The 55,661-nt window shown below is 68.4% G+C and carries 54 protein-coding genes and 8 pseudogenes (2 of these 62 running past the window's edge); 24 read left to right on the top strand and 38 right to left on the bottom strand.

Annotation, left to right across the window (positions count from 1 at the left end; all coding sequences use genetic code 11):
- The 5 genes from CP976_RS42580 to CP976_RS42560 all read right to left on the bottom strand — a co-directional run.
- Positions 1–26, bottom strand: partial view of an LLM class flavin-dependent oxidoreductase gene (locus CP976_RS42580; protein ID WP_150485133.1) — the beginning only. 853 nt of this gene lie to the left of the window's left edge; only the first 26 of its 879 coding nucleotides appear in the window; its start codon is at positions 24–26; its stop codon lies beyond the left edge, outside the window.
- A gap of 380 nt (positions 27–406) precedes the next feature.
- On the bottom strand, positions 407–907 hold the full coding sequence (locus tag CP976_RS42575; RefSeq protein ID WP_150485132.1) for a cupin domain-containing protein: 501 nt from the start codon (positions 905–907) through the stop codon (positions 407–409).
- A 253-nt stretch (positions 908–1,160) separates the two neighbouring features.
- The gene (locus tag CP976_RS42570; RefSeq protein ID WP_150485131.1) at positions 1,161–2,111 is read right to left on the bottom strand and encodes an alpha/beta hydrolase; all 951 of its coding nucleotides are present in this window, start codon (positions 2,109–2,111) and stop codon (positions 1,161–1,163) included.
- 29 nt (positions 2,112–2,140) lie between these two features.
- The gene (locus CP976_RS42565; RefSeq protein ID WP_150485130.1) at positions 2,141–3,085 is read right to left on the bottom strand and encodes an NADP-dependent oxidoreductase; all 945 of its coding nucleotides are present in this window, start codon (positions 3,083–3,085) and stop codon (positions 2,141–2,143) included.
- 93 nt (positions 3,086–3,178) lie between these two features.
- Positions 3,179–3,754, bottom strand: coding sequence for an NAD(P)H-dependent oxidoreductase (locus CP976_RS42560; RefSeq protein WP_150485129.1), 576 nt, complete (start codon positions 3,752–3,754; stop codon positions 3,179–3,181).
- A 383-nt stretch (positions 3,755–4,137) separates the two neighbouring features.
- On the opposite strand from CP976_RS42560, the gene CP976_RS42555 reads away from it, so the two are divergent.
- Positions 4,138–4,641 carry a MarR family winged helix-turn-helix transcriptional regulator gene (locus CP976_RS42555; protein WP_150485128.1) on the top strand — a complete coding sequence of 168 codons (504 nt, stop codon included), beginning with the start codon at positions 4,138–4,140 and terminating at the stop codon, positions 4,639–4,641.
- Positions 4,642–5,461: 820 nt separating this feature from the next.
- On the opposite strand, the gene CP976_RS42550 is transcribed toward CP976_RS42555, so the two are convergent.
- From CP976_RS42550 to CP976_RS42540, 3 genes are read right to left on the bottom strand one after another with little or no spacing between them, the layout of a single operon-like run.
- Positions 5,462–6,649 (bottom strand): cytochrome P450 family protein, encoded by a 1,188-nt coding sequence (locus CP976_RS42550; RefSeq protein WP_150485127.1) that lies wholly within the window; start codon positions 6,647–6,649, stop codon positions 5,462–5,464.
- On the bottom strand, positions 6,646–7,080 hold the full coding sequence (locus CP976_RS42545) for a DUF6545 domain-containing protein (RefSeq protein ID WP_308430102.1): 435 nt from the start codon (positions 7,078–7,080) through the stop codon (positions 6,646–6,648). Before CP976_RS42545 ends, CP976_RS42550 begins: the two co-directional genes overlap by 4 nt.
- A gap of 6 nt (positions 7,081–7,086) precedes the next feature.
- Positions 7,087–7,536, bottom strand: a complete 450-nt coding sequence (locus tag CP976_RS42540) for a hypothetical protein (RefSeq protein ID WP_150485125.1) — start codon at positions 7,534–7,536, stop codon at positions 7,087–7,089.
- A gap of 81 nt (positions 7,537–7,617) precedes the next feature.
- Here CP976_RS42540 and CP976_RS42535 point away from each other — a divergent pair.
- The 3 genes and pseudogenes from CP976_RS42535 to CP976_RS42525 all read left to right on the top strand — a co-directional run.
- Positions 7,618–7,740: pseudogene (locus tag CP976_RS42535) on the top strand (IS21-like element helper ATPase IstB); the annotation flags it as partial.
- 90 nt (positions 7,741–7,830) lie between these two features.
- On the top strand, positions 7,831–8,679 hold the full coding sequence (locus tag CP976_RS42530) for a GNAT family N-acetyltransferase (RefSeq protein ID WP_229876591.1): 849 nt from the start codon (positions 7,831–7,833) through the stop codon (positions 8,677–8,679).
- A gap of 225 nt (positions 8,680–8,904) precedes the next feature.
- Positions 8,905–10,263, top strand: a complete 1,359-nt coding sequence (locus tag CP976_RS42525; protein WP_150485123.1) for an MFS transporter — start codon at positions 8,905–8,907, stop codon at positions 10,261–10,263.
- A 366-nt stretch (positions 10,264–10,629) separates the two neighbouring features.
- On the opposite strand, the gene CP976_RS42520 is transcribed toward CP976_RS42525, so the two are convergent.
- Both CP976_RS42520 and CP976_RS42515 read right to left on the bottom strand, forming a co-directional pair.
- Entirely contained in the window at positions 10,630–11,760 is a 1,131-nt protein-coding gene (locus CP976_RS42520; RefSeq protein WP_150485122.1) for a serine hydrolase domain-containing protein, read from the bottom strand.
- Between the two features lie 69 nt (positions 11,761–11,829).
- A complete protein-coding gene (locus CP976_RS42515) occupies positions 11,830–12,501 on the bottom strand; it encodes a DUF4097 family beta strand repeat-containing protein (protein ID WP_150485752.1) in 672 nt (223 codons plus the stop codon).
- A gap of 223 nt (positions 12,502–12,724) precedes the next feature.
- Between CP976_RS42515 and CP976_RS44800 the strand changes: the two genes are divergently transcribed.
- Positions 12,725–13,459, top strand: a complete 735-nt coding sequence (locus tag CP976_RS44800) for a GbsR/MarR family transcriptional regulator (protein ID WP_150485121.1) — start codon at positions 12,725–12,727, stop codon at positions 13,457–13,459.
- Between the two features lie 425 nt (positions 13,460–13,884).
- Here CP976_RS44800 and CP976_RS42505 read toward each other — a convergent pair whose 3' ends face one another.
- The 4 genes from CP976_RS42505 to CP976_RS42485 all read right to left on the bottom strand — a co-directional run bounded on the left by CP976_RS42505 (position 13,885) and on the right by CP976_RS42485 (position 18,674).
- Positions 13,885–15,393 (bottom strand): carboxylesterase/lipase family protein, encoded by a 1,509-nt coding sequence (locus tag CP976_RS42505; RefSeq protein WP_150485120.1) that lies wholly within the window; start codon positions 15,391–15,393, stop codon positions 13,885–13,887.
- A 985-nt stretch (positions 15,394–16,378) separates the two neighbouring features.
- A complete protein-coding gene (locus tag CP976_RS42500; RefSeq protein WP_150485119.1) occupies positions 16,379–17,608 on the bottom strand; it encodes a serine hydrolase domain-containing protein in 1,230 nt (409 codons plus the stop codon).
- A 242-nt stretch (positions 17,609–17,850) separates the two neighbouring features.
- The gene (locus tag CP976_RS42490; protein WP_150485118.1) at positions 17,851–18,492 is read right to left on the bottom strand and encodes a hemerythrin domain-containing protein; all 642 of its coding nucleotides are present in this window, start codon (positions 18,490–18,492) and stop codon (positions 17,851–17,853) included.
- Positions 18,489–18,674, bottom strand: coding sequence for a hypothetical protein (locus CP976_RS42485; RefSeq protein WP_150485117.1), 186 nt, complete (start codon positions 18,672–18,674; stop codon positions 18,489–18,491). Before CP976_RS42485 ends, CP976_RS42490 begins: the two co-directional genes overlap by 4 nt.
- Positions 18,675–18,805: 131 nt before the next feature.
- Here CP976_RS42485 and CP976_RS42480 point away from each other — a divergent pair, with 131 nt between their 5' ends.
- The 3 genes and pseudogenes from CP976_RS42480 to CP976_RS42470 all read left to right on the top strand — a co-directional run bounded on the left by CP976_RS42480 (position 18,806) and on the right by CP976_RS42470 (position 20,507).
- Positions 18,806–19,720, top strand: a complete 915-nt coding sequence (locus tag CP976_RS42480; protein WP_229876589.1) for a LysR family transcriptional regulator — start codon at positions 18,806–18,808, stop codon at positions 19,718–19,720.
- 125 nt (positions 19,721–19,845) lie between these two features.
- Positions 19,846–20,077, top strand: a pseudogene (locus CP976_RS44240) (SNARE domain-containing protein); the annotation flags it as partial.
- Positions 20,078–20,183: 106 nt separating this feature from the next.
- Positions 20,184–20,507, top strand: coding sequence for a hypothetical protein (locus tag CP976_RS42470; RefSeq protein WP_095749789.1), 324 nt, complete (start codon positions 20,184–20,186; stop codon positions 20,505–20,507).
- Positions 20,508–20,581: 74 nt separating this feature from the next.
- Here CP976_RS42470 and CP976_RS42465 read toward each other — a convergent pair whose 3' ends face one another.
- The gene (locus CP976_RS42465; RefSeq protein WP_067023809.1) at positions 20,582–21,337 is read right to left on the bottom strand and encodes a class I SAM-dependent methyltransferase; all 756 of its coding nucleotides are present in this window, start codon (positions 21,335–21,337) and stop codon (positions 20,582–20,584) included.
- 482 nt (positions 21,338–21,819) lie between these two features.
- On the opposite strand from CP976_RS42465, the gene CP976_RS42460 reads away from it, so the two are divergent.
- Entirely contained in the window at positions 21,820–24,786 is a 2,967-nt protein-coding gene (locus CP976_RS42460; protein WP_150485116.1) for an NACHT domain-containing protein, read from the top strand.
- Positions 24,787–25,336: 550 nt separating this feature from the next.
- On the top strand, positions 25,337–26,107 hold the full coding sequence (locus CP976_RS42455; protein WP_150485115.1) for a hypothetical protein: 771 nt from the start codon (positions 25,337–25,339) through the stop codon (positions 26,105–26,107).
- A 380-nt stretch (positions 26,108–26,487) separates the two neighbouring features.
- On the opposite strand, the gene CP976_RS42450 is transcribed toward CP976_RS42455, so the two are convergent.
- Positions 26,488–26,868 carry a hypothetical protein gene (locus CP976_RS42450; protein WP_150485114.1) on the bottom strand — a complete coding sequence of 127 codons (381 nt, stop codon included), beginning with the start codon at positions 26,866–26,868 and terminating at the stop codon, positions 26,488–26,490.
- 148 nt (positions 26,869–27,016) lie between these two features.
- Positions 27,017–27,385: a hypothetical protein gene (locus tag CP976_RS42445; protein ID WP_150485113.1), complete on the bottom strand. Its 369-nt coding sequence runs from the start codon at positions 27,383–27,385 to the stop codon at positions 27,017–27,019.
- A 171-nt stretch (positions 27,386–27,556) separates the two neighbouring features.
- On the opposite strand from CP976_RS42445, the gene CP976_RS42440 reads away from it, so the two are divergent.
- The gene (locus CP976_RS42440) at positions 27,557–28,492 is read left to right on the top strand and encodes an ATP-dependent DNA ligase (RefSeq protein ID WP_229876587.1); all 936 of its coding nucleotides are present in this window, start codon (positions 27,557–27,559) and stop codon (positions 28,490–28,492) included.
- Positions 28,493–28,692: 200 nt separating this feature from the next.
- A pseudogene (locus tag CP976_RS44235) lies at positions 28,693–28,799 on the top strand (esterase); the annotation flags it as partial.
- 162 nt (positions 28,800–28,961) lie between these two features.
- Here the strand turns inward: CP976_RS44235 and CP976_RS42430 are convergent.
- Positions 28,962–29,468 carry a carboxymuconolactone decarboxylase family protein gene (locus tag CP976_RS42430; RefSeq protein ID WP_190147059.1) on the bottom strand — a complete coding sequence of 169 codons (507 nt, stop codon included), beginning with the start codon at positions 29,466–29,468 and terminating at the stop codon, positions 28,962–28,964.
- 644 nt (positions 29,469–30,112) lie between these two features.
- On the opposite strand from CP976_RS42430, the pseudogene CP976_RS44570 reads away from it, so the two are divergent.
- The 3 genes and pseudogenes from CP976_RS44570 to CP976_RS42410 form a co-directional block, all read left to right on the top strand.
- Positions 30,113–31,115 (top strand): annotated as a pseudogene (locus tag CP976_RS44570) (DUF6192 family protein).
- 2 nt (positions 31,116–31,117) lie between these two features.
- The gene (locus CP976_RS42415; RefSeq protein ID WP_150485110.1) at positions 31,118–31,537 is read left to right on the top strand and encodes a RacP protein; all 420 of its coding nucleotides are present in this window, start codon (positions 31,118–31,120) and stop codon (positions 31,535–31,537) included.
- 69 nt (positions 31,538–31,606) lie between these two features.
- Positions 31,607–32,410: pseudogene (locus tag CP976_RS42410) on the top strand (IS5 family transposase); the annotation flags it as partial.
- 57 nt (positions 32,411–32,467) lie between these two features.
- Here CP976_RS42410 and CP976_RS42405 read toward each other — a convergent pair.
- The gene (locus CP976_RS42405) at positions 32,468–33,382 is read right to left on the bottom strand and encodes a S41 family peptidase (RefSeq protein WP_150485109.1); all 915 of its coding nucleotides are present in this window, start codon (positions 33,380–33,382) and stop codon (positions 32,468–32,470) included.
- A gap of 398 nt (positions 33,383–33,780) precedes the next feature.
- On the bottom strand, positions 33,781–34,452 hold the full coding sequence (locus CP976_RS42400) for a TetR/AcrR family transcriptional regulator (RefSeq protein ID WP_150485108.1): 672 nt from the start codon (positions 34,450–34,452) through the stop codon (positions 33,781–33,783).
- Between the two features lie 115 nt (positions 34,453–34,567).
- Here CP976_RS42400 and CP976_RS42395 point away from each other — a divergent pair, with 115 nt between their 5' ends.
- The gene (locus tag CP976_RS42395; protein WP_167537522.1) at positions 34,568–35,578 is read left to right on the top strand and encodes a hypothetical protein; all 1,011 of its coding nucleotides are present in this window, start codon (positions 34,568–34,570) and stop codon (positions 35,576–35,578) included.
- Between the two features lie 190 nt (positions 35,579–35,768).
- On the opposite strand, the gene CP976_RS42390 is transcribed toward CP976_RS42395, so the two are convergent.
- The gene (locus CP976_RS42390) at positions 35,769–36,368 is read right to left on the bottom strand and encodes a DsbA family oxidoreductase (RefSeq protein WP_150485106.1); all 600 of its coding nucleotides are present in this window, start codon (positions 36,366–36,368) and stop codon (positions 35,769–35,771) included.
- A gap of 49 nt (positions 36,369–36,417) precedes the next feature.
- Positions 36,418–37,125 (bottom strand): SDR family NAD(P)-dependent oxidoreductase, encoded by a 708-nt coding sequence (locus tag CP976_RS42385; protein ID WP_150485105.1) that lies wholly within the window; start codon positions 37,123–37,125, stop codon positions 36,418–36,420.
- A 102-nt stretch (positions 37,126–37,227) separates the two neighbouring features.
- Here CP976_RS42385 and CP976_RS42380 point away from each other — a divergent pair, with 102 nt between their 5' ends.
- Entirely contained in the window at positions 37,228–38,241 is a 1,014-nt protein-coding gene (locus CP976_RS42380; RefSeq protein WP_150485104.1) for a helix-turn-helix transcriptional regulator, read from the top strand.
- Between the two features lie 36 nt (positions 38,242–38,277).
- On the opposite strand, the gene CP976_RS42375 is transcribed toward CP976_RS42380, so the two are convergent.
- From CP976_RS42375 to CP976_RS42355, 5 genes are all read right to left on the bottom strand, one after another.
- The gene (locus tag CP976_RS42375) at positions 38,278–38,754 is read right to left on the bottom strand and encodes a hypothetical protein (protein WP_150485103.1); all 477 of its coding nucleotides are present in this window, start codon (positions 38,752–38,754) and stop codon (positions 38,278–38,280) included.
- Between the two features lie 290 nt (positions 38,755–39,044).
- Positions 39,045–39,659, bottom strand: coding sequence for an HAD family hydrolase (locus tag CP976_RS42370; protein ID WP_150485102.1), 615 nt, complete (start codon positions 39,657–39,659; stop codon positions 39,045–39,047).
- A gap of 115 nt (positions 39,660–39,774) precedes the next feature.
- Complete coding sequence (locus CP976_RS42365; protein WP_341874651.1) at positions 39,775–40,068, bottom strand: MFS transporter; 294 nt, start codon at positions 40,066–40,068, stop codon at positions 39,775–39,777.
- 360 nt (positions 40,069–40,428) lie between these two features.
- Positions 40,429–41,139, bottom strand: coding sequence for a 2-phosphosulfolactate phosphatase (locus tag CP976_RS42360; RefSeq protein WP_167537521.1), 711 nt, complete (start codon positions 41,137–41,139; stop codon positions 40,429–40,431).
- Positions 41,140–41,244: 105 nt separating this feature from the next.
- Positions 41,245–41,625 carry a VOC family protein gene (locus CP976_RS42355; protein WP_150485100.1) on the bottom strand — a complete coding sequence of 127 codons (381 nt, stop codon included), beginning with the start codon at positions 41,623–41,625 and terminating at the stop codon, positions 41,245–41,247.
- Positions 41,626–41,802: 177 nt separating this feature from the next.
- Between CP976_RS42355 and CP976_RS42350 the strand changes: the two genes are divergently transcribed.
- Complete coding sequence (locus CP976_RS42350; RefSeq protein WP_150485099.1) at positions 41,803–42,117, top strand: DUF1330 domain-containing protein; 315 nt, start codon at positions 41,803–41,805, stop codon at positions 42,115–42,117.
- Here CP976_RS42350 and CP976_RS42345 read toward each other — a convergent pair.
- Together CP976_RS42345 and CP976_RS44220 are read right to left on the bottom strand one after the other, a co-directional pair.
- Positions 42,114–43,087 (bottom strand): annotated as a pseudogene (locus CP976_RS42345) (IS5 family transposase). The gene CP976_RS42350 and the pseudogene CP976_RS42345 sit on opposite strands and share 4 nt — an antisense overlap.
- 217 nt (positions 43,088–43,304) lie before the next feature.
- A complete protein-coding gene (locus CP976_RS44220) occupies positions 43,305–44,120 on the bottom strand; it encodes a helix-turn-helix domain-containing protein (protein ID WP_229876579.1) in 816 nt (271 codons plus the stop codon).
- Positions 44,121–44,183: 63 nt separating this feature from the next.
- On the opposite strand from CP976_RS44220, the gene CP976_RS42335 reads away from it, so the two are divergent.
- Complete coding sequence (locus CP976_RS42335) at positions 44,184–44,432, top strand: hypothetical protein (RefSeq protein WP_150485098.1); 249 nt, start codon at positions 44,184–44,186, stop codon at positions 44,430–44,432.
- A 280-nt stretch (positions 44,433–44,712) separates the two neighbouring features.
- Here CP976_RS42335 and CP976_RS42330 read toward each other — a convergent pair whose 3' ends face one another.
- From CP976_RS42330 to CP976_RS42310, 5 genes are all read right to left on the bottom strand, one after another.
- Positions 44,713–46,128 (bottom strand): hypothetical protein, encoded by a 1,416-nt coding sequence (locus CP976_RS42330; protein WP_150485097.1) that lies wholly within the window; start codon positions 46,126–46,128, stop codon positions 44,713–44,715.
- A 3-nt stretch (positions 46,129–46,131) separates the two neighbouring features.
- The gene (locus CP976_RS42325; protein WP_150485096.1) at positions 46,132–46,650 is read right to left on the bottom strand and encodes a hypothetical protein; all 519 of its coding nucleotides are present in this window, start codon (positions 46,648–46,650) and stop codon (positions 46,132–46,134) included.
- A gap of 451 nt (positions 46,651–47,101) precedes the next feature.
- On the bottom strand, positions 47,102–47,401 hold the full coding sequence (locus CP976_RS42320) for a peptidase inhibitor family I36 protein (RefSeq protein WP_150485095.1): 300 nt from the start codon (positions 47,399–47,401) through the stop codon (positions 47,102–47,104).
- Positions 47,402–47,467: 66 nt separating this feature from the next.
- Positions 47,468–48,466 carry a CU044_5270 family protein gene (locus tag CP976_RS42315; protein WP_190147057.1) on the bottom strand — a complete coding sequence of 333 codons (999 nt, stop codon included), beginning with the start codon at positions 48,464–48,466 and terminating at the stop codon, positions 47,468–47,470.
- On the bottom strand, positions 48,463–49,092 hold the full coding sequence (locus CP976_RS42310; RefSeq protein WP_150485094.1) for an RNA polymerase sigma factor: 630 nt from the start codon (positions 49,090–49,092) through the stop codon (positions 48,463–48,465). The genes CP976_RS42315 and CP976_RS42310 overlap by 4 nt, the downstream gene beginning before the upstream one ends.
- Positions 49,093–49,474: 382 nt before the next feature.
- Here CP976_RS42310 and CP976_RS42305 point away from each other — a divergent pair, with 382 nt between their 5' ends.
- On the top strand, positions 49,475–49,966 hold the full coding sequence (locus CP976_RS42305) for a hypothetical protein (protein WP_229876576.1): 492 nt from the start codon (positions 49,475–49,477) through the stop codon (positions 49,964–49,966).
- 221 nt (positions 49,967–50,187) lie between these two features.
- Here CP976_RS42305 and CP976_RS42300 read toward each other — a convergent pair.
- Positions 50,188–50,783, bottom strand: a pseudogene (locus tag CP976_RS42300) (MFS transporter); the annotation flags it as partial.
- Between the two features lie 15 nt (positions 50,784–50,798).
- Between CP976_RS42300 and CP976_RS44215 the strand changes: the two are divergent.
- Both CP976_RS44215 and CP976_RS42290 read left to right on the top strand, forming a co-directional pair.
- Positions 50,799–50,912, top strand: a pseudogene (locus CP976_RS44215) (transcriptional regulator); the annotation flags it as partial.
- Positions 50,913–51,140: 228 nt separating this feature from the next.
- Positions 51,141–51,956, top strand: coding sequence for a sulfite exporter TauE/SafE family protein (locus CP976_RS42290; protein WP_150485093.1), 816 nt, complete (start codon positions 51,141–51,143; stop codon positions 51,954–51,956).
- 56 nt (positions 51,957–52,012) lie between these two features.
- On the opposite strand, the gene CP976_RS42285 is transcribed toward CP976_RS42290, so the two are convergent.
- The 3 genes from CP976_RS42285 to CP976_RS42275 are packed head-to-tail and all read right to left on the bottom strand — an operon-like array spanning position 52,013 to position 54,473.
- A complete protein-coding gene (locus CP976_RS42285; protein WP_150485092.1) occupies positions 52,013–53,077 on the bottom strand; it encodes an ArsO family NAD(P)H-dependent flavin-containing monooxygenase in 1,065 nt (354 codons plus the stop codon).
- Positions 53,074–54,168 carry an ACR3 family arsenite efflux transporter gene (gene arsB, locus CP976_RS42280; RefSeq protein ID WP_150485091.1) on the bottom strand — a complete coding sequence of 365 codons (1,095 nt, stop codon included), beginning with the start codon at positions 54,166–54,168 and terminating at the stop codon, positions 53,074–53,076. The genes CP976_RS42285 and arsB overlap by 4 nt, the downstream gene beginning before the upstream one ends.
- Complete coding sequence (locus CP976_RS42275; protein ID WP_150485090.1) at positions 54,165–54,473, bottom strand: ArsR/SmtB family transcription factor; 309 nt, start codon at positions 54,471–54,473, stop codon at positions 54,165–54,167. The genes arsB and CP976_RS42275 overlap by 4 nt, the downstream gene beginning before the upstream one ends.
- Before the next feature lie 90 nt (positions 54,474–54,563).
- On the opposite strand from CP976_RS42275, the gene CP976_RS42270 reads away from it, so the two are divergent.
- Entirely contained in the window at positions 54,564–55,199 is a 636-nt protein-coding gene (locus tag CP976_RS42270) for an arsenate-mycothiol transferase ArsC (RefSeq protein ID WP_150485089.1), read from the top strand.
- A gap of 46 nt (positions 55,200–55,245) precedes the next feature.
- A protein-coding gene (locus CP976_RS42265) for an arsenate reductase ArsC (protein WP_150485088.1) crosses the window boundary here: on the top strand, positions 55,246–55,661 show its 5' portion. 4 nt of this gene lie beyond the right edge of the window; only the first 416 of its 420 coding nucleotides appear in the window; its start codon is at positions 55,246–55,248; the stop codon falls past the right edge of the window.

The following is a 55,661-nucleotide window of genomic DNA, read 5'->3' as shown; positions in this document are numbered from 1 at the left end:
GCGCCGAACAGGACAGGGAGGGGCATGGAAGTCTCCTGAGCGACCGGCGCTTGCTCGACGTCGGCCGCCGTCTCGGGAGCGGGAAAGGACACTGGTCCGCCGTCCCCTCGGAGGCAGCGCCTTCGGGACCGGCCGGCAGCCAGGGTCGGCGGCTGTTCGGCAGGGGCGCTCGGGTCCGTGAGCGGTTCACGGCCAAGGCGGATCATGCGGCGCTGCTCTTTGTGGCTGGCGTGGTCGGTGCCGTCGAGTGCGAAGTGGCGCAGGGCGGTGAACTCGGCCTCGATACGGTTGAGCCAGGAACCGTTGGTCGGGTGTAGGCGATGGCCACGAACGATCTGGTCCTGCTGCTCAGCTCAGCGGGGAACCTCACCCTGCCGACCGGTGCCGGGTTTGCCGGCCCTGCGAGTCACAGGAATTCGCTCCGGTAGGTCGAGGCCAACTCGGCCGCGCGGCGGCGGCGCTCCGCGAGTTCCTCCTGCGACAGCTGTGGCGGCGGCGCGTCCTTGTCGGCGACGACATCGCCGATGCGCGTGAAGTACTCGTCCTGGCCGGCGGGGGTGCACATGCACAGCATGCGGGCCGGCGCACCAGAGACGTTGCGGAAGTTGTGCGGGGCGTTGGCCGGGATGTTGACCGTGGACCCGGCCCCTACGGTGTGCTTCTCGCCGCGGAAGGTGAACTCGATCTCGCCCTCGAGGATCGTGAACATCTCCTCGAAGTCGTGCCGGTGCGGCGGCGGGCCACCGCCGTCGGGGACGCGCATGTCGATCAGGCAGTACCGGCCGTCGGTCTGCTCGCCGGTGACCAGCATGGCGTACGTGTTGCCCACCAGAGAGATGTACGTCGTGCCGGGATCGTCGGGGTCCGCCACGGTCAGGGAGCGGGACAGGTCGTCGTCGGGGATCATCGGAATCGTCTCCTTCAGAGGTCAGTCAGGTGAGGATCAGGTGCCGGGCGGGTCGAATGGAGTCCGGCAGTCTCCAGGCCGTCGATGCGCATGCTGCGCGAAGTGGGATTCCGGCCCGGCCGCGCGGTGCTTCAGTGTGTTCGTGCCGGTGCCCGAGGGACTCCATCGCGGCGGGCAACGGGGCGAGGGGCTCCCTGTGTGGAGCGCCTGCATAGCCCTCCTGCGGCACGGGGTGAGCGCGCTCGGTGCCGGCTCAGATCGACTTGAGGACGCGGATGCGGTCGGCGATGGCGCGGCGGGCGACGTCGGAGGTGAAGGCGATGGAGTCGAACTCGTGCGGGGCGCCGGGGTGCAGGTGGAATTCGACCGGCACGCCGGCGCGGCTGAGTTTGGTGGCGTAGGCGGTGTCTTCGTCGCGGAAGACGTCGAGCTGGCCGACCTCGATGTAGGCCGGCGGCAGGCCGGTGGCGTCCTCGAGCCGGGCCGGGGCCGCCGTGGCCGGGACGTCGGGCCCGCCGGCGGCCTCGCCGAGCAGGGCGGGCCAGGCGGTGAGGCTGTCGTCGTAGGACCACAGCGCGTAGGGCACGATGTGGGGATCGGGGGTGGTGGTGCGGTCGTCGAGCATCGGCATGATGAGGATCTGGCGGGCGATCTTGGGGCCGCCGCGCTCGCGGGCGAGGATCGACACGGCTGCGGCGATGCCGCCGCCGGCGCTGTCCCCCATGACACCGATCCGGTCGGGGTCGATGCCGAGTTCGGCGGCGTGTGCGTGCAGCCAGCGCAGTGCGCTGTAGGCGTCCTCGAGCGGGGTCGGGAAGGGGTGCTCGGGGGCGCGTCGGTATTCGACCGACAGCATCGGCACGCCGCTGGCGGAGACGTAGCGGGAGACCGGGCCGTCGAACAGGTCGATGTGGCCGAAGATGTGTCCGCCGCCGTGGAAGAACAGCACGGCCGGGCCCGGCGCCGCGCCGTCCTTGGAGTACCAGCGCATGGTGATCCGCGCGCCGTCGCCTGCAGTCGTGTGCTGCTCGCTGGTCTTCACGTCGCCCGGGATCGGCTGGGCCGTTCCCGCGGCGCCGATGATCGGCTCCCACAGGGCGCGCCGCGCCGCGATGTCGCCTACGGCCGGTGGTGTGGCGTCCGCCATCGCGCCGGCCATCGGGGCCAGCGCCTCGGCGATTTCGGGATCCAGACTGAGTGCCATGGTCATTTCCCTTCGGTGGAGGATCGGCGTCAGTCGGCGGACGGGACCACGATGACCTTGCCGTGCACCGCGCCTTCGGCGGCCCGGGCGTGGAGCGCGGGGAGTTCGGCCAGCGGTACCCGCTCGGCGACGTCGACGCGCAGTTCGCCGCGGTCGATCAGCGCCACCAGTTGGGCCAGTTGGTCGGCGTCGCTGCGGACGAACAGGTCGATGCCGCGCACGTCGCGCTCCTCGTCGCTTGGGGCGGGCATCCACACCGTGGTGTTCACGACGACCCCACCGGGACGGACCAGGGTGACCAGCGAGGCCAGTTCGTCCGGGGCGACCGGTGCGAGGTTGAGTGCGAGGTCGACCGGTTCGGTCACTGCTACGGTCACGCTGGTGGTGGTGTGGTCGATGACTTCGTCGGCGCCGGCTGATGTGACTGCCTCGCTGCTGCGCGGGCCGGCTGTGGCGATGACGTGGGCGCCGGCGTTCTTGGCCAGCTGCACGGCGTAGCCGCCGACCGCGCCGCCGGCTCCGTTGATCAGGACGCGTTGCCCGGCCGTGATCTTGGCGTGGTCGAAGAGCGCCTGGTACGCGGTCAGGCCCACCAGCGGCAGCGCGGCGGCGTCGGCCAGGGGGACGCTCTTGGGGGCCGGGGTCAGGACGTCGGCCGGCGCGAGAACGTACTGCGCGGCGGCGCCGTTGCCGTCCATCGGCAGGAAGCCGATGACGTCGTCGCCGACGGCGATGCCGTCGATGCCCTCGCCGACCGCGTCGATGGTGCCGGCGACGTCGATGCCGGGCGTGTGGGGCAGCTGCACCGGTATGGGGCCTTGCATGAAGCCGCCGCGGATGTTGCCGTCGACGGGGTTGAACGATGTCGCGGCGACGCGGATGCGGACCTGCCCGGCCCCGGGGACGGGCTGCTCCACGTCCTCGTAGCGCAGGACGTCGGGGGCGCCGTACTCGTGGAAACGCACTGCCTTCATTTCGGTTCTCACCTTCACTGCGATCGATGCTGCTTCGAATTCGAAGCAACTGTTGATGACGGTACCTCTACTTCGAATTCGAAGCAAGTGTTGTTACTGCCGGTGCGAGCGCATCGCCGCGGCGAGTTCGACGGCGGCTCGGCCGATGCAGGCGCGCAGCCGCGCCGCGTCGCTGAGCGCCGTGGCCTGCCAGTCGGCGGGGCCTGCGACGACGACCGTGGGCACGGGTTCGGCGTGCACGTCGGTCAGGCGCCTGCGCATCACCTGCGCGAGGTCGGGTGGCTGCCGGCGGGAGCTGCTGTCGAGCGCCAGCAGTACCGGCATGCCGGAGAGGACTTTGTCCCCGAGGACGGCGAAGAACGAGTCGAACACCTCGCTCGGGGATGCGGCGAGCACCGGGGTCGCCACCACCAGCCCGTCCGCTGTCACGACGGCCGCGATCGCCTCCCGCAGGTCGAGGCTGGCGCGGCCCTGGGCGGAGTGCTGGGCGAGGTCGGCCGTCAGCCGGTGCAGCTCCAGCACCTCCACCTCGGCGCGCGCACCCCCGGCTGCCAGTGACCGGCACACGGCCTCCGCGGCCAGGTCCGCGAGCAGGCGGGTCGGGCGCCCGTAGCCGACGCCGGCGCACAGGACGGCCAGAGACACCGGGCTCCACGCGGCGGTGCTCATCCCGGCATCGTGTTCATGGCTTCTGCGCTGCGGCCGGGCTGTCGTGCCGTCACCGGGAGGGCCGAGGACGACGTTGCGCAAGGTAGGGAATGCTCATGGCGGGTCCTCGGGATACGTGGGCGGCGGCGCCGTCCTTCGACTCGTAACCCTGCGCCGCGCCACTGCCCGATCTCCATGTTCTGCGGTGCTCAGTCGGGCCCAACACTGCCCACACCGTGCGCTCACGAGGTCACGACACCGGGCCGGGAGATCCTCGCGTCCGCCCGACCCACCGGCCCGGGATGGCACCGGAGTTCGAGGAGGAGTTCACTTCCAGCTCCGTCTGCGGTGGTCGGAACGGCACCACGCCACACTCTTCGAATTCGAAGCAGTAGACTTCGGTCATGCCTGATTCACCGCCGTCGCTCGACCCCGTGCAGCTCGGCGCCTACTTCGACCTCATCGAGGTGACCAGCCTGCTCCGGCATGCCGTCGAGCAGCAGCTGCGCGAGGCCGGCGATCTCAGCTATGTGCAGTTCCAGCTGCTGGCCCGCCTCGGAGACTCTCCGACGGGCAGTCACCGCATGACCGACCTGGCCGACGGCGTCGTCTACAGCCGCAGCGGCCTGACCTACCAGGTGGATCTGCTCCAGAAGGAGGGCCTGGTCGTCCGCGCTCCCTCGCCGGACGACGAACGGAGCATCACCGTCACCCTCACCGACGCCGGGCGTGAGCTGCTCGCGAAGGTGCTGCCGGGCCACATCGAGGTGGTCAGCCGCCTGCTGTTCAAGCCGCTTTCGCGCGACGACGTCGAAGCTCTCGCCGGCCTGCTGGCGCCGGTGCGCGACCACATGCGCTCGATGCCGTCCCGCTCGGCCGCGCCGCGCCGCCGCAAAGGCGGAGCATAAGGACTCGACCCAGACCACGCAGTAGGGACACGACACGTCCCGCTCGACGCCGGGCCAAGGGGAAGCGACGAGCCACGCCGAGGACAAGGGCTGTGGCGTAGCGCCCGGACGACGTCGAGTCGGTGCTACATACATGCGAGCAGCGCTCTCCGTCCCGTGAGCTGCCCCGCACTCGGTGCTACTCACGTGGAAAGCGCTTCATCAATCGGATCTTCGACGGCTGCCGGCCGAGCGCGGCGAAATCGGCAGGTGCGTCGACGGGGGCCGGGATAGTCGGTCCGCGCCGCACCCGCTCGGCCAGCCCTCAAAAAGGGCGGCGTCTGGCACGCATCTACCAACCCACGACCCGTGAGTGAGCAGTACTGATTATCCGGCGGCTTCGGTCGTCTCGTCCGTGGGTTTGTCGGGGTAGATCAGTTGCACGGCAAGGCCAATCGCTACGCAGCAACTCAGCAAGACACCGAAGCGTATGAACCTCGCAACCCCCTCCCAATCGGATGGAGGCCCCAGAACCAGCCAGAACGCGAGACCCATCGTCGCAAGGACAATTGCTACGCCAAGTAACCGACGCACCCCATGCTCCCTTCTCTTACGATCTTCAATCAGCCGTTTACTCTACTCATCGGAAACTTGCAGGAACGCGCAGGGCAGATGGCGGCCGGCTCAAGTCCTACGCATGGAACCTCGGTGGCACCATCGGGAGACCAGGCAGACCAGCCCGGCTCTCCTGGCCTGTCGAGCAGGCACCGTGGACGGCCCCGTCCTGCGCGGCGGCGATCGAAGACCGCAACGGTCGTCTGCATGCTCGACCTGGCTTTGTTCACCAAGCCACCGTCAGTTCCTGCAGCCCTCGCTTGTGAAACGAGGGGACCCACTTCAGCTCGGTGACGGGCACAGCCAGCTTCAGCCTGCCAAACCGATGGAAAAGGCTGGTGATGGCTACATCCCCTTGGAGTCGCGCGAGCGGGGCGCCGAGGCAGTAGTGGATGCCGTGCCCGAAGCCGAGGTGCGCCGGGGCGCGATGAGGATCGAAGCTGGCGGGCGACGCGAAGTGTGTCCCGTCGCGGTTGGCCGAGATCAGCGAGACCCAGACGCGTCCGCCGACTGGTATCCGGACGCCGCCGATAGTGATGTCCTTGAGCGCGAACCGGCGAACTCCCAGCATGAAGGGCGCGTTCCAGCGGAGTGTTTCCTCCAGAACATCGCGGACCAGGGTGTTCCTGTCGCGGACCGCATGTGCGTGCTGGGGGTGCAGCAGCAGCGCCAGGAGGCCGTTCCCGATGAGGTTGACCGTGTTGTCATATCCGGCGAAAAGGATCAGGAATGCCATGGCCAGGAGCTCGGGCTCGGTGAGGCTGTCGTGTGTATCGCGGGCTTCGATCATGGCGGAGAGGAGGTCGTCGGTCGGATGGGTGCGCTTGGCAGCGATGATCTCGACGAGGAACTGGTGCATCTCCCGCATTGCCCGTCGCGATTCCCTGGCCGCGTCTGGGGCGGGTGCGAGCAGCGTGTTGGTCCAGGCCCGGAAGTCGCGACGGGCATCGAGGGGCACGCCGAGCAGTTCGCAGATGACGGCCATGGGCAACGGGTTAGCCAAGGCCCTCATGAGGTCTACGGGCGGGTCGGTGAAGGCGTCCAGCAGCTCATCGGTCTGGGCCTGGATTCGAGGCTTCAATTCTTCGATCCGGCGGGGCGTGAAGGCCTTTGAGACCAGACGGCGCAGTCGCGTGAGGTCGGGCGGATCCATGTTCAGCAGGTGGGCATCCAGCTCCGGGGGCATCGACGATTGGTGGAGGCCAGTGCTGTGGGCATTGCCTTTGTCCAAGGACAGTCTCGGGTCCGCTAGCGCTTTACGGACGTCCTGGTAACGGGTGACCAGCCATACGCTGACGCCGTCTGGTGTGGTCGTCTGATGCACCGGGCCGATCTTCCGCAGCTGGTCATAGGCCTGGTGAGGGTCCGTTATGAGGACGTCGCTGAAGAGGCTGGGCGGGGTGGCGTGGGTCATGCGCGTACAGCTCCGAGGGTCTCCGCCTGGGCGATGGCGTCCTTGATGAAGTCGGAGCTTCGGAAGGCGGTGGCTACGCGGATCAGCCAGTCACGCTCGATGCCCATGTCGCCGGCCGCCGGGTGGTGCGGGACGGTTGTGGTGTGCTGCTGGGCGTTGCCCTCCTCCATGGCTTGAAGAGCTGCTTTTACCTGAGTTGCTTCAACGAAGGCCTCAACCTGGTCAGCAGGAACGTTGCTGCGCGCGATCAGTTTGCGCGCGTGCTGGGCCACCGCTGGGTCGACGTAGGGGCGGAGCGCTAATTGTGCGTCGCGGATTTCGATGATTTGACGACTGACCAGGAATGACAGTTCGTCGTGGCGGGCTGCGCGCCGTGGATTGTCCGGGTAGAGGTCCGGGAAGAGCACCACCTCAGGGAAAGCGTGGGTCAGGACCTCTCAGAGGAGGGAGAGCCGCCGGTAGGCGCGGTACTGGCTGATCCGCTCACGGGCGGTGTCCACCCCGACGCCCCAGGCCGGCATGGTGAAGCCGACCGCGAACAGCCAGGCGGAGATGCTTGCGCACATCGGTGCCACGTTCACGCTGATGAAGTGGAGCGGAGAGGTGCCAAGCAGGTCCCATATCAGGGATATGACCTTCGGCATGGCATAGCCCTGGCCGACGAGAGCGCCGACGGCGACGGTCCGCAGTCCTCTGCGGAGCCACGGGCGGTCGACGGCCGTGGCATATCGGCAGCACATCCGGGTGGGGCCGGTCATTCCGACAACGAACAGAACCCCGTAGATGAGCAGGAACTGGGTGATGTACGGCGTCTCTGCGTAGTACACGTCGAAGTCGACATGGTGTTCTCCGTCGCTGACGTCACCCAGGAAGAAGAACGTGATCATGGAAGCGACCGAGGTGACGGCGTAGGCCAGGAGGATGCGGTGCCACAGCTTGACGCGGACGGGTACTTCTGGCCGGGCCAGCGCCTTTGCGCCGCGATCGTCGACCGGCTCACCTTCGGCGGCAACCTCATTCAGACCGGCACCGACTCCTACCGCCTCGCCCTCACCCAAGCCAGGGCCGCCGCTCAGGACGCTGTCGGCTAACGATCTGGGGAGCGGTTTCCGGCCGAGCAACCCTGCGGACGGGTCGAAATGAAGTGGCGTCGCCGGTGCCCTGTTGTTTGGATGCCCGGCGTGACTTCTGCCGATTTTGACGATCACCCTGAGCGGGCACTGCTGGACCGGCTCGAGGAGTACTACGACGCGGTCCCGCGCCACGGCGCCCGCGTCGAGGACCACGGGCCGCTCACCCTGTTCGTGCGGGAGGGCGAGGGCTGGCCGTTCTACGCACGTCCCGCACGGGGATGGTCCGGACCGCTGGACGCCTCCGACGTGCAGAAGGTCCGTGCCCGCCAGCGGGAGCTGGGGATCCCAGAGAGTTTCGAATGGGTCGCCGAAACCACACCCCAGCTGCGGGCGGCAGTCGAGAAGTCCGGACTCGTGGTCCACGAACATCCGCTGATGGTGCTCGATACCGTTACTCCCGCAGCCCCCCTGGAGGGATTGTCAGGCAGCATAGAGGTGCGGATCGTAGGCGCGGACGATCCGATACTGCCCGGCGCCCTGGCCGTTCCTCACCTCGCCTTCGCCGAGCCGGGAACCCACGTCGGTTTCGCGGGAACACCGCAACTGGCGGAAGCGATCGACGCCCGCGTCGCCGACGGATCGGTGGACCACGCGATCGTGCGCATCCGGGCGGGTCTGACGGTGGTCGCCGCAGCTGTCGAGCACGGATCAGCGCTGTCCGCGGGCCAGCACCAACCGCTCGCAGGAGTCAGCGAGATCGTCGGCGTTGGAACGCTCCCCGCAGTTCGCCGTCGCGGTCTCGCACTCGCGGTCACCGCGGCACTGGTGGCCGACGCCCGATCGCAGCGCGCGGCAACCGTCTTCCTGTCTGCAGGTGATGACGATGTCGCGCGGGTCTACGCCCGACTCGGCTTCCGCAAGATCGGTACGGCGCTGATCGCCGAACCCTCCGAATAGGTCGACTCTGTCCACTTCGCAGCGGTGTTACTTCTCACCGACCTTTCCGGGCTCTGCGATCGACTAGTGGTGTCCAAACTCGGGTACAGACGGTGTCCGTTTTCACATACGAAGCCAAGGGTCCGCTCCGGACACAGCAGGCGCGGGTCCCTGCTATCGCCCGTCTCCGGGACCACCTCGCCGCACTCGGCGCCCCTCCTTCCGCCTCGACCGAGGAACTTTCCCATGTCTGCGCCTGCTCAAGGGCGGCCCTCGTACGCCGCCGTACTGCGCCTTCCGTACGCCCGACGCACCTTCGGTGCCACCCTGCTCGGGCGACTCTCGTACGGGATGCTCACCCTCTCCGTGATGCTGGCGGTGACCCGGGCCACCGGCTCGTATGCCGCCGCAGGCACGATCATGGCGCTGTTCGGCGCCACCAGTGTCTTCCTGTCCCCGGTACGGGCGGCCCTCGTCGACCGCCACGGCCCGCGCCTCGCGCTCCTTCCGATGGCCCTGCTCTATGCGGGTCTCCTGTGCGCCCTCGCGGTGGCCTCCTGGCGGCCCGGCGCCCCCGCCTTTCTGCTGGGCGCCATCGCCGCAGCCGCAGGCGCTGCGACGCCTCCGCTCGGCCCCTCGATGCGGGCCATCTGGCGTGAACTCACCGAGGAACAGCCGCTGCTGCAGCGCGCGTACAGCCTGGACGGCGTCGCGGAGGAGATGCTCCTCATCTCCGGTCCGCTGCTGGTCGGCGCGCTGGTGCAGATCGCGCCCCCGGCGGCCGGGGTCATAGTGAGCGCGCTGCTCGTGGGGGTCGGGACGTTCGCATTCGTCATGTCACCAGCCGTGCGGGACGTACGGCCGACTGCCGTTGCCAAGGCGGCGGCGCCCTCCGAGGCGCGGCTGCAGGGGGCGCGGGCGCTGCTGACGCCGGTCGTGGTGGCGGCCGGGGTCGGGCTGTCCCTGGGTGCCATGGATCTGCTGGTCCTCGCGTTCGCGACGGAGCGGCATCATGGTGACGACGTGGTCGCCTGGGTGCTCGCGGCCCTCTCGGCGGGCAGCGCGGTCGGTGGGCTCTTGAACGGTGCCGTCAACTGGCACATCGGGGCCCGGGTACGACTGCCGCTGCTGGCTGTCGGACTCGGTCTCGCCCTGGCCGCCGCGGGGCTCGCGCCGGGCGTGGGGGCGCTGACCGTGGCGGTGGCGTGTGCAGGATTCTTTGTGGCTCCGGCGCTCACCACGGCATACCTGCTGGCCGACGAGGTGGCACCGCCAGAGCGCCGCACCCAGGCGGGCGCCTGGGTCAACACGGCGGTGAACGCAGGGATCTCGGGCGGCACGGCGGTGGCGGGTCTGCTGGCGGCACGGCTGCCGCTCGAGGTGTGCTTCGCGCTCGCGGGCAGTGTGACTCTGCTCGCAGCCCTGGCCTGCTCCGTGAGGAAGCCGAAGACAGCCAGCCTGCCCCTGGGTGAAGGGTCTCCCAGCAGCCGAGAGCCTGCCCTCAGCAAACAATCTTCCGCACCCTCCGCAGCCCCGCCCGGCTCACCGAGTACCGAACTGAAGTCCCCCGCTGGTCACGCTCCAGAATCCCCGCCTCAGCCATGAACTTCAGATGGTGGTCGACTGTCGGCTGCCGGAAGCCCGGCCATTCGGCAGGTTCCTCAACGCAGATCCGGTCACCCGCCGGCATGCTGCACCCCGTTGGCGAACAGCTCAGAGACCACTAGCAGCACCGCCTCCGGCCAGCTCCCGCCCTCAGGAAATGTGTGGCTGCGGTGGCGCTCGAGGCTGCCCTGGAGCTGCGGGGGCGGCCCGCGCGCTCATGGCGGCTACTTCTGGGTCGCGGTGGTACTTCGACGTCGACCTGCCGCAGCGTGTGGTCCGGGTGGATCTGGTCGTCCATGCCGACGGGCGTCGGCCAGGGTGAGCGAGTTGACTTGACCCGTGCGGGTTCACGCCGCTCGAGTCTGTCTACCGAGCCGGCTCGGTCGCGTCAGCCGACCCGGCGTGCCCGCCGCCGAACACCTCCTTGACGAGTTTTTGCGTCGCCTTCTGGAACGCCTCTGCCATGGACAGTGCGGCGTCGTCGACATAGTTCAGCGCGGCGGTCAGGGTCTTGCTGCCGTCGGGCGTGCTGTACATCAGCGCCGCGTGGCCCGCCATGCCGCCGTTGTGGGTGATGACGGTGCCGCCGTTGTCGCCCGCGTCCTGCACGAACACCCCTAGGCCGTAGCCGACCTTGGGATGCGGCGTGCACATCTCGGTCAGCAGCGGGGCCGGCAGGAGCTTGCCGCCCGTCAGCGCGGAGATGAACGTGTGGAGGTCCTGGGTGGTCGAGATCATGTCTCCGCCGGTCGAGATCCAGGAGGGGTTCTGGCGGGTGACGTCGACCGTCTTCTGCCGGCCGGCGTCCTCGTACCGGTAGTAGGCGTGGGCGTGCGGCTCCGGGACGTCCTGCTGGGTGTACGGCGCCACCGTGCCCGACAGCCCGAGCGGGTCCAGGATCAGCCGCTGCATCTCCTCGGCCAGTGAGCGGCCGGTGACCTTCTCGATCAGCAGCCTGGCCAGCACGTAGTTGGTGTTGGAGTAACTCCAGTCCGTCCCCGGCTCGAACCGCGCCGGCTTGGACAACGCCAGCCGTACCAGCTCTTCCGGCCGGTAGGTCTTGAACCGGTTGTCCACCCACTCCTGGCCCGCGGTCGTGGCGGGGATCCCCGGCGCGAACGTCCCGTCGTCGTAGTACTCACCGGTGAAGTTGAACACGCCGCTGGTGTGCTGCAGCAGCATCCGCACCGTGATCTTCGTGTCCAGCCCGAACTCGGGCAGGTAGTCGGCCACCGGGGCGTCCAGCCCTATCGTGCCCTCGTCCACCAGTTGCAGCACCACGGTCGCGGTGAAGGTCTTGGTGTTGCTGCCTATCCGGACGTGCCCGTTCGTCGGCGGCTTCGCGGTCTCGCCCAGCTTGCGCACTCCGGCGCTGCCGACCCACTCGCCCCGCTCGTCGTGCACGCGCATCGTCACCCCGGTGAACCCGGACTCGACCATCTCCTCGATGGCCTTCTGCAGCTCCGGGCGGTCCTGGTCGGTAAGAGTGTTGGACATGGTGGTGTGCTCCTTGAGAACTGTTGTGGGATTCAACTGCACGGACGGGGTCGCCGCGGGGTGCCCCTGTTAGAGGCTGCGGGCGCTGATGTCGCCGTAGGCGGTGGTCGCATGGATGTTCAGGACGGCGTCGGCGCCGTCGGTGTTCTTGAGCGCGTTGTGGATCCGGCCGTAGGAGGCGCTGGCGTCCAGGGAGGCGGAGACCCCGCGGGCGGCACCGACCGAGATCTCGCCGTGCTCGGTGCGCAGTGTGACCGTGCCGTGCACGGCCTCGGTGACGCGGAGGTCGCCTTTTTGGGTGCTGATCTGTGCGGGGCCGCCCAGGCGGCCGACCGAGAGGTCGCCGGACTGCAGGGTCAGGTGGGCGCTTGCGGCCTCGTCGAGCTTGACCGCGCCCTGCGCGCTCTCGAAGGAGACGTCGCCGAGCTGTCCGACGCCCCGGAACTCGGCGAGGGCCGCCTTCACCTCGACGCGGGAGCCGGCGGGCAGTTGGACCGTCACCTCGATGGATCCGGAAGGGCCGAGGATCTGGTTCTTGGCCTCCGGGGCCTTGATCCGCAGGACGCCGTCGCCGTATACGACCTCGGTCTGCTCCGCAGCCTTCACGTCGCGGCTCTTGGAGGCGTTCGCGGGGAGGACCTCGACTGTGGTGTCGGCTCGGTCGGCGGCGATGCAGCGGATGTGGCCGACGGGTATGTCGAGGACAGCGGTCATCGGGGTGGGGGTGTCGAACTTCTGCATCATGCTTTCCTTCGGCTCGTTGTTTCCGATGACGGAAAAGCTACGTTGCATTTCTGGGTATGGCAATCGATTCGTTGCGTATGTTCGGCGTTATAGCAGGTAGATGCAGCAATTTCGTTGCAATGGCTTGGATATTCAACGCAACAAGCCTCGCCTCGTTCGTTGCAATGGATCGAGGATGAACGCTATCCTGCAGACACCACAGACCACGAAGGAGACCTCGATGCCGGGAGGCAGACTCACCCAGCAGGAACGCCAGCAGATCGCGCTGGGATTGGCCGACAGCCTCCCCTACGCGGAGATCGCCAGACGCCTCGACCGCCCGACCTCGACCATCACACGCGAGGTCATGCGCAACGGCGGCCCCACCGCCTACCGCGCCGACCTCGCCCACCGCGCCACCGAACACCGCGCCCACCGCCGCAGAAAGGCCGCACCCCGCGACCCCAACACGCCCCCACAGGCCCATGGGCGCGATGCCGAAGCCGTACGCGAGTACGAGGAGACGTTCACCACCGTCTTCATGCAATCGGGCCTGCCCAAGATGACGGCCCGGGTCCTGGCCAGCCTCTACACCACCGACGCCGGCAGCCTCACCGCCTCCGAACTCGCCGGGCGCCTCCAGATCAGCCCGGCATCCGTCTCCAAAGCGGTCACGTTCCTCGAAAGCCAGGGCCTCATCCGCCGGGAACGCGACGAACGCCGCCGCGAACGCTACGTCGTCGACGACGACGTCATGTACCAATCCACGATGGCCAGCGCCCGATCCACCGCCCACCTCGGCGAGGTCGCCCGGCAGGGCGTCGGCATCCTCGGCCCCAACACCCCGGCCGCCGCCCGCCTGGAGAACATCGCCCGCTTCGTCGACTTCATCTCCGAGAACATCGCCCGCGCCGCCGACCAGGCCCGCGAGGTCCTCCACACGAAACCCGACAGAACCTCGGACAGCGATACCTGAGTGAGTGTTTTGAACTCTGGTCGTGAGGTGCGTACGGCTGGATGATCTGGTTCGTGGCGGATGGCGGGACGGCTCGGCGGTACTGCCGGGAGTGCAGTGATCCGCTGCCAGTGTCGATGGCGGCGGAGGCGGTGTTCTGCTCGGGCCGGTGCAGGTCACGGCGGTGGCGGAGGCTGCGGCGGACCCGACAGCGAGCGATCGCGATGCAGCGGGGAACGGATCGGACTGCTGACCACGAGGATGGCTGCCACTTCAAAACGCACCCGATGTGGACCTCTTTGCCAGAGCTGCTCGACATGACGGCCACGGCAATCGAGACCGGCGGACTTGTGGGCTGCTACGAACGAGTCGTCATCGATGAGCGAGAGCTGGCATGGGAGTTTTGACCGGACAGCCCGGGACGGCCCCAGAATCGGTACCCCAGTTCACGGACACACGACTGGAAATTCAGCCTCAGCCCAAAGAGCTCGGACAGCGGCGGCGGGCATGTCGTCGGCGTCGGCGTGGTTGTCGGTACTCCACATCTTGACCTCGGTGGTGGAGCCGCAGACCGGTGGCCACCCCGGGCTTCCGGTGGCGGCGAAGTCGGCCCAGGCGCGCACCATACGGCGTGCCAGTCCCTGGTCCGCAGTGGTGGGTGCGCCGCCGATGAGAAATGCCAGGCGCTCGTCGTCCAGGTTGCCGAAGGCGAAAGGAACGTCCGCACAGTGCCAGGCGCGCACGACTCCGTGCGGGCCGGTGCGCCGCCGGTCGAAGCGGGACAGGAACGCCCGGCCGCCAGCCTGGGCGTGGAGTTCGGCGAGTCGGTTGCCGTACTCACCGAACAGCAGATCGCTGTAGATGGCGAGGTAGACGTCGAGCACCGTGGCCTGGGGCATCGCGGCGCGGTAGCCGGCCACCAGGCCGTCGGGGAGGCCGAAGTCCTCGGCGAAGCGGGCAAGCTGCTCGTCGGTGGTGACCTTTGCGCTACTGCCGACGGCGTCGAGCAGCCAGTACTCCTCCGTGGTGTGGCAGACCAGCAGGTCCACGTCCCGGGTCGCACCGGCCGCCATGCCCGTGAGGGGGTCGGTGGGCAGGACATCGCCGTCGAGGACGGGAGCGTAGAGCGAGGGGTCGTAGTGGCGGGATCCGGAGGCGGGGTCACGCCGGTAGTGGTCGACCACCTGGTCGGCGGCGACGACCAGGGCCTGCGGAGTCGCGGAGGCCAGGCCCTCGGACGTGGCTGGACAGCCCGCCGCGGCGGCGACCTCGCGCGTGGTCGCGGCGGCGATGTCGTGCGTGTAGCAGGGGCTGGCGGGGCTGTGGGCGATGGCACGGTGGAACAGGCCACGGGCGCGGTCCATCACCATGAGGCAGGCGACCGAAGCGGCCCCGGAGGACTGGCCGGCGATGGTGACGTTGTCGGGATCGCCGCCGAAGGCGGCGATGTTCTCACGTACCCAGCGCAGGGCGGCGACCTGGTCGAGCAGGCCCCGGTTGTCCGGGGAGGCGATTTCCCCGTCTGTCGGGACATGGCCGAAGCCCTCGAAACCGATTCGGTAGTTGAGAGTGACCACGACCAGCCCAGCGCGGGCAAGCACGGTGCCGTCGAAGTCGGGCTGGGCCGAGGAGCCGAAGGTGTAGGAACCGCCGTGGATCCAGACGAGGACCGGCAGGCGGCCACCATCCGGGGACGGCGTCCACAGGTTGACGGTGAGGATGTCCTCATCGCCGGGAGACCATACGGGTGCCCCGGGCAGCCGCGCCGACTGCGGGGAGATCGGACCGAATCCCGTACCCTCCCGCACTCCGGTCCACGTCGACGCCGGAAGAGGCTCCCGGAACCGGTTGGCGCCGAACGGCGGGGCGGCATAGGGGATTCCGAGGACGGCGACGACGTCGGCGGAGGCCCGAAACCCTCGGACCGAACCGTTCTTCGTCTTGAAGGTGTCCATAGAGACAGCCTCTCGCTACATGTCACGGGACTTGGAGGTAGGGGGCTTCAGCTTTGCATCACTCAGCGAGCCAGGACCAACACCAAGATCAACTTGATTGACGCGCCGGTGATGTCAATCCCCTGGTGCCGTCAGGTAGGCGGCGACGAAGACGCGCACTGTGGCGTCGGTGAAGCCGTCGAGTTCGGCGCGGGTGAGGTGTTCGCCGGAGCCGCAGAACATGACCCTGTTCACCGAGACTCCGGGGCCAGACGCCGAGCCCTGGTGTACACAGCGAGCGGCAACATGCCACGGCAGGAAGAGCGAACTGAACAACTTCACCTGGGACAGCGACAAGATGGCGAGGGACGGGACACGAGCAGCCCGCCGGGTCACTCGTGAGGGATGCGACCGGCAACCCAATTGTGTTTTTGTGAATCGCGCTGAGGTTGGCCGGGCCCCGGGGCGCCTCCCCCAGGGCCCGGGGAGCACATGCGTGGCTGCCATTGCCCTCATAGCCTGGTGTTGCTCGGGGTAGCCGCGGAGGTCTGTCATGCCCCGGAACATCTGGAGCGGCGCGATCAGCTTTGGTTTGGTCACTTCTCTGAACTAAGGCTGGCTCCCGCGCCGTGGGGGAGGCTCTCCACTGATGAACGAATGACTACCGAGTGCCCTCCCGTCGTCCCGTCAGCTGCCGCAACCCGTTGTCGGCGGCGTTTCCGAACCGGTGAGCCAGGCAGTCACACTCCCAGGTGACCGAGCTGGACTGCCCGGCCGTCGGCACGGAAGACTGCTGCATCAGGGCCTCCTGCTGCTCGGTGATTCGACACGAACGAGCTGTTCAGGAGGCCCTGTCCGTATGCGCCAAGCGCCCCACGATCACCCAATCGGGACTCCCGTTCGACGCGCATCTCTCAAGATCGGAAAGACAACAACTACTCAGGTCGGGGTCGCCCGAGGGATGTCTCCCCCTCGGGCCTACCGGGACCGGGACGCCGGCTCGGTGTCAGTCGTCGATCGCCTGGTAGACCGTGGTCCAGAAATCGTGGAAGAGCCGCGCCGGGTCCGGGACGGACGTCCCGACCTGGGTGAGCAGGATTCCGGTGATCTGGTTTTCCGGGTCGGCGTAGGTCGAGGTGCCGCTTCCGCCGTCCCAGCCGAACTGGCCGACGGGCGCGTAGTCGCCGCGGTAGGTGCGCACCGCCATCCCGAAGCCCCAGCCGCCGTGCTGCCCTTGGCCGAAGGACACATGGACGTTGTTGACGGCCATGGCGTGTCGGGCGGCTTGCTGCTCGGGCGCGAGGCGGTTGGTGGTCATCAGGTTGACGGCGGCCCGGGACAGGATCCGCTCGGTCCCGTGCATCCCGCCATTGAGCAGCATTCGGAAGTAGGCGTGGTAGTCGTCGGCGGTGGAGTTCAGTCCGCCGCCGCCGCCCTGGAACGCCGGAGGCTGGCTGTGGCGGCCGCCCTTGGCCTCGTCCCACACGTGGAACTCTCCGCTCTGCGGGTCGGGGGCGTAGAGGGGCGGCAGCCGGTCGATCTTGTCGGCGGGCACGTGGAAACCGGTGTCCTTCATGCCCAGGGGGTCGAAGATGCGTTCGCGCAGGAACGTCTCGTACGACTGGCCGGTGACCCTGGCGACGAGCACGCCGAGGAGATCGCTGGCGATGTGGTACTGCCAGCGCTCTCCGGGCTGGTGCATCAGCGGCAGCGCGCCGAGGCGGCGCATCCACTCGTCCGGCTCGGGCATCGGCGTCGGCAGATTGGGCGTGAGCCCCTGCTCGAAGACCGCGTTCATGATCGGAGTTCCCAGCGACGTCATATCCATGCCGAGCCCGAACGTGGAGGTCAGCACGTCCCGTACGGTGATGGGCCGCCGCGCTGGCACGGTGTCGTCCAGCGGGCCGTCGATCCGCTTCAGCACCTGACGGTCGGCGAGTTCGGGCAGCCACGGATCCACCAGGTCGTCCAGCCGCAGCCTGCACTCGTCGAGAAGGATCATCGCCGCCGACATCCCGACCGGCTTGGACGTCGAGGCCATCCGGAAGATCGTGTCCCGGCGCATCGGCGGGCCGCCGTCGTGGCGCATCGTCCCGAGCACTTCGGCGTGCGTCTCCTCGCCCCGGCTGACCAGCGCGACCAGCCCCGGAATCTTCCCGGACTCGACATACCGCGCCAGCACGTCGCGCATCCTGCGCAGCCCTGCTTCGGAGAAGCCGCTGTTGCTTTGTCTCATGATGAATCTCCTTGCGTGCAGTGTTCGATCTTCAAGACCCGCCCCGGCGTGGCGCGGCCGGTCTCTTTCCGGTATCTACGACCCCACCGGCCACGGGAAGCTGCTGTCCGCGTTCCTCGCCGCGATGGCGGAGACAAAGGGAGACCGAGCGGGAGAACATCCGCGAGTCAGCGCTGGAAGGGACAGAAAGCGCCGAGTTCGCGTCCGCCGCCTGGGCGGTGCTGATATTCCACCGGGCCGGGTCAGGCCTCAGGGGTTCCGGCCCACGGGTCGAGCGCCGTGTAGGCCGGCCGCCACTGGTGCTCGTAGGCATGGCGTGCCGGCCCGGGCAGGGGTGCCAGCAGCTTCGTGATCGTCCTCTCGTCGGCGTCGTCCAGGAGCCAGGGCAGGAGCCGGGGCGCGTCGGGGCCGATCCGCTGGACGTGGACCTGGCCGAAGTGGGCCCACTGCTCCGGCGTGACGACCTCTTGGACGAGCGGAAGCGCGGCCTCCTCCTCGTGGGCGAGGTGCCCGGTCAGGCCCGTGACGAGGGAGTCCGCGAGGTCGCCGACAAGGTTAGGCGTCGTTCCCGGATCCGCCAGGGCCTTGTCGAGCGCTTCGACAAGCGGATCGAGGGCCGCGTGCTCGGCCTCCATCGCCTCCAGGAGGGCGAGGTCGTCGGGCCTCCCGGTGAGGTTGCCGCGCAGGGCCGGCCACAGGGCGTCGTCTTCAGCGCGGTGGTGGACGTGCAGAGCCACCTTGAGAAGGTCCCAGCCCGCGGCGGCACGCAGGGCCTCGCCCGGGTGGCGATCGGCGCGCGAGGTGATGCGGGCGACGTGCTGGAGGTCGCGCCGAAGCGCGTGGTGCATCGCGTACATCACGGTCATGTCGAGCCGGTCGTTCATCGTGTTCTCGTTCCTTGCTCGTGACCGCGTCCGTGTCCCGTCGGCCAGCTCAGCCCCCAGGTGGTGCCCGCGGGGCGGGTGACCGCTTCCGCCAGACGCATCGCCGCCCGCTCGGCGTCGGTGAAGCAGGGTGCCTTGCCGGCCGGGATCACGACAGCCAGGTCCTTCATACGTGTCTGCATGGTGAAATCTCCTGTGAGCAGGCGTGGTTCGACGTCGCTCTCCGGTGGCTTCAAGGCTCCCTCGGGGCGGTGGACGTGATCAACGCCGGATCTGGAATGGCCCCGATAACCGGAGGGTTATGTCGGGGAACGTGAGGACGCGGGGGCGGGGCATCGTGGAAGTACGGGACATCGAGATCTTTCTGACGCTCACAGAGGAGCTGCACTTCGGGCGTACCGCCGCGCGGCTGCACGTGAGTCAGGCGCGTGTGAGTCAGGCGATCAAGCAGCAGGAACGCCGCCTCGGCGGCGAGCTGTTCGACCGCTCCAGCCGTCGTGACATCCGATTGACACCGCTGGGCCAACTCCTGCGAGACGATCTGAAGCCGGTGTACGCGGGTCTGCTGGCGAGCTTGGAACGGGCCCGGCTCGCAGCTCAGGGCGTCACCGCCACGCTACGCATCGGCATGATGCCCTTCAACCTGCCTGATCTGCACCCCCATTGGCGAGTCTTCCGGGCTCGCCACCCCCAATGGAAGCTTCAGGTGCGCCAAGCCTCCTACGTCGATCCGTTCGGCCGGCTCCGCGCCGGGGAGATGGACGTCCTGGTTGCCTGGCTGCCCGTGGAGGAACCCGACCTCACCGTGGGCCCGATCATGTTCCGCGACCCGCGCGTGCTCGCCGTCTCCAGTGACCACGAGTTGGCGGAACGATCCTCCGTATCGCTGGAGGTGGTCGCCGACTTCCCGCATGCCACGGCCCCCCAGATGCTGGACTACTGGGAGGACGCGTACCTGCCCTTCCAGACCCCCCAAGGCAGATCCATCGAACGCGTCGACACCGTCACCACCCCCGACGAGCTGATCAATCTCGTCGGCACCGGCGAGATCGTCCACACGTTCCCTGCCCACGTCACCAAGTACTGGGCCATGTCCCACATCCGGTGGCTGCCGCTCCCCGACATGCCGGCCCTGCCGTACGCCCTGGTGTGGCGCAGCGAGACCGAGAACGACCTCATTCGCGCCTTCGCGGAGGTGGTGCGCAGCCTCGGTATGTCTCGTCTGTGAATGGCCGGGTACAGAGGAGCGAGGTCCGAATTCCGCCAGCGCGCAGGGTCGCGGGCGCGTGACGCCGGGGCCGCCTCGCCGTCGTCGTGCCCCCTCGTCAAACGAGCGCTTCGACATGCGTCTTACGACCCCGGCTGATGGTCGGCCTGCCGAAGTCGGTCAGGCTCTACGACCTTCACCACACAGGGCACACCCTGTCGACGCAGGCCGGAGCGACGCTGAAGGACACGATGGTGCGGATCGGCCAGTCCTCGGAGAAGGCGGCAGGTCGCCAACGGGCTGGACGAGATGGTGCGCGCCGCCCGCGAAAAGGCCGCTGTGGTTCTGTCGGTAGTTGGTGACGTCAGTTGTTCGTGAAAGCTGACGGCACCAGGTGATGGCCCAGAAAGATGTTCGCGAATTCTGACGTCACCATCGGGGTTGCGGTGTCAAGCTGGATGTGCTCAGTAAAGGAGCACCCCCGATGCCGCCTGGCCAGTCGAAGGTCGAGTTGTACGCCGCGCTGCGGCGCGACTCCCGCGATGGCATGTCGAACCGGGCGTTGCAGTGCAAGTACGGCGTCACCTGGAGCACGGTCAACAAGGCCCTGACCTCGGCTTGGCCGCAGCCACGCACGACAACCGCTTCGGCGCGGCCGTCGAAGCTGGATCCGTTCACGCTGCTGATCGACGAGATCCTGCTCATTGATCTGGACGCGACCAGGAAACAGCGCCACACCGTCACCCCGGATCTACCGCCGTCTGATCGACGAGCACTCCTCGTCCGAGGCGTTGCGTTGACCACTTGAACCCGCACCGATGAGAGGGCGCAAGCGTCCTGCGAGCAACCGCGCGGTCCGGCCAGGGACTGAGAGTCCGGTGTTTATACCTTGCTCGCGACCACCATGTAGTTCTCGGCCTCAAGATCGAACGTGCTCAGTTCCGTTTGGAGTCCGACCCGGTGCAGCTCGACTTCGAGTTCCTCGTACCGGTAGGGCCAGCAGGACAGCAGTTCCGAGCGGACAAGAACCAACCCGGTCGCATCAACTTGCGCGATCGCAATCTCGATGTGGTGCTCCTCCTCCCAATGCGGCGCAATCTCCCAGCGGTAGACCACGACGGCATCGCGACCGTTCCGGCGGACGAGTCGGTCACTGATCTCCAGCCGGGAACCTCTGGCCCTCACGAGTTCCCAAGTGCGGGATGTGAGTACCAAGCGCCCGCCGGGGCGCAGAAGCCGTGACATCGACTCCAGAGCAGCACCCCTGCCTGTCGCGCCCGCGGCATGGTGAAGCGAGTTGCCAACGCAGAACACCATGTCGAACGTGTTGTCCTGGAAATGGTCGGGCAACTCTTCCCAGTTCGCCCGTACGGCCCGGACGGATGCCCCGAACTCCTCAGACAACTCTGCAGTCCGACGAACCATCGCCTCGCTGGCGTCAGTTGCGACAACCTGCATGCCACGACCGGCGAGGCCAACCGCCAACTGTCCGGTTCCGCACGAACAGTCGAGGACGTGAGCGTTCGACGGCAGGAGATTGAGGACGTCGTCGAACGACGCAGCGAACTCGGCTGGAGGCAACTTTGCATCCGAGATGAGCCATTCGTACACCTCGGCAAGCACGTCATAGCCTGTCACAACCACTACCTCCCTCACGCGGCAGACTCACGGTAGGACGTCAGTCCATCAGCGGAGCAAGCCGGGCACCAATGGTTTTCGCAAGGATGGCTCTGACGGTGTTTGTGGGTTGTCAGTTGTCCGTCTGAGTGGATGTCACCGGCTGGTTAGCTGGGAAGTTGTTCGTGAGAAGTAGTGTCACTCGCGGGGTTGCGGTGGCAAGGTGAATGTGCTCAATGAAGGAGCACCGCCGATGCCGCCTGGTCAGTCGAAGGTCGAGTTGTATGCCGCGCTGCGGCGTGACGCTCGCGAGGGCATGTCGAACCGGGCGCTGGAGCGCAAGTACCGGGTGGGCTGGCGGACTGTTCAGAAGGCGCTGAGTTCGGCGTGGCCGTCGCGCACGCTCCCGTCATGCTTCTGTGCGCCTACTCCAGCACCAGTACCACAGCCGCCCGGCACCTCGTTCACCTGGGACCGGCAGTTCGGGGCACGGGGGTCAGGCCATGTGGACACCACTCAGCGAAGCAGGGGTACAACGACGCGTCGGGCTGGGCGTGGTCGCAGCCGCCCTGGTCGCGCTGGCCGTCGTCTTGGCCAGCAGGGGCGGCGACGCGGACGAGGCGTCGATGTGGATCTCCTCGATCTCCGCATTCGTCTCAGTCTGCGCCTTCGTGGCCGACCTCGTGCGCGGACCGGCGGACAATCGGACGAGTGCCGACCGGCGACGACGGGCTGCTGACGAACTCGTCGAGGCGGTGCAGGCCCAGTGGGCGGTCGAAGCACGACTGCGCCGTCTGCAGGACCCGGAGCCGCTGAGCGTGCACTGGTCGCGCGTCGGCCCGCCGCTCGCCGACCACGGCCGGAACGTCTGGCGCGGGCGTCCCCTGCCCGCACCACGCGACGGCGACCAGCGGCTCGACCGGATCGTCGAGATGTTCAGGGACCTGCCTTCTCACCGCCTGGTCGTGCTGGGCGAGCCGGGGGCGGGCAAGACCGTCCTCGCCGTTAAGTTCGTCCTCGGCGCGATCGACGCCCGGCGGCCCGGCGACCCCGTCCCGGTGCTGTTCGCCCTGGCGGGCTGGGACCCCCGGTCGGTCGGTCTGCGCGAGTGGCTGGCCGAGCGGCTGGCCGCCGAGTACCGGCCGCTGGCGGCCGTGCGGGGCGAGCGCACGCTGGCCGAAGAACTACTGGACGCCGGTCTCATCTTGCCGGTACTCGACGGCTTCGACGAACTGCCTGCAGAAGCACACCCGGATGCGTTGCGCCTCTTGAACGCCGACCTCGACGAGCGGCTGCCCGTTCTGCTCACCTGCCGTACCGCCGTCTGGGACAGCGCAGTGCGCGGCGATGCTGACGTGCTGACGGCCGCCGAGGTCGTGGAACTGCGGCCGCTGGAGCGGGCTGCAGTGCGGGACTACCTGGAGCGAACGGCACGTTCGAACGGCGAGACTGCCCCGGGCGGAGAGCCTGCCACGGTCTGGACGGCCGTCCTTGACGCGCCCTCCGTCTCCTTGGCCGCCGTACTCAAGTCGCCGCTGATGGTGACACTGGCGCGCACGGTTTATGGGGATAGCTCCCGCGACCCGTCCGAACTCAACGACGAGGTTCGCTTCCCCACGGCCGAGGACATCGAGAAGCACTTGCTGGATGCCTTCGTCCCGGCGGCCTTCGCCGACCGTGCGAGCCCCTGGCGTCCGGAGGCTGCCGACCGCTGGCTCCGTCGCCTCGCCCGCGAACTTCCGAGCCACCGCCCCGACGACGTGGGCGGCACCGGAGCGGCTGGCCGTACCAGTGCGACAGGCGGTTCGAGTACAACCGATGTCTGGCGACTGGCCTGGTGGGAGCTGCCCGCCGCGATGCCGCCCGCGCTGCGCGTGCTCGGCCCGGCATTCCTGGCGCTGCTCGCCACCGCGACGCTGCTGGTCCCGCTGGCGGTGTTCGGCGGTGGCGTGGTCGCCAACTGGGACAGCCCGCTGTCGGCGGTACTCAACTTCGCGGGCATCTACGTGGGCCTGTGCTTCGGAATGGCCAAGCTGATGCCCGCCACGGCCCGGACTCCTCAGGGGCCACGGCAGTTGGCTCGCATGGCGCTGGTGATGACCGCTGCGGCTGCGGTCGTTGCGGTGGCTCTGGGCCTGCTTGTACCGCCGCTTGTCAGCTCGCGACTCGGCGCCGTATTCACCCAGCGGCCCGCCTGGTTCCTCAACGGGTGCTGTTTCGGCCTCGTCCTGTCGATGATGTTCGCCGTCGGCGGCTTGCCCCGGCGCCCCCTTCCGCTGGGTCTGCCGTGGGCATACAGCCCAGACGGTCCACGGGTTGTGCGGGCGCTGGGCGGCGTGGTCGTCCTGGCCGGATTTGTGATCTACGGCTGTGTCACGGAGGTACTCCCGGCCGCGACTTGCGTGGTCACCGGACTGCTGTTCTTCCTCGCGGGGATGCGGCGCGGCGAACGGGCGGCCGAGCAGTACACAAGCCCGGCCGTCGTACTGCGCGCCTTCCGGAAGGGACTGGTGCGGGGCTTCATCGCCTGCACTCTCATCAGCGTCTGCGCCGGGACCGTCGTGGGCTGCGTCACCGGCGCCTTCGCTGCGTACGAGATCCACTCGGCCGGCCGGCCATCGAACGACGACGTGATCCGTGGATGGCGACTTCGGGAGACCGACGACGGCCGCCGTTCCGTCCGCTCGACGCGACCCGAGAAGATCCTGTTGGTACGGCGTACGGCGCTCGCCAATCCGTTCGTCGTGAACGACCAGGCCCGGATCTCGTACAACGACGAACTCGGCGAATTCACGGGGAAGCCGTGGATCCAGAAGAAGGACGATCGGTGGGTGGTCGTCTGGAAGGGCGAGCCCGGCACATGGCGGGACAAGCCCGTCGACGCCCACAACCTGGTCGTCGCCCTGCCGCACGACGTCAAGGTGTGGTTGGTACGCCGTCCAGTCTGGGTCATCCTTCTCGACGCCGTGTGGCCCTGCCTCGGCTTCGGCATGCTCGTCGGCACCATCGGCGGCTGCGCCTCCGGGGTCTACCAAGCCCTGAACACCCCCTCCGACACGATCCGCGCCGCCGGCCCGCGCAACACCCTGCGCACCGACCGCGCCGCCACCTTCGGACGCAGCGCGTTCGCGGCCCTCGTTTCGGGGGCGGCCTGCGTTGTGCTGATCTCGGCAGCGGGGCGCGGCAGCACGCTGGGCACGATGCACACCGAGGTATGGGTGCAGGTCGGCACCAACACGCTCGCGCTGAGCGCCTGGGGACGGATGGGCGCGGCCCGGATTTGGCTGGCCGTGACCGGGCGGGCGCCGTGGCGGCTCATGCAGTTCCTAGCTGAAGCCCACCGCCGCGGAGTGCTGCGGCAGTCGGGCGCGCACTACGAGTTCCGCCATGTGCGGCTCCAGCAGCGTCTCGCCGCTACCGCGGACGCCGATGACACTGGGGCCCGCCGAGAGCCGTCCCCGATTCCGTGAGCCGTTGCTGCCCATCGACGCCCCTACCGCAAGCATCCAGGCATTGCTAGAGATCTTTGACGGTGCGGGTTACGCCGTGTCGTGACAGGTTGGTGTCCCGCCGGGTGTGTAGGCCGTGAGGATCTGCGCAGCGGGTCTGGCATTACTGACTTTGTTGGCGTGGTGTCGTCAAGGTGAGGCCGGTTCCGGCGAGGTAGCCATCGATGATTGCTGCGGTACTGGATCTGGCGGAGGCTCTGTCTGAGTGTGCGCATCAGGTGGTACCGCGAGAGCAAGAAGATCACCTTCGCGGGCAATGGGACCAACCTGGCCGCCGCGGTCTCGCGCTGGATGTAGCCGAACATCGAGCGAGAGTCGCGGGCCTATCCGCCCTGGGCTTGCACTTGCGCTACGGTGCCTTCGGCTGGACGCGCACCGCCGCCCGCCGCAGGTCGACGCCCACGTCGTCGGCCCGCGATCGGCCAAGGTCCTACGGGGCCCGCGACGCCCTGACGTTGCATCTCTTCGTCGACGGGCGGCGTGGGCGTGCCCGTCGAGTCGGAGAAGACCGATGCCACGTAACCAGAGCACCGCTGCTCGGCGCGCCCGTGCGGCGCAGCGCGAGACCGGCGCCAAGTACACCGCCGCACTGCGTCAGGCCACCGCGTCCGGCAGTTCGCCGACGGTGTTCTCCTTGCGGGAACTGCTCGTCGAGTGCACAACCTCCCCCGAGTGGACAGGTGACCATCCCGAGGTCGACGCCGAATGGGCACCGCGCATGTTCGACTCGGCGCTGCTGGACGGCCCCGTGCCCTACACGTCGGTCCTGCAGCTGACCGGTGACCTCGCGGCGAGCGGTCTGTCCGCCGAGATGACGATGGAGTCCCGCGACGGTTTCAACGCCGTTGTGGTGGCGTGCGGCGGTCGCCGCTTCCAGCTCCTGCTGTCACAGGACGACTGGGTCGCCGAGCTGTGCCTCGCCCCGGGGTGCCAGCACCTGCCGGTCGCCGAATCCTTGATCCCGTACTGCGAGCGCCAGCACCTCGCCCAACGCTCCAAGACTGAACTCGCCAAGATGGCTTGGGCGTGGGGCAACGACCGGCGGCAGGAGTTCGAGAGCACTCCGGCCGCCGCGCATGCGGGGGACCAGGGCGACGCGCTGATCGCGGCCGCTGTCGCCCAGGGAGCGTTCTCCGAGGTCGCCGCTGAACTGGTCGAGGGCTGCTACGGAGATCCCGATCTGATCGACGAGATCTACCTCAACGACGCAGAAGCCACGGCCATCCGGCATGCGATCGACAACGAACACCTCCGCCTGAGGAAAACGAACACCTCCGCCTGAGGAAGAGGGCCAGGTCCGCCGCCGCCCACATCCGCAAGCTGGCCGCCGGCATCTGCGTGTGCGGGGCCACCCCGTATCTCGCCCCTGAGGCGGACGTGCCCGCCCGGTACTGCTCCGCCCAGTGCGCCTCGTCAGCGGCGACCTCGACGGTGATCCGGTAAGTACACATCAGCCCCAGTTGGACTCATTGGACCCAACAGGGGCTGACGTGTGACCGGCTACGTACGAGGAAGCTCGATCAGCCGCATGTCCGCGATGCCTTGCGGCACCTGGACCTCGTACCTGCCCAGTAGTGCGTGCACCCACCAGCGGGTCAGCACCCGGATGAGCTGCTCGCCGAGCGGCGCGCGTTGGATCTCGGCGAGGAACGCCTCCCGCTCCTACTCCTTCAGGAGTCGCTGTACCGCGCCGATGGTGGGCTCGGTCGTGCCGATGGAGCGGACGTCGGTGAGGTGGGCCTCTTGGATGTCGCCCCACTCGAACGCAGGCCCGCCCTCCTCGTCGGCCGACAGAAGCTTGACCGGCAGGACGGCGATCAGTTCGTCCGGCACGTTCTTCTGGAGCGTGACAACGGCGTCGGCGGTGACCGATTCCGTGAGACGCCGAACGGCCTCCTCAGGAGTGCCGGCGCTCTCGCCGGTGAGGGCGAGCGCCGGGCAGTGGGCGGTGTGGACGGACGCGGGAGTCCCCTTTCCGCCCTTGGCGGTGCCCTGACGCGTGAGCTTGTGCGTGACGACGATGACGGCGTGCGTGCTCTGCACTCGGCGTCACCCCTTTCGCTGTTCTGTGACGGAGACGATCGCGGTGTCAGGCGAGGCCGGCAGAGGGATTGTCGTCCCATCCGTCGTCGCGCTGCATGTATCCGAGCATCGAGCGGGAGTGGCGGGCCCCAGACCTTAAAGGACAAGCTCAGCGGTCCTTGCGGATGCCTCGGAAGCCCGGACCGAGCCCGCGACGTCTGGGCGGCCTTCGCCCCGGGCCACCCGCCACGGGTACCGACGCCGCGCTGTCCCGCCCGGGCGCCTGGTCGTCCACGGTGATGCCCAGGCGTCGGCGCGCCTGGGCGGTGGCGGTCGCCACTGCGGCGAGGGCCTGTGCGAGGTCCTCCCCGACGGTGCTAAGGGTGTCGGTGAGGGTGTCGATCGCGTCGAGGACATCCTCAGTGGCCGCCGTGCTCCATGCGTCCGGGCCCGCGAGGTCCGCGAGGTGACAGGCGCTCTCGACGGCCTGTTCGGCTGCCTTCTCTACCCCGGGCCCGGCATGCGCCGACAACTCCATGACCGACTCAACGACCGTTCCGCTCGAAAGGGACCGGCGAGCAGTGTCACACGGAAGATCCCCTCGCTCGCCTGAGGCGCTGCTCGGGGCATGCACTCGAACGGCGGCCGGCCAGTGTGGAAGGCATGGTGCGTGACGTGGACGCTGCCGGAGCCGATGCTGACTTTGCCCGTGCCCGATCCCGATCTGCGGCCCGGCTGGGCCGCAGAACCTAAGTGGGACGGGTTCCGGGCCCTGGTCTCCGTCGACGCGGGGCAGGTGGTGCTGCGCTCAAGGCGCGGCACCGAGCTGGCCTCCGCGTTCCCGGAGGTTGTGGCCGGCGCCGCGCAGCTGCCGGACGCGACCGCTCTGGACGGCGAGCTGGTCGTGTGGGAGGAACGGCGGCTCGCCTTCGAGCGGTTGCAGGACCGGTTGCAGCGGCGTGGTGCCGGGGCGGCCCGGGCGGCTGCCGAGTGGCCGGCCCACTTCGTCGCCTTCGACCTGCTCAGACTGTCCGGCACGGACACGACACTCTGGCCGTACCGGAGGCGCCGGGCCGCACTGGAATCGCTGTTCTCCGCGCGGCCGCTGTCCGCGCCATGGGCGCTGTGCCCGTCGACCACCGACCCGGACACGGTGCGCGAGTGGCTGACATGGTCGGCGGTCGGCATGGAAGGCGTGGTCTACAAGCGGCTGGACAGTACGTATCAGCCGTCAGCGAGGGGCTGGCGGAAGTACAAGGTTCGGGAGACGACCGAGGCGATCGTCAGCGCAGTCACCGGACCTGTGACCGCGCCGCGCAGTCTGCTGCTCGGCAGGTACGACGCCCGAGGGCGCCTTGAGTACACCGGCCGAACTACCACCCTCACCCAGGCGACCAGCAGCACACTCGCCGGCCTCCTCGCTCCGGCCCTGCCCGGACATCCGTGGAGGGGCTGGTCGTTTGCTGCCGGATGGGGCACCAGGCAGACGCTGGACGTCACGCTCGTGCGTCCCGAGCTGGTCGTGGAGGTCGGCGTCGACGTCGCCCGCGACGCCGCCGGCCGGTGGCGACACCCCGCACGCCTGCACCGCCCCCGCACCGACCTCTCCCCCACCGACGTCCCTCTCCTGACGACGCCGCCGTGACGGCGGCGCCGCGGCGGCCCCGGCCGCCGCCGCGCAACACCGGCGAGTGCGTCCCGATCCCCAGCCGCGCCCGCGCCGTCCATCCCGCCCTTCCCTCATCCCTCAACTCCAGCCAGGGACATGGGCGAAAGCGGCCGCAACGGGGATGTCAGTACCCCGACCACGCCCAGACGCCGTGGTGACCTGCACGATCTCCAAGACGCTTGCTGACCGTCTCGCTGCCGCTGCTGCCCGGGCACGGCACGCGCTGGGAGGACCTGCGGATGACCGGCGCTGGCAGGACTGGTACGCGGAGGTGGACCGCCAGGGACCGCGCAACATCTACCGCACTCCGCGGAGCCTTGCTGTGGATACGCAGCCTCCCAGCCACTCCGTGATCTTGTTTCCTGGTCGCAGCCGACGCGTCTGCGGGGTGGCTCGCTCGGGTCACCGCCTGGGGACCTGAGCATCGAGCTTTACCCGGGTGGCCTCACTTCCACGGGTCGGTGAATGACCGGCCGGGCACTGGCTTGGCGATGAGCGCTACCGGGATGAAGAAGTTGACCTGGCCGATCGCGAACATCAGGGTGGCGAGCGCCTTGGGCTCATAGTGCTCGGCTGCCTGCGCATACAGCTCGTTCGAGACCCTCTCGCCGTCTATGGACGGCTGAAGGACGGCTTCCACAAGTGCCAGCGCGGCACGCTCGGCGCCTGTGAAGTACGGCGAGTCCTGCCAGGACGCCACCGACGTGATCCGTTCCTCCGACTCCCCGGCCTTGCGCAGGAAGCCCGTGTGCAGAACGGTGAGGTAGGTGCTGCCGACGATCTGACCGGCACGCAACTGAACCAGGCTGATCGTGCAGCGCGGTACCGAACCGTTGCCGGTGACCTTGAACAGCGCCGCCGACGCCTCCGCCAGCTCGGGAACGAGTTCCGCGGGGTCCTCGGACATCCGCGGAACCATCGAGACCTCCGCCGTGATCGAACGTGTTTCCATCGCCATCTCCATAGGGCTCTCATGTTGCCGTCACTGCCCTGACGGATCGCGACAGAGAAATGTGACAGACGGAAGACAGTCGTTCTTGGGCAGGCAGCCAGGTCCAAGCAGTGTCAGCGCGTGTTTCTGATCCCCGGTTCTGAGTAGCCTTGGTTCTACGCTGGCGTGGTGTCCAGAGGCGCCGGGCGGGTTGGGGAGAGGAACTGTCGGGCTTGTGGCGACCGGCTGAGACCGGGGGCGCGACCTCAGCCGGTGTACTGCTCCACGGCGTGTCGTGCCAGGCAGTGGCGTACGGAACGCCGGTTGCGTAAGCGCCTGGCGGCCGTGCAGGGCGGTGCGGGCGGGGTCGAGTGTCCCGAGTGCGGGGCCCGGTGGGTTGCCGGCGTCGACCGGAGGTCGAACGCAGTCTTCTGCTCGCGGCGGTGTGTGGTGAGGGCTTGGAGGCGCCGGAAGGAAACGTTCGACGAACGGGCACAGTGACCGCATTGCGAACGCATTCTGAGTCCGGCTTCGTTCAGAATCCGGTCACTTGCGGTCGTTTGTTGTGATCAGTGGGTTTTCGGTCTGACTCTCGGTGCTGAGCGGGCCGTGTACACGTCACGGACGTTAGCTCCGTGCTGCGGCCCGCATGGGTGGTGAAACCCATGGCGGAGGAGATCGACAACGTCGGAAGCGTCAGCCAGTCCCGTTTACGAGCAGATCGTGGCCGAGCTGCGGGACGTGGTGGAACAGCAGACGCGCGGGCAGTTCACGATCGGGGACCGCGCCCTGGAGATTGAGCCGATGAGGGAGCCGGGCGGCCACCACGCGGTGGCCCGGAGTGGTCGGTGACCACGACGCTCACGCGGCTGGCTGAGGACATCGGCCTGAAGTTCAGCACGGTGAAGTCAGTGAGGTGGACGTCCTCGCGATGGCCGGCCGACCGACGGCAGAAGGGCGTCTCCTACACCGTTCACCGGATCCTGGCATACATCGAGGACGACCAGGAACGGTTCGACGCGATCCTCACACCGCCCCAGGGCAGGGCCCGGTGGACGCCAGACGACGCCAGCCGTCGGGTCGGCAACCGGGTCGAGACACCGGTGACGCCGAAAGAGAAGGTCACCGCGATTCACACGCTCGCCCAGGACGACCAAGTCGCCGCTGCGGTGACCAGCGACTTCCTGAAGCGGCCGGAGGTGACGGCCAAGGTGACCACGGTGGACAAGGCCCGGGTGGTGGAGGAGTTCAACCCGCGACGAGCACGTGGCCACCACGGCGGCCACGAACTTGCTGCGCAGGCCGGGCGTCGCGTTTCGGACGATGAGCGACGACACCGCCCGCTTCCAGGTCAACCATGCCCAGAACGAGCGCAGTCGGCAAGCCCGCGCGCACTTCGAAGACACCAGCTCCGTCGCCCCGGCAGTGAAGAAGATCCACCGGACGGTGGAGTTCCTGGACCTGGTCACCGCCTGCCACTCCTTCGTCGCCGCGGTCGGCCGGGCTGTTCCGGGCCTGCGCGACCGCACCCTCGGCGAGGACGAGGCCACGATCGTGCACCAGAACGTCGCCAAGGTACGGGCGACGCTGGACTGGATCGAGACCGCGGTTGACACCGGCAAGGTCGACATGGATGACGAGCTCGCCCGCATGCTGCGGGGCGAGTAATCGTGCCCCGCGCATCGCGGCGCCGGGGCGAGGCCGCCCAACGGCACGCGGACACCCTGCGGTTCGTGCTGTTCGAGGCTAGACCAGCGGGACTGCTGTTCCCCCAGCTGACCCGTGCCAGCGGGCTGTCTCCCAGCCAGGTCAGGTCGGGGCTGGCCGCCCTGCGCGACATCATCGCCGAAAACAGCTGGCCACCGCTGATCTGGACCAGAGTCGACGGCTACCAGCTCGGCGCGGAGCGCGCCGCGCTGGAGGCATACGAACGGGCCGTGCTCACCGAGAAGCTGACCGAGTTCCGCCGGTTCATCACCGGCACCGTCGCCCCGCATGCCGCCGCCCACCCGGGCGACAAGTGGGTACGCCACATCGTCGCCCAGCTCAACTCCATCGAATCCACCCTCGGCCTCGTCGTCTCTTCCTGACCACCGAGGGGGCGCTCGGCCTCCGGCCGGCCACCCCCTCCCTGTTCGATCCGGAAGGAAGCCACAGCCATGCGTCAGCGTCGCTATCCCTCCGATACCACGAATGTGGAATGGGCTCTGCTCGAACCGCTTTTGCCGGAGCCGGCCTGCGAGACCAGCCGCGGCGGCCGGCCCGAGAAACACCCTCGGCGAGAGATCGTCGACGCCATCCGCTACGTGGTCGACACCGGCTGCAAGTGGCGGGCTCTGCCCGCCGACTTCCCGCCATGGCGCACGGTCTGGGGATTCATGGCCCGCTGGGCAGCCGCCGGAGTGATCGGACAGATCCGCGACCACCTCGCCTGCCGGATCCGCCGCGCGATGGGCAAAGGCCCCCGCGCAGTCGCCACCGTGATCGACTCCCAGAGCGTCAAGGCCGCCGAAACCGTATCCAAGGCCACCCGCGGCTACGACGCAGGCAAGAAAATCAACGGCCGCAAACGGCACATGGTCGTGGACACCCGCGGCCTGCCTCTCTCATGGTCATGGTCACCCCCGCCGACCTGCACGACGCCGCAGCCTCGAAGGAAGTCCTCTTCCGCCTCCGCCTGATGCACCCCGAGATCACAATCGTGTGGGCCGACTCCGCCTACGCCGGGAAGCTCGTCGACTGGGCGAAACAGCATCTCAACCTCACCATCAAGCCCGTCAGCCGCCCAAAAGACGCCTCCGGCTTCGTGATCCTGCCCCGCCGCTGGGTCGTGGAACGCTCGCTCGCCTGGATGATGCACGCCCGCCGCCACGCCAGGGACTACGAACGGCTCATCCAGCACTCCGAGACCCTGATCACATGGGCCGCCATCACCCTCATGACCAGGCGCCTCGCCCGGAAAGCCGCCACCCCCAGCTGGCCAAGGAAACCGGCGCTGGCCAGCTGATCACCCAGCCCGCCTACGCGCAGCCAGGCTGCTCGGACAACCATTCCGTTGCAGCGTCCAAAACGGGATCCTTGCTTCCCCCGCGTCCGAGGTTGTCGACGACTGGCTGGTCAGGCGGAATGGGGCTGTCGTATGCACGCCCCGTGCGGTCGGCATCCATCACTTCCGTCAGGTTGAGAATGGCCCCGTCGGACAGTCGGTGATTTACGTTGCCAGTGGGGACGCCTGTGGTGTCCTCGCCGAAGGATCGCGTATCAGGGCGCCCACGGAAGGCCACAGTCACCGCCTCCCCAGAACTGCCAGTGGAACGGCTGGTGAGTACCGCAACAGGGGCTGATCCGCCGCCTACGGGAGGACTTGTTCCCCATCCGGTGGAACCACCGTCCAGACGAGGGCTGCCCTTCTCAATGGACCACACCGTCTTCTTGCCGTCCGCATCGACGAACGACCCGACGTCGCCATCACCGAGGATCGGTCCCACGACGGCAAGCATCGGCCACATGTTGCCACCGAGGTTGCGGCGCAGGTCGATTACCCAACCGCAAGCGTTCGGACGATCAGCCTTCGCCACGGCATCTCGCCCCTCCCGCAGGTACTGCTGATAGACCTTCTCAGATCCCTGCACTCCGGGTAGCGACAAATACCCCATGCCGCCGGCCAACACCCGCCCTTCCACAGGGCTGCGGACCTGCTCGTCCCCGTGCGACTCCTCTGCCCTCTTCGGGTCGAAGAAGCTACTGTGCCCGTCTCCCAAACTGCCCAGAGCCGCCTCAATGGCCCGATAGGTATCGCCAGGACGCTGCGCGCTGCCTGCTTCGGTGAAGGCTGTTCGCCGTATCTCATCCCAGTCGACATCGTGGCGGCGAAGTGCCTTGTCCTCCATGAGGTCCAACGCGGTGGCCAGGTAGGACCGGGCCTTGTCAGACATTGCCGCCCCCGGAGTCGACGCTTCCTCCCCCGAGCACCCAGCCCCAGCAGCGAGAACACACACCAACCCAGCAGCCCCTAAACGCGGCAAGCGCCCCCGAACCATGTGCCCTCCCAGTCGCCAAACCAGTCGATCTATTGGTGACCCTAACTTCCGATGATCAGTGCGCGGCCGACTCCGGTTCAGAAACAGGCTCTCAGCGCGTGGCGCTCACGCTCGACGACCCTGGCATACGAAAGTTCACCGCGAATCTCCACGCCCCTACTACTCCAGTCGTAGGTCGCGAACTGGCATGGCGTCATCTACGTTGACTCGGTTGACGAGGATGATGACGGCCGGGTGCATCGGCATGGTCCGGAGCTTCTGCTTGCCCGGCGGATACCCCAGTGGGGTCAACTTTACGGTTGGGTGCGTCGCTCGGCGGCGTCGAACGCGGGCGCGAGCGGGGCCAGCGCCGCGCGGAGCTGGTCGGGTAGTGAGCCGGAGGGCACGACCAGTCCTCCAGCACCGAAACTCCCGGCGGCCTCTGCGTTCCCGGCCGGCCGGAGCCAGCCTTCCAACGCGATACGAATCGCCGCGGCCACGCTCGCCGCGAGAACGCGGGCTGTGTGCGCTCCGGCGTCACCTAGGCGTTCGGCGATCACCGCCGTGAGAGGGGGCTCGATGCCGGCGGTGGTATCGAGGAATGCGTCGCGCAGCGCGGTCTGGGTGGTGATCAGCAGCAGCGCCTGGTGTTCGCGCTCACTGGTGTTCGTGTATTGCTCGACCGCTGCTTCGGTGACGGCGTCAGCCAGACGCACCCCTGCGGGCCGGGCCGCGACCGCCGCCGCGATCCGCGCCTCCCGGTCCGCGGTAACAGCGGAGACGATCGCCTGCTCGCGGCTGGCGAAGTAGTTGTTGTAGGTGCGCGGCGATACCCCGGCCGCCTCGGCGATGTCCTCGACCCGCACCTGTTCCGGTCCGCGCTCCACGGCCAGGCGCAGGGCCGCCTCGCGTAGCGCCTCGCGCGTGGCCTGCTTCTTCCGCTCCCTCAGCCCTGGTGGTGGCAGCCCTGGTGGTGGTGTCGTCACGGTGTCAGCGTTCCACACATGACTGCGTGCACGCAAACTTGCGTGCACGCACTTTTCCTGTCAGCCTCGCCCGACCGAGACCGGCAGAGAGGACGTCTCCATGCGAGCAAGAGGAATGACCTACGACACCGGATTCGTCGTGCACGGCCAGATATCCCGCGAGCACTTCGACCCCGCGGTGGTCCGGCGCGAGCTCGCCATCATCCGCGACGACCTGCACTGCAACGCGGTCCAGATCATCGGCGGCGACCCGGACCGACTGGAGCTGGCCGCCGGTGCCGCCGCCGAGCTCGGCCTGGAGGTCTGGTTCTCGCCCTATCCCCTAGAGCTGGACCCGAAGCAGATCCTCAGGCTCTTCCGCGACTGCGCCGAGCGAACGGAACGGCTCCGGCAGCAGGGGGCCACAGTCGTGTTCGTCTCAGGGGTCGAGCTGAGCGTGATGAACCGCGGGTTCCTGCCCGGCCAGAGCCCCGAGGAACGGGTCGAGCATCTGATGAGCCAACCCGAGCGGCGGGCCGAAGCGATGCGCGAGCTCGGCGTGCGCATCAACGCATTCCTCCGCGAGGCCGCGGCCACGGTCCGCGAGCGCTTCCAGGGCAAACTCACCTACGCATCCATCCAGTTCGAGCAGGTCGACTGGACTCCCTTCGACATTGTGACGTTCGAGCTGATCCGCTCCGCCGAGGTCGCCGACCGGTTCCGGGACGCGGTGCGCACCCTGGCCCAAGGCCCGAAGCCGCTCGCCATCACCGGGTTCGGCACCGCGGCCTACCGCGGCGCGGGAGACCGCGGCGGGCGGGTGCTGGAAGTGGTCGATTACGACCCAGAGACCAGGGCCCCTGTACGGCTGAACGGCCTATACGAGCGTGACGAGGCAGGCCAGGCCGCATATCTGAGCGAGCTGCTGGAGATTTTCGAGACCGAGGGCGTGGACAGCGCGTTCGTGTTCCTGTTCGCCTTGCCTGGCTACCCCCACCGCCCGGACGGCGACCCCAGGAACGACTTGGACCGGGCAGGCCTGGGCATCGTCAAACTCCTCGAAGGGCGTCGGGGGCAGACCTACCCCGACATGGAATGGGAACCCAAGGCCGCCTTCGCGGCAGTGGCGCAGCAGTTTCGGAGGTGACAGGCCCGCGCACGGTGGCCAAGAGCCGGTCCTCGCGTGCCGTGTCGAGGCTGATCTGCTGGGCGACCTGGCCGGCGCCGACCAGGTCGTCGCCCCTCATGCTGGTCTCCCTTCTGAAACAGGCCGATTCCGTAACTTGCCTGCGCTGTCACGCCTGCTGCTTCGCGTGAGACCGGGGCGAGGCATGGTGTCACTCGCCCAGTGCGGCGAGGACGTCGTGCTCTCGTATCTCCCCGGACAAGACAGGGCCGCCAGCGAGGAGCAATACCGGCGGGACCGGCAGGTCGAGTGCGCGGACGCGGGCGAGTTCGGCCTGTAGTGCTTCCGCCCCGCCGCTGGTGGCCATGACGCCCGTCTCCGCGGCGAGCCGGTCGAGCACCGTGGTGTCCGCGATGTTCAGGCCGTCGGCGAAGTACGCGCGAAACAGTCGCTCGGCCATCTCTTCGCCCTTGCCTTGCGCGGATGCCTGCGCGGCGAGTCGGTGCGCGTCGAAGGTGTTGGTGAACACCGCACGGCGGAAATTGAGTTCGAGGCCGTCGTCGGCGCCGAACGAGGTGTCGGCGGCGAGCCGGGCAGCAACGGCCGCGCCGCGCTCGCGCGCCCAGACCTCGACCAGCGGTTCACCGACGGGTGATGCCTGGGGACGGAGCTGGACAGGACGCAATACGGTTTCGACGGTGCCACCGTCCGCGCGGTGGCGGATGACGGCCCGGAGGTAGCGGGTGAAGCCGAGGTAGCAGTGGACGCAAACGAAGTCGATGACGGCCTCGACGCGGCGCGGACGGTGCATGAACGGACTCCTGTCGGTGCGGTGCGGGTGGTATTCGGCGGCTCGGGTGTCACCAGGGCATGGGGCCGTCGGCCGTGTAATAGCCGCCGGTCGGTCCGTCGGGGCCGATCGAAGCCATGCGGACGATAATGTCGGCGCCCTGCTCGACGCTCTTGGCGCCGGTGTGGCCGTTGAGGTCGGTGGCGGTGTGGCCCGGGTCGACGGCGTTGATCCGCATGCGCGGCAGGGCACGCGCGTACAGCACCGTGACCATGTTCAGGGCGGCCTTGGAGGAGTTGTAGGGCAGCGAGGAGATCCAGAGCGGGACGAGCGAGGCGTGGGCGGCCGGGTCGGCCGCCACGGCCAACGAGCCCAGGCCGCTGCTGACGTTGACCACGACCGGCGACGCACTCCGGTGCAGCAGGGGCAGGAAGGCCTGGGTGACGCGCACGGCACCGAAGACGTTGGTGTCGTAGACCGCGAGCATGTCCGCGGCAGTGACCTCGTCGGCCGTCCGCATGGGGCCGGCCACGCCCGCGTTGTTGACCAGAACGTCGAGGTGCCCGGTGTGCTCGCGGACCTGTTCGACGGCCGTCGCGACGGAGTCGTCGTCGGCGACGTCGAGGAGCAACGGGCGGGCGCCGACCGCCCGGGCGGCCCGAGCGCCACGGCGGGCGTCACGGGCACCCAGATACACGGTGTGCCCCGCCCGCGTCAGGCGGCGGGCGGTCTGCAGTCCCAGGCCCTTGTTGGCCCCTGTGATGAGGGTCGTCGTCATGTCCGGCAGCCTCGCCGCCCGGCGGTCGGCCGGACAGATCACTGCTGTTCCTGGTAACGCCGGTACCAGGACGGCGTGGAGCGGGACGCCGATACTGGGGCCATGAGCGCACAGGGCGACAACGGAACTTCCCGGCGGGGCAGCGATCTGGGAAAGGCACTGCGCCGGTGGCGCGATCGCGTACCTCCTACCGCGGTCGGGCTGCCGGCGGGGCGAAGCCGCCGGACGCCCGGGCTGCGCCGCGAGGAACTGGCCCTGCTGGCGGGGATATCCGCCGAGTATGTGATCCGCCTGGAGCAGGGCCGGGCGACATCCCCCTCCGCCCAGGTGCTCGGCGCTCTGGCGCGGGCGCTTCGCCTGTCGGAAGCCGAGCGTGCCCACCTGTTCGCGCTGGCCGGGCAGCCCGAGCCCACGGACGGCCGACTGCCGGACCGGCTCACGCCGGGGGTGCAGCGGCTGCTCGACCAGATGCCGGGCACACCCGTCGGCGTGTACGACGCGGCCTGGACCCTTATCGCCTTCAACCGGCTGCACGCCGCACTACTGGGCGACCCGTTCCCACTGACGGACCGGGACCGCAACCTGGTCTGGCAGCACTTCACCGGCCCGCCCGGCCCGGTGCGCCACACCCCAGCGCAGCAGGCCCGCTTCGAAACCGCCATGGTCTTCGACCTGCGGTCCGCGTCCACCCGCTACCCCACGGACCCGGTCCTGCGCCGCCTCGTCACAGGCCTGCGCAGCACGAGCCCACGCTTCGCCACCCTGTGGGAGGCCCACGAGGTGAGCGGCCACATGCTGCACACCAAGACCATCCACCATCCCGAGGTCGGGCCACTTCACCTCGACTGCGACATCCTCACCGAACCCGGCGGCGACCTGCGCATCGTCATCCTCACCGCCCCGCCGGGCAGCGACACCGCCAGCCGTCTCGGACTGCTCGACGTCATCGGCACCCAGCAGATGACAGAACCATCCCACCCCCGGCACGGCGTCACCCCGCCCACCTACTCTCACCATTCAGCCAGCCCGAGCCCGCCCCACCACGATCGAACCCCCACACCCGCCCACCCGGCGAATACTGCACACTTCGCATGGCCAACCGACGAAATGCCCTGATTGCTGAAACGCGGCCGCCGCCGGGTGAGGCTGCCGCTAGTTGCCGGCCGCTGGATCGCCGTCCCCGAGGCCGATCCACCAGTGTCCGGCGTCCTTGACTACCAGCAGTTCCTGCCGCTGACCGGTCTCCTCGTACGCCACCGTCAGCGGGTTGAAGTAGTCGACGGACCCCTCCAGCACAGTGACCTCGACGTGCCCGCCCGCTGCTTTGCCGTACTCGCGTACATACTTGGCTGCGGCCGCTCCGGGCTGCTTGTAGGCGGGCCCGGCGAGCTCGGCGAGTCCCTTGGCGTCGCCGTCTTTGAGCCGTTGCACATAGATCCGGACGAGGATGTCGACGTCCTCGGCCGTCTCCTCTACGTCGGGGTACACGGACTTCTCCGCGCGCACCGTCACGTCGACCCTGGGCGAATCGGCCAGGGCATAGGGCGCCCGGAACCAGTTCCACCACACTGCGGCGATCCCGGCCACGACGAGTACGCCGCCGCACAGCAGGATGACCCGTTTCTTCATACGCATCATCTTCCCCTCACTACCAGTTGGGCTTGACGCGGATGATCGAGTAGTCGGTTCCCTTGTTGGAGCCTGCCAGGTAGAGGCCGGTGGTGCCTCCGTGCTGGCGGCTCGGAGGCCCTGCATCTGGGACGGTGGGTCAGGTCGGTCCAGCTGGGCTGGGACAAACTCACCTCCGTGCAGCAGTGGATGTACGAGCACATCCTCAGCATCGAGCCCGCCACCGAGGACGAGAATAAGTGTGAGTGCCGCCGGCTGGGGGCGGGCCTGGTGCGTGGAGCGACTTGTGATTACGTGCCAGACCGGGGGCGGATGCCGGTGTAGGGGCGTACGTCGATGACGGTCATGCCCGCCGTGTGGGCCGCTTCGACGCCCTCGTCACTGTCCTCGTAGACGGTGCATCGCGAGGGGCGGGCCCCGAGCAGCTCGGCCGCGCGCAGGAAGATGTCAGGTGCGGGCTTTCCGCGGTCGACGTCGTCACGGGTCACGAGGGCGTCGAAGTGGTCGCTGAACGGCTGGTGGCGCAGGGTTGCCTCGATGACGTGACGGGCTCCACCGGATGCCACCGCCATGGGGATCCGGCCGTGCATGGCCTCGACGACCCGAAGCACCTCCGGGTGCGGTCGTACGGTGTGGGCCTGTTCGAGGAAGATCCGGTCGCGGTCGGCGACAAGTTCTTCCACGGGGCGAGTCAGCCGCAGGGAACGCTCGCCGGCCAGGGTGCGGATCATCTCCGCGGACGAGGTTCCGGTGCGTGCGTCGAACCATTCCTGTGGGAGTTCCACACCTTGGGGGGAAAGGACGGCGGCCATGGCGCGGTAGTTGGCGTACTGACTGTCGACCAGGGTGCCGTCCCAGTCGAAGAGCAGACAACTGGCGTTGCGGGGGGCGAGGTCGGGGTGCATGAGTGCCTTCTGGATCCGGGAGGTGTAAGGGGTCAGGGTCTGCGCCGGTGTCCGTGACGCAGGGGCGCGGATGCTCGGGCTGGGGGCGCGCGGTCGGTCCGCGATCGGTCGGCAGTCACTGCGTGAAGCTGGCGGGCGTGGGCCGCGCCGCGACCACGAGTGGCTTACCCCGTGTCTCGGGCATGTACCGGGCCAGTGCCAGTGCCGACGCCCCGGTGATCGCGGCGTCCAGCGCGAACGATCCGGCCAGGGTCAGGTGCTGGAGCAGCGGGAGGAACGTCGTGGCCACCACGAAGTCCGCCGCCCAGTGGGCCGCTGTGGCTATCAACGCGCCCCGGGCCTGGGAGGGGTAGATCTCGGCGAGGTAGACCCAGAACACCGCCGCCGGGCCGACGGCGCCGGTGGTGATGAAGAGGCACAGCAGCAGGGCGGTGGCGGCTCCTTGGTGGCCGAGGAGTTCGGCGGTGGTGATTGCCCACGGCGGTGAGCGCCATGACGACGAGTCCGCCGATCATCAGCCAGTACCAGGTGGTTCTTCGGTTGGAACGGCACAGCGGCCCTACCGAGGAACACCCGTGATCGCGCGTCAGGAATAGTCGCCGCTTCCGGTCCTGGCGCAGGATGTCGCGTTCCCGGCCGGTCTGGGTATCGAGTGAGTCCTCGTGGTCGACGACGATGGTGTCGTCGGCCTGTTGAGCTCGTACCGACATTGTCAAGGCCGTTTTCACCCTCCACCTTGCGTCAGCATGAGGCGGGAACGGCTCATTCATTACCGTGCGCGGTGTACAGCGGACACCGCTTCTGGTCGAGTCCGGAGCGGCCGCAGCACCGCCATCCCTTCGTCGAGCCCGACCTGCATGGCGAAGTCGAACCGGTCGACCTCCAAGCACAACTCCACATCACTGGGGTGAGCACCGAGGCGTCGCCCGTTGCGCAGGTCGTCCGCGGCTGGGGAGGTGCGGGCTCGGTGCAGATAGGGGCCGGGGTCGAGACGGTCCTCGGTCAGGAGCCGATCCAGGTACTCGGCGCAGGCCAGATCCTCGGCGGCACGGCCGTCCTCGCCGGTGGCCACGAACGTCACTGAGTCGGCGCCAGCATCGGCCAGGGCCCGGGCCGTCGCGTCGGCGACGACGAAACTGGCGCATAGCGCTAATTTGGCCTCGACGACCGCCAGGGCCCCAACCGTTCCCGCAGTGGTCTTTTGAATCACGGTGCGGCCGGCCAGGTCGGCCTCCTGGATCAGGCCAGGGGAGTTGACGAGGTTGAACCCGCTGACCGGTGCCCCATCCTTGAGCGCAAGCCAGCCCGGGTGACACGCCTTGATCGCCAGTGCCTCGCCCTCGTCGGCAGCGAGGACGATCTTGTCTGCCCCGCGGTGGAAGGCCCATGCGGCGGTGGTGAACGCCCGCATCACATCGATTACAACCGCCACCTGTTCGGTGCCGTCCACGTCGGGTATTCCGACTACTCGAGAGTCCATGCCGGGATGGTTGCAGCCCGCTGAAGCTGTCCACAAGCCACATTGTTGGCTGAGCCGGTCGGTCAGCAGGGCCGCACGTCGCGCCGGCGTGCGGCCCTACGAGGTTCAGACGTCGTACGGCACGGTGATGAGTTCCATGGCGTGGCCCGCCGGGTCCATGAAGTACACGCCGCGGCCACCGTCGTTGTGGTTGATCGCGCCGGGCTGCTTCCCGTGGGGATCGGCGTAGTGCTCGATGCCGCGCTGGCTGATCTGTGCGTACGCTGCGTCGAACTCCTCCTCGGAGACCAAGAAGGCGTAGTGCTGGGGAGTGATCCGGTCCGCAGGGATCGTGGCGAAGTCCAGCGTGACGCCGTTGCTCAGGTCGACCGCGATGAACGGGCCCCACTCGGCGGTGATCTCAAGGCTGAGCAGGCTCGCGAAGAATTCTGCGGACTCCCGGTTGTCCCGGGCATGGACGATCGTGTGGTTCAACTCGACTGACAAGGAATGCCTCCGAAGGCATGTCCCGACACCTCCATGCCTCACCCAGCCGGTGACCGACACTCGATGTCGCCGCAGATCCTCACGGCGTTACTGGCGGTCTGCACCGCCTCAGCGAGCGAAGCGTAGTCTCCGGCGTGACCGAAGTACACGCCGTGTCCAAAGGAAACGGGGACGCCCATGCCCGCTTACGTCATCGTCAACGTCGATCTGCTCGACGAGGAGGCTGGTCTGGCCTACGCACACGTGGCCCAGAAGTCCATCCTCAGCCACGGCGGCCGTTACCTGATCTCGGGCCCCACTCCCAAGCCCGTCGAAGGCACCTGGGACTCGTCCCGGCTCGTGGTCATCGAGTTTCCCGATATGGACCGGATCCGGGAGTGGTACGACTCCCCCGAGTACCAGCGGGCCCGGGAGATACGAGAGGGCAAGGTCCACGTGGGGATGCTGTTCGTCGAGGGCGCGCCGCCCGAGGGCTTCTCCCTCCCGGGCTAGGAATTGTCGCGCAATCGTGTGCGGAGCCAGATGATCAGGGCTGCTGCGGTGGCGGTGCCCAGAAAAACGTAGCCGCGTTTGTCGTATCGAGTAGCTACGGCCCGGGACTGCTTCAGCCTGTTGATCGCCCGTTCGACGGTGTTGCCTTTCTTATACCGCTGTTCGTCGAATCCTGGTGGCCGTCCGCCGTGTGATCCTCTGCGCAGGCGGGCGGCCTGACTGTCGCTCTTCTCCGGGATGGTATGCCGGATGCCCCGGCGCCGCAGGTACTCACGGCACGGCCCATTGCTGTATGCCTTGTCGGCCGCCAGGCTGTCGGGCTTCTTACGCGGCCTGCCCTGACCGACCCGCGGGATGCGGATATTCTCCAGCACGCCATGGAACTGCCCGCTGCCCGCTGCCCGCTGCCCGTTGCCCGTTGCCCGTTGCCCGCCGGTGACGATCAGGGACAGCGGACGGCAGCGGCCGTCCGCGCTGAGGTGGAGCTTGTTGGTGAGCCCGCCACGCGAGCGGCCCAGTCCCTCACCGTCCTCACCACCCCCACCAAGTGGGCGAGCAGGCTCTGCCACGACGTTCCGCCCTGGTGTTCCGCTGTCTGAGCCCCCTTTGGCGTGAGAGCTGCCGGCGGATCGGTGCGGGCGCCCGCCGCGTGCTGATGAGCGCGCACGATGGTGGAGTCCACCGCGATCTCCCAGTCGATCTCCCCCGAAGCATCGGCCGTAGCCTGCACTTGCTGCAGCAGGCGTTCCCAGGTGCCGTCGGCCGACCACAGCCGGTGGCGCTCATAGACCGTCTTCCACGGTCCGAACCGCTCCGGCAGATCCCGCCATTGAACACCGGTTCGCACCCGCTGCAGGATCCCGTCGATTACCTGGCGGTGGTCCCGCCACCTGCCACAAGGGCCATTGCTGACCGGCAGAAACGGCTGTAGCCGGTCCCACTCCGCATCTGTCAGATCACCCCGCCCCATGCCCACCTCAACGACCCAGCCACGAAGCGGTCACATGATCGCCCGGACAAGTCTTAGTAGGGATTCCGGCTGCAGGCCCCGTGTCGGCGTACACCTGAACGCGGCCAGTCAGGTACAGCCATACGTCCCCGGTCCTGAAGGCGGTCGAGTACATCAGGGAGGGCCGGGGCTCGCCGGTCTCAGAGGGCGGGGCACATCGGGCGGGCAAGGGCGCGCCCTACGCTTCAGCGCGTCGCAGAGAGGCAGGCGTACGCCCGATGAAGTCCCGCGCGGTACGGGTGAGGTGGGCCTGGTCGGCGAAGCCTGCGGTGGCTGCGGCCAAGGCGGCGGTCGAATCCGGCAGGTCGGCGATCGCGGTGCGAAGCCGACCCCATCGGCGCAGGCGGGTAAGCGTAATGCCCACGTCCTTGCGGACCAGGGCGCGCAGCCGCACGGCCGACAGGCCGACCTCGGTGGCGATGGAGGTGATGGGCATGTCCGGATCGCGCGACGCGCACAGGTCGACAGCGTGGGCGACTCTCGGATCGAGTGGGGATGGGCACCCGGCGAGTGTCCGCAGCTCGGTGTATCCGGCGGTCAGGTCCACACCGGCGTCGGGGCCGTCGGAATCGGTGCTGCCGAGCGCAGCGAGCAGGCGGCGGATCTCGCCGGCATCGAGCCGTATCGGCTCCGGGTAGGAGGGCAGCAGCCAGGAGTCGATGAACAGGGCGATGTAGGGCGAGGTCGCCGCACAGGTGTGGGCCAACTGGGGCGGAACGATCAGCCCGAACGCCGCGACCAAGGGCCGTCCGGGCTGCCGGAGTTCGGCGTGGCCGCCGATCGGCAGCACCGCTTTCCACGCGGGCAGCCGGTGTTGGGCGACGCGGAACGGTCGGGATTCGGCGAACATCGTCGCTTCGGTGTCGGAGGCGAAGACGATGCGGCGATCGTTTTGTTCAAGTGCCCAAGCACGAGGTGAGCGGATCATCGTGCCATGCACGCTATCGCTGCCGTCGCCTTGGCGTTGTTCCTGGTCGTCACGGGAATCCTGCATTTCCTGGTCCCTGGCTACTTCCGCAGACTGGTACCCGCTTGGCTCCGCCGAGAACGGCTCCTCGTGGCCGTCAGCGGGTCGGCGGAGGTCATGGTGGGTGCACTGGTGCTGATTCCTTGCAGCAGACCGGCCGGGGGCTGGGCCGCCGCCGTCCTGATCACCTGTTACCTGGTCTCCCACGTGGACGCGCTGCGACGCGCGCGGCCGGACCGGCCCAGGCTGCTGGAACGGCCGGCCGGTGTGGTGGCTCGGCTGGTCGTGAACGTCCTGTACATCGCCTGGGCGGTCGCCGTGGCCAGATCGGCGGCCTGATGCACGAGACGTTTCGGGCCGCGAGCCGAGTCGGGCAGGGACGAGTCGGATTCCTGAGCCAGCCCGCCCGCTGCAGACGATCTCGTGACCTTCCGAAGTCCGCTCGCGAACGCGTACCAGCACCTGGGGAGGTTCACCTGCACGCGGCTGGGGAGTCACAGTCGTGCGCCGACACCGAGCACGCAGCCGATAACGAGCACCTGTGTTCCGACGACAGCGCCGTTATTTCGCCTCAACATTTACGAGCCTCTAGATCACCAACTGTCTCCGGAACACGCCATCAAACGCTGTTGCTGGAGATGAACGAAGTCAGCCGACGGCTGCGGGTCTTCTCGGCCCGGAGGGACGTGAACCACAGATGGTCTCGGCACGGAGGTAGCTCGACAGCGATGCTGGACAACGACATTCGCCGCCTGGTGGCGGCGCAGGGGCTGGGGTTTGTCGCCACTGTCCGCCCGGATGGCACCCCGAATCTGTTGACGGTGATCGTCTGCCCCGCGGTGTGCACCTGGTTCCGCTTGTCCGCGAGGATGTACATCGACGCGGCGATGTTGACCGCGTAGTCCAGGGCCACGGCCTTCTGCTTCGCCGGAGACAGGGACGTCTCGCCGGGCTTCTCGAGGCCGGCGAGACGCATGCCGTCGGTGACCTGGCCGACACCGTAACCGCAGTCCGACTGGTGCCAGTTGATCCTCCAGTACGCCTCGGAGGTCTCCCCCTTGTGCCCGTAGAACCCGGCGATCGCCGCCTGCGGGTTGCCCATCTGGCCCGGGATGGCGCCGCCTTCGGCCTGCCACAGGTTCGACTCCTGGGCGAGTACGCCCAGCAGCACCTGCGCGGGGATACGCGCGCCGGCCTTCCCCTTCAGCGTCGGGGCCGGGAACAGTCCCTGCGGGTCGACGGTGCCCAGGCCTGAGCGCCAGCCGCCCTGCCTGATCCACTTGGCGCGCAGCTCGCCGCGGATCGCCATGTTGACGGCCCACTCGACCTGGTTCGGAGTGGGCTGCAGCGCGAGTTGCTTGATGTCGTTACGGGGGATGGAGCACCACCGGTCCGTGTCGACCGGATTATGCGGGTCGGCCGCCGCCTGTGCAGCCCGCCCGCTTTTCTCGGGTGTCCGCCCGCTCTTCCCGGCTGCGCGCAGGGCCGGAGAGAAGGACTCCTTCCCCGTGCCGCTGGTCGTGTCGGCAACCGTCTGGGTGATCTTCTCACCGGTTGCCGTCGCGACACTGGTGATGGTCGGCGCAGCGGGATCCCCGTCCGTGGGGTCCTGGGACGTGCGCGCCCGGGGCGAGGGTTCGGCCTTGGTGAAACCCTTGCCCGCGTTCCCGATCCGGTCCAGACCCGCACGCACGCCGGGCATGAGCACGGGGTCGACGGCCAGTCGGCCCTGGCTGGACACATCCGAATCCGACGGAACGTCCAGGCGCGCCACCGCAGTGCCCGCGAGCTTCGCGTCCGTCGTGTCCCCGGTGAGGAACGCCCTGCCACCGGCGCCCTGTTCAAGGGCCAGGTCTCCGAGCTTCCCCGACGCGAGCAGCGACGGCGTGCCCCGGCCCTTCCACAGCTTGGCACGGGCCGTGCTGCCGATGCGGTCGAGGAAGGCGATTCCCGTGCGGGTGGGGCGGATGTCGAACGGCACACCGTCCGCGGCAGCCAGTCTCTGGAGCTTCCCGTCCGCCGGATCGACGCGCACCAGCTAACGGCCGTGTGCGGCGACGAGCCCGTCCTTCGTCGGGACGGCCGAGGTCACCTGGCCAGTGACGGTGGTATCGGTGGTCGTCTTGCCGCTGGTATTGACCGTGACGAGCCGGGTCTTGTGGTCGCGGAACGCGGTGAACGCGGCCGTCCGGGTCTCGGGGTTGCACGACGGGTCGAAGTAGGCCAGCGAGCCGGTGAAGGGCAGTTTCGTCACGCGGCCGGACTTCAGGTCGACGACTGCGGTGAACGCCCCGCACTGCATCAGATCCGGCTTGTTCGTGAACGTACGCGGCGCATACACGACCGCAGCGTGGTCACGGTCCATGACGCAGGAGTTACCGATCCACGAGTCCGCCGGCATGCCGGGCTCCGCCAACGTGGCAACAGTCCGCCACTGGTAGGCGTCCTTACTGTCCGCCACCAGGACCTTGAAGCCGCCGCTGTCCGCCGCGGTGGTCACGGCCCGGTCCGCCGAGGTCTTCCAGCTCTTCCCGAGCCGCTTGCCGGGATCCGGCACACGCGTCGGCGGCTCGGACGACGGACCGCCGGAGGGCTTCGGAGACGACTTCTGGCCCGGAGGGCTGGAGTCGGCGAACGCCGGCGCGACTTGTACGAGCCCGGTCAGGACCGCGGTGGCCGCAAGGCCCGCGATCCCAGTACGAGCTAATCCGTGAACTCTCAACTACCTACTCCAGTAGTGGGTTGTAAGGCTCAAGGGGGTGGACCGAATCGGCTTCCAGGGGGCTGAGAGACTGCGGTGGTCAACTCGAAAGTGACGACGCGGCATCGGCGAGGACTGCCCGCGCGCCCACCGGAAGGTCGGCCCCGGGTGGCACGGTCGGCCAAGGGGCTGGACTGATCGCCGCGGTCCCGAGCGGCAGTGCGGGCCGCACTGGGAGCAGCGCGACGCTTACCTCTCCGACACCTTCAAGCAGGCGTGTGGGCGCGAGGCGACGTCGCTCCGGCGGTCACATTTCGATGTAGTCGACCTTGTCGTTGAAGGTGCCACCGGTCGGGTAGTCGGCGGTGGAGAAGTTGTAGCAGTAGCCGGCTCCCAGGGCCATGTACGGGTCGGGCAGGCCCGTTCGGGCGTCGTAGGCCAACACGCCGCCCTGAATGCGGGCCACGCAGCCGGAGCTGGCCTTGTCCCGGAAGTCCCAGTCCCCGAGCTGCTTGGTCCCCTTGGCGGACCACTGGAGCCGACGTCCCTTGTAGTCCGCGTGCTCCCACAGACAGACCCAACCGGCAAGGCAGTCCTTAGAAGCCATGGGACTGAACTCAGCATGCTCGCCGTCATCGGGGTATTTCGCGGTGTTGCGGAGTCCTTCAGTCCTCTACGGGGTTTGTCCGGCCTCGTCGACGATGCCGCTGTTGGTGACGGCGACGGAGGTGACGACGGTGCCGGCCTTGCCCCAGGCGTTGTCCTCCATGAGGACTGTGCGCTCACCCAGCAGTCGGGCCGTGCTCTTGTCGAAGATCCACTCAGTGCGTTCGCCGTCGTGTGTTCGGGCGACGGCGACCCCGTTTCGGCCTGTCGCGTCGACGGCGTCGGGGACGACGTCGACTCCGGGAATGAGGGCAGCGGCGCGGTAGAGGGCCGCAGTGGTCTCGGGGGGAGTCACTCCGTTGCGCAGCAGGTCGCCGATCGTGACGAAGGCTTCCTGGTCCGGTCCCGTCGTGGAGTCGGAACCGGCTCCGTGATTCTTCTGAGCGTCGTCGCGGATCCGCTTCAGCAGAGCGCCGGGGTCGGTCGGCAGGGCAGCCAGGAAGTTGTAGGTCGGTGAGTTCAGATTGCCTCGGCCCGGAGTGCCCGGCAGCAGTTTGTCCTTGCCTTCTTTGCGCTGCAGAGTCTGTTCATTGCCGTCCACCGAGGTCCACTGCTCCATGGCCTCGTTTTGGCGCAGGAGTTCCGTCTCGCCGGACTTGGTCTCTGACAGCACCGATGTGTGGCCGACCGTCTTCACGTACGAGTACTGCCCGGCGCGCACCTTCGTCTGCGGCGTCGTAGCGGCGGCCAGAGCCGCTCTCTCCAGCAATTCGACCGACGCTGCCGAAGCCGGTGGCACGTCAGGCCGAGCGCCAGGGGAGCCGAAGTCGAGAGTAAGAACGACGACGGCCGCTCCAGCGGCCACTGCCGCTCCCAGCACCAGCCCCCAGCGCCCTCTCGACCGCAGCGCCAGACGGGGAGAGCGGGATCGCGCTTGCCGGTCGACCTCGCTCAAGAAGTGCTCACGGCGGGCTTCCACTCGTCCTGGTGCCGGCTCCGGATAGGGAGCCGGAGGCAGCATCCGACTCGCCTGCTCACGCTCGAGCTTTTCCTGCTCCAAACTCATCGTGCACTCCTCCTGTGGGAAGGGCCGGCTGAGGCCTCCCCGCTCTGCGATATGTGTCCGCTGCCGGTCCGCAGTTCCACACCATGCGGATCTGATACAAGCTCCTCCTCGACGAGCCGGCGCAGCTTCTCTCTCGCTCGTGAGAGCCGGGAACGTACCGTGCCCACAGGAATTCCCAACGCCTGAGCGGCCGCGGCGTACCCCAGATCGGACCAGACGACCAAGGTGAAGGCCTCGCGTTCGGTTCGCTTCAGACGTTGCAACGCTCGGGCTGCGGCGGCCAGCCGCTGAGCGTTGGCCATCTGGCCGACCACCTCGTCCGAAAAGTCAGGCAACGCTTCCGGCGGTGGTAGACGGGACATCGCCTCCCGATGCCGACGTGCCGCCCGGGCGATGTTTCGCATCACGTTGGTCGCGATGCCCAAAAGCCATGCCCGCACGCTTCTGACTTCCTCGCGCAGCTTGTCGCGCAGCCGCCAGGCCTCCAGAAAGGTGAGTGACATGACGTCCTCGGCGAGGGCCCAGTCACCCGTCGTCCGGATCGCGTGGGCATAGACGACACGCGCATGCTCGTCGAAAATCTCGGCGAACGCCGTCCGATCGCCAGACCGGACCCGTTCATGCATTAGGAAGTCCACAGCAACAAGTGTCCGCACAGCTGCATCGGTTCCACTTCTTCTCCGCCGCAGACGGAACTCGTTCCGGCCACCGACGTGTTCAGACATGCGCCGCACCCGGATGGCAATCGCCCCGGCCTGGTACGCAGCCGCGCCAAGGACCTGCACGAAGCGATCCCCAGCGAGCACACCACGAACACGCCGTACGGGAATTACGGAACGTCCTGGCCGCCTGAGAACCCGGCCAGTTCAGTCCAGATGGACGCGGGCTGCGCACGCCCTGGACGAGGAACCGAACCAGATGGCCTGACACGGTCCGATCGCCAACGCGGCGAGAAGGGCGGGCTGCTGGTGGGGCAGGATGGCCGCGGCGATCAGGAAGGGGCGGGGCGTGCGGCTGACCATCGATACCGAGACCGACAGCTACGAGCAGGCGATCGCCGCGGTGCAGGCGGCCTACGGGCTCCGCCCCGATGTTCCGGCCGACTGGCCGGACGCACCGGCGACCGAGCCCCGGCCCGGCCCGGAAGACCTGAGCGAGGACGACCTCGGGGACGGCTGGACGGACCGGCTTCTGTTCCAGATGATCGCATCCCTGATGCCCAGAGCCCGGGCGGTGTTGCGTCGCATCGTGGAGATGGGCGGCACGGCCACCTATGACGAGGTCCAGCAGCACTTCGCCGATCACCCGACGGCCCCGATACCCCGGACGAAGATCGGCGGGTCCCTGACGAGCGTCAAAGCGGTGCAGCGCCACGTCGGCCCGGCCGGCGCGGACCATCTACTTCAGTGGGACGAGCGAGCACGGCTCTACCGCATCGAGCAGGCCTTGGTGGAAGGCTCATCCGGGCCTTCGCCCTTGCTGACAGCCGCCCGGATCTAATGCGCCGTGATCCAGACAGCCAGGAGCCCAGTCCCCTCTGATCAGTGTCCTCAGGCGCTTCGCAGCGGCTCGGCCACGTCGCTATTCCCGCCGTGGTCGAGTGGGCGCGGTCATTTGATCGCGCCGGTCCAGTGGGGTGTGACGCCGCAGCACAGTTGGCAAATCAGCACGCTTGTTGGCAAACGCCGCTGATGTTGCTCTGCGGTTACTCTGCGGACTGATCAGTTGTGGTCAGGGGCCGTCGTCCGGATCGGGCGTACGGCGTCGGTGGCTGTCCACGGTGCAATGAGCGCGGCGGCCACGGAGACGGCGGCCAGGAGGAAGAACAGCGGTCCGTAGCCGCCGAGGGGCACGGCCAGGGCGGCGCCGGCGAACGGCGCGAGCGCTGCCGCTGTGTGGGCGGGTGCGGCGAGCAGTCCGGAGAGGCGGCCGTAGTGGGCCGTGCCCCAGCGGTCGGTGATGGCGGTGGCCTGGAGCAGGGTGAGGTTGCCGCGGACCATGCCGGCCACGATCGACACGGTGATGAGCAGGGCGTACGGGCCGGGGGCTGCGGCGAAGGCGGCGGTGGTGAGGCCACCGAGCGCGATGAGGACCGTCGTCCGCGTCGCCGCTTCGGTTCGGCGGGCGAGGGCGGCGTACAGGTGCGGCCGAGGGTCTGTCCGGCGCCACCGAGGCCGAGGGCCCAGGCGGCCTGGCTGGTGGTGTACCCGCGTTCCAGGAGAAGGGGGACGAGGGCGACGACGACGGCGTACATCGCGAAGCCGGACAGGGTGAAGGCGGCGGCGAGCAGTAGGAACGGCCGGCTGCGCCCGACGCCTTCGGCGCCTTCGGGAAGGAGGCCGGGCTTCTCACCTCCGAGCGGCGCGGCACCTGGGTGTACTACCGGGTCGAGCCGTCGGTGCTCGCCGCGATGGGCAAGCTGTTGACACTGCCCACCGCGGCCTGACGACCGGCAGACGGACGGAAGTGGGACGCCGTCGCGGCATCTGGCGCGACGGCCTCCTCGTCGAGCGCCGCAGCCCAGAGATCGACTGAATGCAGCCCGCCCGGTGAGCATGCGAGCATGCCGGTGCTCGGAGGTCTGGACGAATCCTGAGCGGACCTGCGGTGCCTTCGCCCGAAGGGAAGGTCGCACTGTAGCGGGCGGGGGCGGCCGCCAGCGAAGATGCCCGCCATGACCACTGATCAGAGCCATGTTCCGCTGCGCGCTACGCATCCGGGGTCCGTGGTGTTCGGCGCGGGAGGAGCCATCGGGGCGCTGGGCGGGATGATCGGGCTGGGCGGGGCGGAGTTTCGCCTGCCCCTGCTGATCAGCCTGTTCGGGTTCGCGGTGCTCTCGGCCATCATCCTGAACAAGGCGATGAGCCTGGTCGTGGTACTGGTTGCACTGCCCGCCCGGCTGGCCGCGGTCCCGGCCGCCGAGGTAGCCGCACGGTGGCCGGTCGCGGTCAACCTGCTGGCCGGCAGCCTGCTCGGTGCCTGGGCCGGAGCGAGCTGGGCGTTGCGCATGCGCAGCTCCACCCTCTACAAGGTGCTGGCGGCGCTGATGGTGCTCATGGCGGCCGCCCTGGTAGTCACCCACACCACCCCCGTGGATGCGCTCGCCCTGCCGCTGGGGGCCCAAGTGCCCGGTGGCGTCGTCGCCGGGTTCGGCATCGGCGTGGTCGCCGCGATCATGGGTGTGGCCGGAGGTGAGCTGCTGATCCCGACGATCGTTCTGCTGTTCGGCCAGGACATCAAGATCGCCGGAAGTCTCTCCCTGCTGGTCTCCCTGCCGACCATGCTGGTCGCGTTCGCCCGCTACAGCCGCGACGGCAGCTTCGCCGTCCTCGGCGCCAACCTCCGCTTCACCCTGGTCATGGCCGCAGGCTCCACAGTCGGCGCAGTACTGGGCGGGCTGCTCCTAGGCGTGTTCCCGGACCTGGTCCTCATCCCCCTGCTGGCCGTGATCCTGCTCGTCTCTGCCATCAAGCTCTTCCGCCACCCCTGATGTTGCCGAGGCGACAAGCTGGTGATCCGCGGGCAGGAAGGTGTGAGAGCGCACACTCAGTTGCTCAGCAACTCTGCGATCTGCGCTGCGGCGTTGCGGGCCGGGCGGCCGACACCGATGAGCGTGGCTGAGGCCGGTCCGGTCCAGTCGCCGTAGCCGAGCAGGTGCAGCCGCGGCTCGGCCAGGGCGCGGGTGCCATCGGTGGGGATGTGCCCACGCGGGCCGCGCACGTTCAGCGGGGCGAGGTGTGCCAGTGCCGGACGGAAGCCGGTGCACCAGATGACCGCGTCCGCGCCGGTGTGGCTGCCGTCGGTCCACCGTGCGCCGTCGGCAGTGAGCCGGGAGAACATCGGCTTCGCCTTCAGGAGTCCGGCATCACGGGCGGCGCGAACCGGGGTTACGGCGACGATGTCGCCGAGCGAAGCCACCCCGCCGGTGTCACTGCGGCCTGCATCAAGGGCACGGCGGCGGGCGGTGGCGACGTCGAACAAGGCGCGGCCGTCGATGTCGTCCGGCAGGAAGCGCGGCGGCCGCTGGGTCACCCACGTCACCTCCACCCGTCCGTCCAGGGCGAGGTCGGCGGCGATCTGGGCGCCGGAGTTCCCGCCGCCGACCACGACGACGCGCTGGCCGGCGAAATCGGCCGGACAGCGGTAGTTCACGGTATGCAACTGCCGGCCGGCGAAGACGCTCAGACCGGGGACGGCGGGCAGGAAGGGCCGCGACCAGCTGCCGGTGGCGCTGATGACCGCGCGGGCCCGCCAGGTGCCGGAGTCGCCCTCGACGAGGAGCCGGCCTGCGTCGCAGCGTACGGCCTCCACACGGGTGCCGTGCTGGACGGGCAGGTCATAGCGCTTCTCGTAGTCGGTCAGGTAGTCGACCACGTGCCCGGCGTCCGGGTAGGTCTCGCCTGCCTGAGCGGGCATGAGCCGCCCGGGCAGCGAGGAGTAGGCGGCCGGCGAGAACAGGTGCAGCGAGTCCCACATATGCCGCCAGGACCCGCCCGGCGCCGTACCGGCGTCCAGGATCACGTAGTCCAGGCGCTGGCGGCGCAGGTGGTAGCCGGCGGCGAGCCCTGCCTGGCCGCCGCCGACCACCACCACATCCGTGTGCTGCGTCACGGGGCCGTCGTCACCGCGCCGGCGGCGAACTTCCTCCGCCAGGCGAGTGCGACGTAGACCAGGCCGATCAGGACCGGGACTTCGATGAGCGGTCCGACGACGCCGGACAGGGCCTGGCCGGAGGTGACGCCGAAGGTGGCGATGGCGACCGCGATGGCCAGCTCGAAGTTGTTGCCCGCCGCGGTGAACGCGAGGGTGGCGGTGCGGTCGTAGGCGAGGCCGAGGCCCTTGCCGAGGAGGAAGGTGCCGAAGAACATGATCGCGAAGTAGACCAGCAGCGGCAGCGCGATCCGGGCGACGTCCAGCGGCTGCGAGGTGATGGTCTTGCCCTGCAGGGCGAAGAGGATGACGATCGTGAACAGCAGCCCGTACAGCGCCCACGGGCCGATCTTCGGCAGGAACGTCGCCTCGTAGTCGGCGCGGCCCATCTTCTGCTCGCCGATGCGGCGGGTCAGGAAACCGGCCAGCAGTGGGATGCCGAGGAAGATGATGACGTTCAGCGCGATGTGCCAGACGGACACGTCCAGGCCCTGGCCGTCGCCGAGGTTCATCCAGCGCGGCAGCAGGTCGAGGTAGAACCAGCCCAGCAGGCCGAACGCGAGGACCTGGAAAACCGAGTTCAGCGCGACGAGGACGGCGGCGGCCTCGCGGTCGCCGCAGGCGAGGTCGTTCCAGATGATGACCATGGCGATGCAGCGGGCGAGTCCGACGATGATCAGGCCGGTGCGGTACTCGGGCAGGTCCGGCAGGAAGATCCAGGCGAGTGCGAACATGACCGCCGGGCCGACGATCCAGTTGATGACCAGCGAGGAGATCAGCAGCTTGCGGTCGCTGGTCACGCGGTCGAGCTTGTCGTAGCGGACCTTGGCCAGGACCGGGTACATCATGATCAGCAGGCCGACGGCGATCGGCAGGGAGATGCCGCCGATCTCGACCTTGGCGAGGGCGTCGTTCAGACCGGGGATGGCGCGGCCCAGGCCGAGCCCGAGGGCCATCGCGGCGAGGATCCACACGGCGAGGAAACGGTCGAGCGTCGACAGCTTCGCGACGACCGATTCCTCGGTGGTCGCGGGTGCTTCAGTGCGGGTCACGGACAGGCCCTCTTGTTGTCGGCGGCATTGCGAGCGGACTCGGCCAGGTCGGCGAACTGGCCGGCGAGCTGGGCGATGACATCGGGCTTGACCTTGTAGTACGTGTACCGGCCGCAGGGCTCCGTCTCGACGACTCCGGCCTCGCGCAGCACTCTCAGGTGGTTGGAGAGGTTGGTCTGCCGGGCACCGGTCTCCTCCACGAGGTGGGTGGTGCACAGCGTCTCTTCGGCGAGCAGGGTCACGATCCGGAGCCTGAGCGGGTCGGCCAGCACCCGGATCAGATCAGTGTCGACTGACGTCATCATGGGCTGATACTCTCACATCACTCCGAGCTGATACCAGCCGGGGCTGATGACACCTGGGACCCGCATCCCTCCGCCCCGAAGGGGGTTCCCGTGACCGCCTCCCCGCCTCCTGTCCTGCCCGATGAGCGCCTCGCCTCCGGCATCGCCCGCCTCGCCCTGCTCTACCGCGGGCGCTTCTCCCCGGAGACCATCCAGCGTCTGGTCACCGACTCCTACGAGCGCCTCGCCGAGCACGCCCGCATCCATACCCACCTGGTCGTGCTGGCCGAACACCTGGCCGCCGAGCGGCTGGACGCGCTCGCGCATGTCAACGGGGCACCTGGCTGCGGTCTGCCACGAGTGCTGTTCGTGTTCAGCCACAACGCCGGCCGCTCGCAGATGGCCGCCGCCCTGCTCGCACACCGCGCGGGCGGACACGTGGTCGTCTCGTCCGCGGGCACACTCCCGGCCGCCGAGGTCGAGCCGGCCGTCACACAGGTCCTCACCGAGGCCGGGGTGGACCTCACCGACGCGTTCCCCAAGCCGCTGACCGACGAGGTCGTCCAAGCCGCCGACATCGTCATCACCATGGGATGCGGGGACGCCTGCCCCGTCCTGCCGGGCCGCCGCTACCTCGACTGGCCGGTCACCGACCCCGAGGGCGCCCCGCTCGCCGTCGTCCGTGGCATCCGCGACGAGATCGACGCCCACATCACCGAACTGCTCGCCTCCCTGCCGAGCACCTGAACCGCACCCCGCACCACCGCACATACCGATGACGAAGGAAGAACCGATGTCCTCCAGCCCGCTCGCCTCCGTGCTGTTCGTCTGCGTCCACAACGCCGGCCGCTCACAGATGGCCGCAGGTTTCCTCAACCACCTCGCGGGCGACCGGATCGAGGTCCGCTCCGCCGGCTCCGTCCCCGGCGACCAGGTCAACCCCTCCGCCGTCGAGGCCATGAAGGAAGCCGGCATCGACATCGCCGGAGCCAAGCCGAAGATCCTCACCACCGAGGCCGTCCAGGCCTCCGACTACGTCATCACCATGGGCTGCGGCGACGCCTGCCCCGTCTTCCCCGGCAAGAAGTACCTCGACTGGGCCCTGGAGGACCCGGCCGGCAAGGGCGTCGAAGGCGTCCGCCCCATCCGCGACGAGATCAAGACCCGCATCGAGGCCCTGATCGCCGAGATCGACGCCAAGCAGGAGGC

It is taken from the genome of Streptomyces coeruleorubidus (genome assembly GCF_008705135.1).
GTDB lineage: Bacteria > Actinomycetota > Actinomycetes > Streptomycetales > Streptomycetaceae > Streptomyces > Streptomyces coeruleofuscus.
The sequence above is the reverse complement of the archived record's forward strand: the minus strand, read 5'-3'. Positions and strand labels throughout refer to the sequence as shown.

Coding starts and splice junctions, on each gene's coding strand:
- CP976_RS42380 (WP_150485104.1), top strand. CDS start 37,228: ATGAGCGCACAGGGCGACAACGGAACTTCCCGGCGGGGCAGCGATCTG.
- CP976_RS42500 (WP_150485119.1), bottom strand. CDS start 17,608: ATGAGACAAAGCAACAGCGGCTTCTCCGAAGCAGGGCTGCGCAGGATG.
- CP976_RS42525 (WP_150485123.1), top strand. CDS start 8,905: ATGTCTGCGCCTGCTCAAGGGCGGCCCTCGTACGCCGCCGTACTGCGC.
- CP976_RS42385 (WP_150485105.1), bottom strand. CDS start 37,125: ATGACGACGACCCTCATCACAGGGGCCAACAAGGGCCTGGGACTGCAG.
- CP976_RS42470 (WP_095749789.1), top strand. CDS start 20,184: ATGCCGCCTGGCCAGTCGAAGGTCGAGTTGTACGCCGCGCTGCGGCGC.
- CP976_RS42360 (WP_167537521.1), bottom strand. CDS start 41,139: ATGGACTCTCGAGTAGTCGGAATACCCGACGTGGACGGCACCGAACAG.
- CP976_RS42290 (WP_150485093.1), top strand. CDS start 51,141: ATGACCACTGATCAGAGCCATGTTCCGCTGCGCGCTACGCATCCGGGG.
- CP976_RS42350 (WP_150485099.1), top strand. CDS start 41,803: ATGCCCGCTTACGTCATCGTCAACGTCGATCTGCTCGACGAGGAGGCT.
- CP976_RS42490 (WP_150485118.1), bottom strand. CDS start 18,492: ATGAACGACCGGCTCGACATGACCGTGATGTACGCGATGCACCACGCG.
- CP976_RS42320 (WP_150485095.1), bottom strand. CDS start 47,401: ATGGCTTCTAAGGACTGCCTTGCCGGTTGGGTCTGTCTGTGGGAGCAC.
- CP976_RS42515 (WP_150485752.1), bottom strand. CDS start 12,501: ATGCAGAAGTTCGACACCCCCACCCCGATGACCGCTGTCCTCGACATA.
- CP976_RS42555 (WP_150485128.1), top strand. CDS start 4,138: ATGCCTGATTCACCGCCGTCGCTCGACCCCGTGCAGCTCGGCGCCTAC.
- CP976_RS42405 (WP_150485109.1), bottom strand. CDS start 33,382: ATGTCTGACAAGGCCCGGTCCTACCTGGCCACCGCGTTGGACCTCATG.
- CP976_RS42395 (WP_167537522.1), top strand. CDS start 34,568: ATGACCTACGACACCGGATTCGTCGTGCACGGCCAGATATCCCGCGAG.
- CP976_RS42485 (WP_150485117.1), bottom strand. CDS start 18,674: ATGCAGACACGTATGAAGGACCTGGCTGTCGTGATCCCGGCCGGCAAG.
- CP976_RS44220 (WP_229876579.1), bottom strand. CDS start 44,120: ATGCAGGATTCCCGTGACGACCAGGAACAACGCCAAGGCGACGGCAGC.
- CP976_RS42430 (WP_190147059.1), bottom strand. CDS start 29,468: ATGGAAACACGTTCGATCACGGCGGAGGTCTCGATGGTTCCGCGGATG.
- CP976_RS42390 (WP_150485106.1), bottom strand. CDS start 36,368: ATGCACCGTCCGCGCCGCGTCGAGGCCGTCATCGACTTCGTTTGCGTC.
- CP976_RS44800 (WP_150485121.1), top strand. CDS start 12,725: ATGCCGGGAGGCAGACTCACCCAGCAGGAACGCCAGCAGATCGCGCTG.
- CP976_RS42375 (WP_150485103.1), bottom strand. CDS start 38,754: ATGAAGAAACGGGTCATCCTGCTGTGCGGCGGCGTACTCGTCGTGGCC.
- CP976_RS42370 (WP_150485102.1), bottom strand. CDS start 39,659: ATGCACCCCGACCTCGCCCCCCGCAACGCCAGTTGTCTGCTCTTCGAC.
- CP976_RS42445 (WP_150485113.1), bottom strand. CDS start 27,385: ATGGAGTTGTCGGCGCATGCCGGGCCCGGGGTAGAGAAGGCAGCCGAA.
- CP976_RS42520 (WP_150485122.1), bottom strand. CDS start 11,760: ATGTCCAACACTCTTACCGACCAGGACCGCCCGGAGCTGCAGAAGGCC.
- CP976_RS42315 (WP_190147057.1), bottom strand. CDS start 48,466: ATGAGTTTGGAGCAGGAAAAGCTCGAGCGTGAGCAGGCGAGTCGGATG.
- CP976_RS42275 (WP_150485090.1), bottom strand. CDS start 54,473: ATGATGACGTCAGTCGACACTGATCTGATCCGGGTGCTGGCCGACCCG.
- CP976_RS42460 (WP_150485116.1), top strand. CDS start 21,820: ATGTGGACACCACTCAGCGAAGCAGGGGTACAACGACGCGTCGGGCTG.
- CP976_RS42455 (WP_150485115.1), top strand. CDS start 25,337: ATGCCACGTAACCAGAGCACCGCTGCTCGGCGCGCCCGTGCGGCGCAG.
- CP976_RS42560 (WP_150485129.1), bottom strand. CDS start 3,754: ATGAGCACCGCCGCGTGGAGCCCGGTGTCTCTGGCCGTCCTGTGCGCC.
- CP976_RS42540 (WP_150485125.1), bottom strand. CDS start 7,536: ATGATCACGTTCTTCTTCCTGGGTGACGTCAGCGACGGAGAACACCAT.
- CP976_RS42570 (WP_150485131.1), bottom strand. CDS start 2,111: ATGGCACTCAGTCTGGATCCCGAAATCGCCGAGGCGCTGGCCCCGATG.
- CP976_RS42310 (WP_150485094.1), bottom strand. CDS start 49,092: ATGCATGAACGGGTCCGGTCTGGCGATCGGACGGCGTTCGCCGAGATT.
- CP976_RS42550 (WP_150485127.1), bottom strand. CDS start 6,649: ATGACCCACGCCACCCCGCCCAGCCTCTTCAGCGACGTCCTCATAACG.
- CP976_RS42565 (WP_150485130.1), bottom strand. CDS start 3,085: ATGAAGGCAGTGCGTTTCCACGAGTACGGCGCCCCCGACGTCCTGCGC.
- CP976_RS42575 (WP_150485132.1), bottom strand. CDS start 907: ATGATCCCCGACGACGACCTGTCCCGCTCCCTGACCGTGGCGGACCCC.
- CP976_RS42505 (WP_150485120.1), bottom strand. CDS start 15,393: ATGGACACCTTCAAGACGAAGAACGGTTCGGTCCGAGGGTTTCGGGCC.